Genomic DNA, 51,220 nt, shown 5'->3' with positions numbered 1-51,220 from the left:
AATATTCGTCTCCAGACCTGTCAACGTGATATACGTGTCCAAAAACCAAGGAAGAATCATTGAGAGTTGTGTCTGAATTTGATACAATTTCAGCCCAACCATCCGTAAATTTTCTATTTAGGCATGAAGTTGTGATAGCAAGAAAGGCAAAGAATATCAATGTGAATCTATACTTTTTCATTGAACTCATTCTTTTGGTTTTTCAAATTTGCGCATAACGATAATTGCATGTCTCGTAGCTTTGGTTTTGGCGTTGGCTTTTTACGGCTATGATGATAATTTGCATGAGCAATTTTCAATGTATCGGGTATTACAATTTTGTTGGTGCAATAAAACTAATTATAATTTTTAGTTTTCAGGCAGTTAGGTGGTAAAAACTATTAACATAAGCTTTCTGTATGCCACTGTGGAAAGAACAATAATAGTTGAGATGCTTGTTGTGCGCACAAAACATGAAAATTAATTTTCAGAATGGATGTTTTACAAATGAAACAAGCATCTGAATTTTCGAAACACGCATTTTGCGCCCAAAATATGAATCTCAACTTTCAGGATTGTTGTTTTGCGCACAAAACATGAATAAAAATTTTCAAAATGCATGTTTTACAAATAAAACAAGCATCTGAATTTTCAAAATGAGCATTTTACGCGCAAAATATAAATCTCAATCGTCAGAATCGTTGTTTTGCGTACAAAACATAAAAAAAAACGGCCAACTATTGACTTTTTGAACGAATGGCCGTAATTTACACACTTAATCTTTTAACCTTTAAATAATTTCACCATGTTAGAAAAAATTCGTTACTCCTATTTCACATTGGCAGCTTTAACTGCATTGGCTCAAAAGATCATTACACTTTTAAGTACAAAAATTCCCGAAAGCCAACTGGTAACAACCCTGCTGGCCCGTATTGCCCCACAATTAGAAACCGCTCTGCAGGCCATTGGCAGCACTATTAAACAACCACTTACCGAAATTGTTACGGCAGCCGATTTGCGCCGCGACAATACTTTTCGCTCGTTGCGCGATACTATAAAAGCGGGCTTGCGCCGACAAAATGATTCGTATCGTGCCGCCTGCGAAGCACTATGGCGTGAATTTGAAAAAAACGGACTTCACTTGTACTCCATCCCACGCGATACCGAAACCGCAGCCATTAACAGTTTGCTGGCCGACCTGCGCAAACCCGAAAACGCCCCGCACCTGGTAACTACTAATACCACCAACTGGGTTACCGAGCTGGATACCGACAACCAGGCTTATGTAGCGGCATCGGCACAACGCAGTGCTGCCCGCTCGGCCGACGATACCATACACGATGCCGAAGCTTTTAAAGACCTGAAAACATCGCTCGAACTGCTTGAAAATATACTGAATACAATGTTGGCGATGGGCGAACCGGCCGACATAGACGAGATAGTAGCTGAAGTGTCGCAATACATTACTGAAGCCAATGCTGCGGCCAAACAAAGCCAAAGTAACAATGGCGAAAACGACGAAGAAAATAACGACGACACGGAATAAACAAAAATATTTTGCTTGCCGGCAAATAATTGTGAGGTTAACCGGTCTGCCCTATTTGGGTGGGTCGGTTTTTTTATTGATGCCGTCGGCATCGCATAAGAATATGCCAAATCCTCCAAATGCTAAACCTAATCTCTCACCAATCTTATTAAAGGCCCATCTACCCATGGCTTATCGGCGATAATTAAATCACTATCCTCGAACCAATATTCATAATCAATCGAAAGAATCTCAATTCTCGAATCTTCCTGATTAATTGTAATATTATATTCTCCTGATTCCATTCCATTTACATCATCTGTGAGGTGATTCACAACTATCAGCTTACTTTGTACCGTGTCGATGTACCAAATTAGTTGTCCCTTTTCCAAATTCACGGGTTCGCATTCACAACTTACCGATATCAAATTCCATTTGCCATTTAATCCTTTATCTTCCAAAGAACCTAATTCATCTTTATCGCATGCCAACAAGCTGGTTAAAGCCAGAATCAGTATCAGTCGAATCGAAATCTTCATCATTCTAATAACCTGAGTTCGACTTTAAATTTTATCTCAGTTTCAATTTATTTTTAGGAGAAATTGATTCAGATTTTTGTAGGACTATCGGGATAATGCAAGAAAATTTGAAGCGATTTATGCAAAAATTAATGAAATCCGAAGGAAAATACAGAAATGCACAATCTTCGAACCAAAAATATCTGAAAATAGCCCGCTATTCAGGCGATATTTTTAATCCAAATCTTGCACATTTCTGTATTTCTGAGATGTAATATTTAAAATCGAACTCAGGTTAATAATTTCATTTTTATAAAGATGCGAAATTCATAGAAATGGTTGCTTTAACAAAATCAGCCCAATAAAATTCAGCAGGTGACTGCCAGTCACCTGCTGAATAATAAGTGCTAAGCGCATAAAACAGCGTGGCCTTAATTTAGCACTTGGCCTGCACTATTTCGCACCGGCTTGTATTACCCGCTTTAAAATACGTTGTGTGTTATCGGGGTAGCTGATCTTTATCGCCTGCCCCGATTGCAACCAGTTGGAAAGCACCTCGCAACAAGTGCCGGTTTTAGTGATTACCGTTACACCCATTTCGGACAGCATGGCGGCATTACAAGCCTGTTCATATTGATTTTTCATGGGAATTACGCACAGCTTTTTGCCCATAAACAGCGCCTCGGCGGGTGTTTCAAAACCGGCCGTGCATACTATTCCCGAACAGCTGACAAAAGATTGGTTAAAACCGTCGAGCGAAACCGGGTTAAACTGAATGGAGCCCTTGGTATAACTTTTCGCGCAGTGTTTCGAAAATACCTCCCAGCGAACCGATTTATGCTGACCAATAATTTTTTCGATCTCCGAATCGCTAAAAGCCGGTAAATAAACCGTGTAGTGCCCTTTGTCGGTAACTTTTGTTTTGCGAATGAAAGAACGGATTACGGGGGTGAAATTCTGCTCGTCGAGCTGTTTAAAATGAAACCCATACAACACGCTTGCCGGCGCATAATGTTTTAAAATAAATTCGCCCAAAACATCCTTTTTTGTTGGGCGGGGTGCACGCGGGTGCAACACCGCATTCTGGTGACTGAGGCCAATGCAGGGTTTCTTCCGCAGTTTACAGGCCCAGGCAGTCACGGGCTCAAAATCGTTGATCACCACATCGTAGTGGTGAACCGGTATTTTCCGGATGTCGTTTACCAAACGAAAAATACGGGCTTTGGTAATGGTTTTCCAAATGGCAACACCGCCCTTTTTCCCGAAAATAAAACTAAAACCGTAAAGCCGGTATTTTACCGGAAAAGGTAAACGGATATCCCCCTGAATTCCACTCACAAGAATATCCGTTTCGCCCCATTTATTTAGCAGTGGAATAATCTCGGTGGCGCGTGCCAAATGACCATTCCCCGTGCCTTGTATGGCATATAATATCTTCAATAAACCGCTGTGCTATTCTGTTGCAGGAAAATATTTTTCAATGGCTTCCCACGAGATGTATTTAAAATTCTGGCTTACCAGTTCTTCACCGTCGTAGTTATAACCGTCCTGAACCACCAACATACCTTTTGGGAATTTGGCCCCCATCGGAACGTTTGTTATGTCAATTCCATCGGTTTCTTCCACGCCGTCAACATCGCCGTCAACAATACGGAAACTGCCCAGGTACTTATTATCGCCCTGGCGCTCGAAAACCGCGTAACTGTAACTTCCCTGCGACGAAGCCACCAGGTAACCATTCACGCTGTCGGTGGCATAAATGGCCAGCCCTTCAATATCGTAGTGCATATCTTCGTTCTCCTCGGTACTCATGGCTATCAGTTTCCCTTCGGTAGAGCCATCGGGCTCAGCATCGAACTTAAAAATTCCAGCCACTTCTTCGCCGATGTAAACAATTCCGGTTTCATCGTCGGCAGCCACACCTTCGGTTTGTGTTCCCAAACTCCACGAGCGCACCAGTTTGGCATCAATTTTATCGCCTTTAGCAATTAGTTGCCACTGTTCCACTTCGCCGGCTTTGCTATTCATAAACACAAAATAGTTACCGGTTTTTGCACTTCGGTACATGCCCAAACCGTACACTTCATCCTGCATTTCGGAAGTAATTACCCGCGCGTGCGCCTCCTCGAGCACACCACCTTTTTTTACCAGATACAAGGATAAAGAATGTGTTGAGCGGTTACTTGCTGCCAGCACATCAACTTGCCGGTCGCCCAGCTGAAAACCGTAACGCAGATCGCAGTTATTCATATTGCCGTCGGCATAATAATTCAGTTGTTTCCCATTTAGGTCGTAGGTGGCCAGTCCGCCTTTTTTATCGGTACCGATGGTAAATGAGTTCATCACATCGGTAGTGTCCACCCAAATGGCGGGGTCGTCGGCCGAATCTTCGTTTTTATTTTGCGGAACATGATCGGTTTCGGTTACGGCAGTTACGGTGTTTGCTATATGCTCACCGGCTTTTTTCGATCCCTCGCTTGGGCGGTTGACTTCGCACCCAACAATGCTTACCACCAAAAGTGCCATTAACACACTTGCTAAAAAAATACGATTACAGGTACAATTCATCGTCGTTCATTTTTATGTAAACAGCTGAGAACACAACGAGTTGTGCCCTCAGCATTAATTGTTAAAATCTATTCTATGCGGAAATCACGATTCCTAAAAATTAAACTTCAGACCAAAATTTACTTTAATATCGTAGTACTCGGCCTGGTAGGTGTATTGCGACTCACCCTGGTAATAACGCAACGGCGTATTCAGAATATTATTGAGCTCCGCAAAAACCATAAAGTTTTTGTTGAAATGGTAGCTGGTGTTAAAATCGAGGTACGAAACCTTATCGTAGTAAACATCTTCAAAAGCTTTGTCGCTGTATTCTTCCACAAAATCGCCGGCGTAGTTGTACGACAAACGTGCCGACAGTTTTTTGCCTTCGTAGTATAACGATGCGTTTAAGGTATTCTCAGGTGTTCCCGGTAATGTCAGATCATCGTCTTCACGGTCTTCAATCTGGAAATTGTTAACGGTTGACTTGGTGTAAGTATAGTTGGCATAAAATCCTGTCTGGCGAAGGAATCCCGGCAAAAAGTCGAACTGACGCTGGAAAGCCACTTCGGCACCAAACAAGGTAGCGTCGCCGGCATTAATCGGTTGGGTGAATTTCTCCCAGGTCTGTCCCAGGTACTCGTAATCCGACTGAATTCCGTTAACAATAAAGTCGCTGATGTCTTTGTAGAAAATTCCACCCGACACCAAACCGATTGACTGGAAATAATGCTCGGCCATTAAATCGAAGTTCCACGATGTTGTTGGCGTAAGATCGGGGTTACCGATTTCAACTTCAACGTCTTCGTTGCTGATTTGCACACGCGGAACAAGGTCGATGTATTTTGGGCGCGCCAAAGTATTGGTAACACTCGCTTTAATATTGGTGTTTCTGTCGATCTCGTATTTCAACAGCAGCGATGGCAACACATTGGTGTAGTTGTTATCTACTTCTTCGGTGTCGACCAAATCCTCAACATCACCTTCCTCGTCCAGAATCAATTCCTTTCCCGAGTAGTTGATCGAGGTGTTTTCAATACGTACACCTGCAACAAGATCAAGGCGGCCAAACGACTGGTCGAAACGTACGTAACCGGCAGTTACATCTTCCGATGCATCAAAGTTTCCGGCCAGTTCTTCCAGGTTTTCTTCACCTTCAAAATCGCTTGAATTCAGGTTTAATCCACCTAAATATTTTACGTCAACATACGTTCCCGCCACGTAATCTCCGGCCAGGAAGTCGTTCTTTGTTTTTACAACTGTATTGCTGAATGCTCCGCTGTTAAAGGCATCCTCGTCGGTTGGCGAGTAGTCGTAAAAACTGTTGTCGCGGTTTTTGCTTTTGCCTTTGTATTTGGCACCAAAACGCAACACGCTTGTTCCGTTATGGAACGGAAGTTTGAAGTCTACCTTGAATTTTTTGTCGATATCTTCGGTGTACTGATGTTCTTCAGTCAACTCATCAAAATCCCAGTCGCTGTTAAAATCCTGCGCTTCCGGCGTATTAATAATTACCTGTGGTTTTTCGGTGTCCGAAAGGTTTTGGCTGAACTCCACATTTTTAATTCGGTACTGCAGGTATCGCTCGTTCGGACGGTCTTCGTTCGCTTTTGAATACGAACCTTTCCAGTCGATTTCAAGCGAACCGATCTGGTGTTGCCCACCTAACGAAAGATGGTAAGTACGCTGGTCTTCCAAACGTGCATCTTTGTTGGTACCACCTTTCACCTGGCGCTCGATTTTTGCCACATCTTCATCCAGATCTTTGTAAACAACACGGTAACGGTTTTCCCAGTCGTTACGGTGGTTGTACATTACTTTTGCCTCGATTTTGTTATTGGCATCAAATTCGTAATCCAAAGCACCCGAATAACTCTGGCGCAAACGCTCAATAAGATAAGTACGCACCTGCATTTCTTTTAGTGTTCCGTCGTCGTCCCATTCGGCTTCCAAATCGTCCGATCCCATCATGTGGTCTTGAACCGAACCGGCCAGTGTAACACCCAGTTTATTATTGAATAAACGATCGGCATACAACAGCGAAAAGTTAGGCGCCACTTTACCACGCAATGCATTGTAAGTTCCGCCAACCGACCCCGTGATACGGCGAGAGTATGGATTCGACTTGGTTACCAGGTTTACCGATCCGCCAATTGCATCGGCATCCATATCGGCAGTAACCACTTTGTTTACTTCGATACTCTGGATCATATCCGAAGGGATCAGGTCGAGCTGGATAGATCGTGTTTCAGCTTCGGCCGATGGAATACGATCGCCATCGATAGCCACCGAGTTGTATTCGGGCGATGTTCCGCGAATGTTTCCAAATCGGGCTTCACCCTGGTCGTACTGCACGTTGATTCCGGGGATACGTTTTAATGCGTCGCCAACATTCTGGTCGGGAAAACGTCCCACCTGATCGGAAGAAATAATATTGGTAATGTTCAGGCTGTTTTTTTGCTGATTCAAAGCTTTCGACTGGCCTTGTAATGCACCGTTCACCACTACTTCTTCGATATCGATACCGGCTTCCAGCTTAAAATTAAGCGTGCTTGTTTTTCCAATGGCAACCGTTACCGTTTCTTCAGCTTCTTTAAAACCGATGTATGAAACTTTTACTGTGTACTCGCCCGGATCGAGCGATACAATTCGGTAAAATCCGTTAACATCGCTTACAGTTCCTTTATGCAAATTTTCGATAACAACAGCCGCACCCGGCAGCGGCAGGTTTTCGGCATCAACAATACGTCCGGCTATGGTTCCTTTGTTAGCCGCGTTTTCGTCTTCACCTTCGGCCAATGCACTAAACACATTGACAAACAATAGAATAAATAGTAAGAGAGATAATTTTTTCATTTTAGAATTTGGTTATTTATTACCTGCCAAAATTGGCCATTACCTCTCCGAAAGCGGTTGCAGAACCATTAAAAGGGGATTAAATTAAACGAGCAAATGGTAACAATTCTGCAACATTTTCTTAATTATGTACAATATGAAAGACGGGATGAATGCGATTGTGGGCACAAAAAAAGGAGACCGAAGCCTCCTTTTTCAATTATATGATTTTTGGTAAAATCTATTTTCCGTTTTCAACAGAATAGCTTACAAAATCGCGATGCGCTTTAATCAGGTTGATAGAGTGCATCAGCAGGTTTTTGGTTTCGCTGTTGATGTTAAAATACAGCACCGAATTACGGGTATTTACCTCTTTCGACTTAATCCGTTTAATCTGATTTTTCTCTGTCTTTTTCAGGTAATCCACAATTTCGTCGCGTTTAATAACCAGCGTATCCAGGTTGCCAAAAGTGTTTTCCTCGATCATGGTCAATCCAATCTGGTAAAACTCATCGAGCTTTTGTGCCAGTACCTGCAGTTCTTCTGCCTGTACTTCCGAGAACGGTTTATGATGGTTATCCAAATGCTCGAACAGCGGCTGTATCAGGAAGTTTAACGAATGAGCAATTTCGCGCTGATAGTCGACCACCTGCACATAATAATGCCCGGTATCAATATTGTCTTCTATTTTTGAAAGCGTATCGAAAATCTTGCTCTTTATCTTTTTCGATTTCGTGTTCAACTTGTCTTTCAGCATTATACTTTCTTTCAAATCGGCCCGGTTTTCCTGAAGGAAACTTCCGATACCTTTTGAGAAAGCGTTGTTGCTGGTTTGAATGGCATTTACGCAGTGTTTTTTACACTTCTGCATAACTTTCTCCACGCCGTCGGTTTCGTGAAATGCTTCTTCCTCTTCTTCGATAGCTTTCTGGTTACGCTTTTTAAATACAAACTGCGTGCGAATAACCATAAAAATGGCAACGGCCACAAAAACGAAGATCAGGAATTTGCCACCTACCGAAATCAATAAGGCCACCAAACCCGAAACGGTAAAAGCGATTATTGCGGTTAAAAACCATCCACCGATTACGGCAAACACTCCCGAGATACGGTACACAGCACTTTCACGATCCCACGCGCGATCGGACAAAGAAGTACCCATAGCCACCATAAACGTTACATAAGTGGTAGAAAGCGGCAGTTTAAACGACGTTGCAATGGCAATAAGAATACTGGCAGTTACCAGGTTTACCGATGCACGGATTTTATCGAAAGCCGGCGTTTCAGGGTCGTTTACAGGACCCAGCGCAACCGGTGTAAAACGGCGGCTTACCGACTCGCGAACAGTTGTTGGCATGGTCCGGCTAACCGATTTATTAAAATTGATGCTACTGCGCACCATTAAACGTGCAATCAGCGACGAACCAAAACGTTCCATTCCTTCCGACTGACGTGCCAGGTTGATCTCGGTTTTTGTTACGGCCTGCGCCTTTTTCGACATAATTAGCGTAACTACCATTACCAATCCTGATATTAATAACATATAAACCGGGGTACTGCTTTTTCCTGCCAGTTTCTCCATCGAAAAAGCTTCAGGGCTCATTCCCGATGCGACCCAAGCCTGGAACGATTTAAAACCGGCAACCGGCACTCCGATGAAGTTTACCAGATCGTTTCCGGCAAAGGCCATGGCCAGTGCGAACGTTCCAACCAATACAATTACTTTCAGAATATCGATATTAAAAATCCAGCGTAACAATTGAATGATAATGGTCCAGCCAACAAAACTGGCTAGCAAAATCATTGTAGTATTGTGTTTTGCCCATTCCTGAACGGTTTCGCCCGATTCCAACACAAAGCCGGCGAACGATGAGCCTTTAATACCTTTAATCAGCATAAAATACGTGATGGCTGTAATCGCCAATCCGCCAAATGCCGAACCGAAATACTTTAAACTTTTACCGTATTCAAACGAAAACACTAAACGTGTCAGGTACATTACAATTGCTCCCACCGTAAAGGCCACAAACACCGATAGCAGAATACCGCTGATTATAGCCAGCGCCTTTTCGGAATTTATGTACTGATACAATTCGGCAACAACCGATCCTCCTGCGGTTTTAATTTTTACCACCGAAACGGCCACTGCTGCTCCCAACAATTCAAACACAATGGACACCGTTGTTGATGTAGGCATACCGAAAGTATTAAACATGTCGAGCAGAATAATATCCGTGATCATTACGGCCAAAAAGATGACCATGATCTCGGCAAAGAAGAACATGTCGGGATGAAAGATACCTTTTCGGGCTACTTCCATCATTCCATTTGAAAAGGTTGCTCCTACCAGGATACCCGCGCTGGCCATCAGGAAGATAACCCATTTAGGTGCGGCTTTAGAGCCAATTGCAGAGTTAAGAAAATTAACTGCGTCGTTACTTACACCAACTATTAAATCGGAAATTGCCAGAGCAAACAGAACGACAACCAGAACCAAATAAAAGTTTTCCATTTATTCGTTTTTAATTATGCGGTCAGACTTGATTGATAAACTTTAATCATTTTGTAATCTTCGGCAAAGGTGTTTCAAAAACCGAATATTTTTGTTACAATTCGATTACATTTTGATTACATTTTCATCTTCCCAATGCAATAAATTACTTAGCAATAATCGATTTCAAATTACGAAAAACAAAAAAGCCGGAAAAACTTTCCGGCTTCTGAAACTATATTTTATTCAATTTTTAATTATTCTTCTGTACTGTATTTATAATAAAATCGCGGTATGCTTTCATCAGATTTACGGTGTGCAATAACAAATACTCCATCTCCGAAATTAATTTGAAGAACAACTGCGAGTTTCGCGTATTAACCATCTTATTTTTAATACGTTTTATCTGGTTTTTCTCCATCCTGTAAATTTGCTCCAGAATATCGTCGCGCTCTTCAATTAGCTGCTCAAGGTCGTCAAAGGTTTTGCCTTCCATATCTTTCAACACCGATTTAAAGAACTTATCAATTCGTTTTGTTACATCCTCTAATTCGGTATGCTGCTCTTCAATAAATGGCTTATGGTTATTCTCCACGTGTTTAATCATTGGCTCGAGCATAAAGTGTACGGCATGCGCCATTTCGCGCTTGTGCTCCATCATTTGTACATAAAAATGACTGGTATCCAAAGTTCCTTCAGTGAACTTTGTAACGGTTGAATAAACCTTATCGCGGTTTTTCTTCGCCTTTTTCGAGAATTTCTTACACGCTTCTTCTACCTTTTTCAAACCGGCGCGGTCTTCTTTCAGGAAGCTCTCAATACCATCGGTAAGAATCAGGTCGCTCGATTTTACGGCATTTACCATTTGTTTGGCGCTTTTCTCCAGAATCTGCTCGTGTGCATCAGCCTCTTCAATTTCTTCATCTTCTTCGGCAGCTTGCTGATCGCGCTTTTTCATCATGGTGTGTGTACGAATAACCATAATAATGGCAACGATCACAAAAACGAAGATCATGAATTTACCGCTCACAGCAATTATTAATGCCACAATACCCGAAACGGTAAAGGCGATTAATGCGGTTAAAAACCATCCGCCGATTACGGCAAAAACACCCGAAATACGGTAAACTGCACTCTCGCGATCCCATGCGCGGTCGGATAACGAAGTACCCATGGCAACCATAAATGTTACGTAAGTGGTAGACAAAGGCAATTTAAGCGAAGTACCGATGGCAATTAAAATACTTGCCACAACCAGGTTTACCGATGCCCTAACTTTATCGAACGATGGCGGATCCTGATCGTCTTCCAGAACATACGAATGTGGCTCAAAACGCGAACTCACTCCTTCAGTAACCGACGATGGCAATACGCTTCTCAGTCGTTTGTTGAATTTTGTGGTTCCGCGAACAATAACCCGCGCTGCAAACGACGAACCGAAACGTTCATCACCTTCATTCTGGCGCGACAAATCGAGCGAAGTTGCAATTACCGACTTGGCCTTTTTCGACATAATCAACGTTACAATCATTACCAAACCGGCCACCAGCAACATGTAAGTTGGAGTTCCTACTTTCCCGGCAAGCATGGCCATCGAGAAAGTATCAGGATCGGTAGCACCTTGCGCGATCCAGGCCTGAAACGAATTGTATCCGGCCAACGGTACACCAATAAAGTTTACAAGGTCGTTTCCGGCAAAGGCCATTGCAAGTGCAAATGTTCCGGCCAGTACAACAACCTTTAATATTTTAATGTTGAAAATCCATTTTAACAACTGAATGAAAACTACCCAAAATCCGAAACTGTACAACAACATTAATCCGGTGTGGTGTTTTAGCCACTCCTGAATAGTTTCGCCACTGCTCAGCTCAATACTTGCATAAGTTGAGCCTTTCATACCTTTAATTACAATAAAGTAAGTGATGGCAGTAATGGCCAATCCGCCAAAAATGGAACCAAAATATTTCATTGGTCCGCGATATTTAAAGGTAAACACCAGGCGGGTTAAATACTGTACAATTGCACCAACCGTAAAGGCTATAAACACCGAGAGCAAAATTCCGGTAATAATTGCCAGTGCCTTACTCGAGTTAATGTATTGCGACAATTCCATTAAAGCAGATCCACCGGCAGCCTTAATTTTAACCACCGACACTGCTACGGCAGCTCCAAGCAATTCAAAAACAATTGAAACGGTTGTTGATGTTGGCATTCCGAAGGTATTGAACATATCGAGCAGGATAACATCGGTTATCATTACTGCCAGAAAAATGATCATGATTTCGGAAAAGACAAACATCTCGGGATGAAAAATTCCCTTTCGTGCTACTTCCATCATACCACTCGAAAAAGTAGCTCCTATAAGCACTCCTAAACTTGCCATTAAAAAGATCACCCATTTGGGAGCGGCTTTCGAACCTACTGCAGAATTAAGGAAGTTTACAGCATCGTTACTTACTCCCACAATCAGGTCTGAAATAGCCAATGCAAAGAGTACAATTACAAGAATCAGGTAAAAGTTATCCATTTATGTTGATTTTTAATAAAGGTCGGCAAATATAAAGCAAGTAAAAAGTTTAATCGTTTTGTAATATTAATAAAATATTAACTAACCATGAAATTACCATTAACCAATTAATAACCACTTTTTTATACGGTCTTTGAAACCTTAATTTGCAACGTTAGAATTACCAATAACGGTTAATTCAATATTAAAACACGATTAATGAGAACATATTCTTCGAAATTTCTTGCCATACTGGTTGCGGTTATTTTAACCTTACTGGCATTCGGTATTGCAATGCTTGCACACTACTTTGGCGAGAACATTTTGGTTATAACCATTTCTACTGCAGCCTTTTTTGTGGCGGCCTATTTTTCCATTTTATACATTATCAAAAAATACATTATCGACCGAATCCGGCCGTTGTATAACACCATTCGCGATCTGCCACTGAGCGGAAAAAAGATGGAAGAAAAAATCGACTCGAACAGTTTGCTGTTAAACGTAAAATACGAAGTTGAAGAATGGGCCAAGTCGCAGTTAAAGGAGATTGAACGACTGAAAGAGCTGGAAAAATACCGTAAAGATTTTGTTGGAAACGTATCGCACGAACTAAAAACACCAATTTTCAATATTCAGGGGTATGTCCTTACACTTTTGGAAGGTGGACTGGAAGATCCGAAAATCAATAAGCTGTACCTGAAACGAACCGAAAAAAGTATCGACCGGATGGTGTCGATCGTTGAAGATCTGGAGTCGATCACCAAACTGGAATCGGGCGAGTTACAGCTAAACATGACCCGTTTTGATATTGTAAAAACCGTTGAGGAAGTCATTGAAATGGAACACTGGCAAGCATCAGAAAGCCAGATTTCGGTGCAGATCATCAACAAACCCGATCGACCCATTTTTGTACGTGCCGACAAAAAACGTATTCTCGAAGTAATTACCAACCTCATCGTTAACGGGGTAAAATATGGTAAAGAAAATGGCTATGTCAACATTTCGTTTCACGATTTGGAAGACAATATAATTGTTGAAGTTGCCGATAACGGAATTGGTATCGACAAAAAAGACCTTCGACGTATTTTTGAGCGCTTCTTCCGTGTCGACAAATCGCGTTCGCGCGAGCAAGGTGGCACCGGACTTGGCCTGTCGATTGTAAAACACATTATCGAAGCTCATAATCAATCTATTAACGTACGAAGCGTGCTCGATCAGGGAACCACATTCAATTTTACACTCGAAAAGCAAAAGTAGCCCAATCAAAACTTTCCGTAAAAAAAAACGTAAGAGTGGCTATTAATTTGTATTTTGGTTCGATTAAGCACTATTTTAGTTTCGTGTTTATTTTTTGTTTAAAAGAAAGTTAATTGTTCTTTAATAAGTAGCACTTACTTTTGTTCAAGAATTTTATGTTATGAGTGAAAATCAATTTAAAGTTTTATTAGTTGATGACGAGTTGGATATCCTCGAATTTCTGAGTTACAACCTTGAAAAAGAAGGATACGAGGTATTTACCGCCCGAAATGGTGTGGAAGCCTTAAAGGTTGCAGAAAAACAGGTACCCCACCTCATTATACTCGACGTAATGATGCCGGAAATGGATGGAATTGCCGCGTGCGAGGAGCTTCGAAAAATTCCTGCACTAAGCAGCACCGTTATTGCCTTTTTAACTGCGCGTGGCGAAGACTATTCGCAAATTGCAGGTTTTGAGGCCGGAGCCGACGATTACATCACGAAACCTGTTCGCCCAAAAGTTTTGGTTAGTCGCGTAAAAGCCTTGCTAAAACGTACCGGCGAAGCTACGCAACCTGTTGAAGTGGTTGACAGCAACACCGTAACAATTGGCAACCTGCTTATTGACAAAGAACGCTACCTTATTCGTATTGGCGACAACGAAATGATTTTGCCAAGAAAAGAATTTGAATTGCTTTCGCTTTTGGTTTCGAAACCGGGAAAAGTATTCACCCGCGAGGAGATTTACTATTCGGTTTGGGGCGAAAACGTTGTGGTTGGCGACAGAACAATCGACGTGCACATTCGCAAACTACGCGAAAAAATTGGCAACGAGCATATTAAAACGCTCAAAGGAATTGGTTATAAATTTGTTGAATAACAACGAAGAAGATATTATAGAATGAAGGGGCTTTTTTAAGTCCCTTTTTTGTGTGAAAAATAACCTGTTCCATATCTGTTTATACCCATCCTCTTAACCTTCCCTGCGAGCAAGGAAGGACGATTGACAAGTGGAGCAAACCAAATCTATTATCAAACTCAATATTGTTGGATTAGAGACAGGGGAGAGGGTAAATTAGCTACATTCCCTTTCATTTGCGTTGGGATTACCTGAAATTATGAATGTTATGCTCCTCACACAAAATAAAGCACCAGGTAAAGTACAATAAAACCAAGTCCGTATCCGGCAATAATTTGTTTCAAATCGTGTTTACCCAAAATAAGCCGTGCAGTTCCGATTAATCCCGACAACAGCACAACAATTAAAACCGAATAAACCGGGTTAACCCCGCTTCGGAAAGATAGCGCAAACAAAGTTCCGCTTAAACCACCAATGGCTGCCATGTGGTTGCTGATCTTCCATTTTAGCGAAACAATAAGTAACACAACAAGCACCAGCACCGAAGCCAGCATAAACAGTTTAAACTCGGGAACAGCCTGTACTTTTCGTAATAAAATAAATCCCAGGTAATAGAAAACCGAGGCACTCAATAATGGAATCATTCGGTCGCGGCTATTGGGCATATTTACATTAAAACGCGGATTTAACGAAAGCACTGCCACCGAAAGCAAAGGCAAAATACAGGTAGTGAAAAACACTACCAACAGCACAAAACGTTTGGCTTCCCATAAAAGTAATTCGAAATAAAATCCGGAATGCAAGAGCAGAAACATGCCGATCGTCGGAATCAATACCGGATGAAATATTATAGATATTATCCTCGCTATTTTCTCCGACATCTTATAATTCTTTTCGTAAACGAGCTACCGATATTCCCATCTGCTCGCGGTATTTTGCAACTGTTCTTCGCGCAATATTGTACGATTTCTCTTTGAGGATCTTCGCCAGTTTCTCGTCGGTTAAAGGCTTGCGTTTGTCCTCGCCCTCAATACATTCCTGCAGAATCTTTTTAATTTCGCGTGTTGAAACCTCTTCCCCGTCATCTTTTGCCAAACCTTCGGAAAAGAAATACTTAAGCGGGTAAATTCCAAAATGCGTTTGAATGTATTTACTGTTCGAAACCCTTGATATGGTTGAAATATCGAGTCCTGTTCTTTCGGCAATATCTTTCAAGATCATCGGACGAAGTTTTGTTTCGTCGCCTTCCTGAAAATACTCTTTCTGAAAGCTGATGATCTCCGACATAGTAAGCAACAAAGTAGTTTGCCGCTGGTGAATCGCATCGATAAACCATTTTGCCGAATCCAGTTTTTGTTTCACAAAAGTTACCGCCTCTTTGTCGGTTTTTTGCGCCTTCTGGTTTTGACTCATGGTTCGCAGCATTTCCGTGTAGGTATCGTTGATTTTTAGCTCCGGAACATTACGTTGGTTTAATGACAAACTCAATTCGCCGTCAACCAACTCCAGAATAAAATCGGGAACAATATGCTGATTCGATTTATTTAGCGGATTACTGTACGAGCTTCCCGGCTTTGGATTTAGTTTCAGTACCTCGTCGATACCTTTTTTCAGCTCCTCATCCGTAAGCTCCAGTTTCGATCTGATTTTGTCGTAATGCTTTTTTGTAAACTCCTGGAAATAGTCCTTTACAATGGTTTTTGCCAATTGAAATTCCTTGCTCTCTTTCCGTTCGAGTTGCAACAACAAACATTCGCGTAAATCGCGGGCAGCAATTCCCGGTGGATCAAATTCCTGAATAGCCAGTAAGATCTTCTCCAGTTTTTCCTCCGGAACATCGAGGTTCATATTAAAGGCCAGATCGTCGCTGATGGCCATTAAATCGCGTCGGAGGTATCCGTCGTCATCAATGTTGCCGATAATATATTCGGCCAGTTGCTGCTCCTCATCATCTAAATCGGCCAGCCCCAGTTGTTCATTCAAAAATTCGTGAAAACTTGTACCTACCGAAAAAGGCACATCGATGTATTTATCGTCTTTCGAATAATTATTTACGTTTAACTTGTAGGTTGGAATTTCCTCATCCTCGTAATAATCATCCATCGAAAACTCTTCGTTGTCAATGTCCGAGTTATTATCCTGACCGTCATCCATTTGGTCGTCAACCGACGAGGGATTATCCGATTCCAATTCCAAAACCGGATTTTCTTCCAGCTCCTTTTTGATCCGCTGCTCGAGTTGCATAGTTGGGATTTCCAAAAGTTTGATCACCTGAATTTGCTGAGGTGATAACTTTTGGAGCAGCTTCTGTTGTAATGATAGTTTTTGCTCCATAATCCCAATTGTTACCTCCGTAAAAATAACATTTTTTTCGGAGTAGCTTTTCTAAATTACACCATCAAAATTCAGCATTTTTCGGTGCACGCGGAAAGGCGATAACGTCGCGGATGTTGCCCATTCCGGTAACAAAAAGCATAAGGCGCTCGAAGCCAAGGCCAAAGCCACTGTGCACAACCGAACCAAAACGACGGGTATCTAAATACCACCACATTTCTTCGGCCGGAATATCCATTTCTTCCATACGGGTAGTCAGCTTCTCAAGGTCTTCCTCACGCTGCGAACCACCGATAATTTCACCAATACCCGGGAACAACACATCCATTGCGCCAACTGTTTTACCGTCGTCGTTCTGTTTCATGTAGAACGCTTTAATGTCTTTCGGATAATCGGTAAGAATTACCGGGCACTTAAAGTGTTTCTCTACCAGGTAACGCTCGTGCTCGCTTTGCAGGTCAACACCCCAGTCAACCGGGAACTGGAACTTTTTCTTTTTATAGGGTTTCGAGTTTTTCAGTACATCGATCGCTTCGGTGTATGGCAAACGTATGAAATCGTTTTTCAACACAAACTCCAGCTTCTCGATCAAATCCATCGAACGCTGATCTTGCGGTTTATTTTTCTCTTCCTGCTTTAAACGATCTGCTAGGAATTTCAGATCATCCATGCAGTTATCCAAAGCATATTGAATACAGTATTTCAGGAATTCTTCTGCCAAATCCATGTTGTCTTTCAGATCGTAAAAAGCCATTTCAGGTTCGATCATCCAAAACTCAGCAAGGTGACGTGTTGTATTCGAATTCTCGGCACGGAATGTTGGTCCGAAAGTATAAATCTCGCCCAATGCCAACGCACCCAACTCACCTTCCAGCTGACCGGAAACGGTTAGGTTGGTAGCACGGCCGAAAAAGTCCTGGCTGTAATCAACCTCACCCTCTTCGGTTAACGGCGGATTTTTTGGATCGAGTGTTGAAACGCGGAACATTTGTCCGGCTCCCTCTGCATCACTAGCTGTTACAATTGGTGTGTGCAGGTAGTTAAAACCTTTTTCGTTAAAATATTTATGAATGGCAAAAGCCATTGCGTGGCGGATACGAAATACCGCACTAAATGTATTGGTACGGAAACGCAAGTGTGCATTTTCGCGCAAGAACTCCAGCGAGTGTTTCTTCGGCTGTATCGGATATTTTTCCGGATCGGCAGCTCCCAGCAAATCAATCGATTTTGCATTCAACTCAACACTTTGGCCACTTCCTGCCGATTCTACCAATTCTCCCGAAACGGCAATTGCGGCTCCGGTAGTTATCTTGTGTAATAATTCTTCGTCAAAACTTGCAACATCAACTACCACCTGAAGATTATGAATTGTAGATCCGTCATTCAGCGCAATAAAATTTACGTTTTTACTTCCGCGCTTTGTTCTCACCCAACCTTTGGCAACTACTTCGCTGCCTGTTTCTCCATTCTTCAGAATCTCTTTAATTTTCAAACGTGCCATGATGTATAATTTTCTGCCTTTAATTTGTCTGTTTTGGCTTTTTACAGCCTTTTAACTTTTCGAAATTTGAGCTTACAAATTTATACTTTATTAGCAATAATGTAAACGTACGGTACATTTTCGTCCGATTTTTAATACTTACGTGAAGAACACCCCTAAAAAAAGGGCTTTGAATAAAAAAATGCCGGTAAACAAAAAAGGCTGCCTTAAAAAAGACAGCCTCCTGATCATCAATAACCGTTTCCGGTTAACTCTGTGTTTTTAATAATGGTTCTATTTGTTTTGTCCGTTTCGGTAGCCTCCCTGACCGTAGCCTTGTCCACCATTACCATAACCTTGTCCACCATTACCATAACCTTGACCGCCGTTACCCATTCCCTGACCGCCGGCACCATAACCCATCGAATTTGATGCAGCAAGAATAGCTTCATATTCTTCTACAGAAATAAACTGTGGAATGTAAGATTCGCCAAGTGCTTCCAGGTTTCGAACGAATCCACGCATGTGGTTTTCCGAACCTTTCAGCAGGTTTTCGTAAACGCGGATGATATCAGTGTTTGCTGTTTCATCCAACTGATCTTGTAAATCAGCAATGTCCAAATCTTCTATTGTTGCACCAACAGTTAGCGCTTCAGCCAAACTTGCAGATCCTTTTTCAATAAGCTGAGCATACAATTCTGCCAGGGTTTGGTTTGAAAATACACCTTCGCCATCAAGCGCCGGATCTTCAATTCCATATCCGTCAAGCAACACAAGCACTGCATCCATGTGGCTTTGTTCGCTGTTGGCAATATTCAAAAATAGCTGCTGGCCGTACAGCCCGTAAAAATGCATATAAACATTGTGAGCCAGTTTTTCCTCCTCTCGCATCAACAGCAATCCTTCAATATCTGCGTCAGTTAGATGTTCATCGAAAGTACAGCTGTCCTGGCATATCGCAGCCAGTTCTACACTTTTGTCGGCCAAAACCAACGATTCATCAATTCCTTCTGTTTCCGAGCAGGACGTAAAAAATAATGCTCCCGCTGCTACCATTACTGCAATTGTTTTAATCCTTTTCATTTCTCTAAATTTTAGTTCAACTTAATTTATTTCTATCCTCAATTATTTATTCACTTAAATTCCTGTTGCACGTCGGCAATTAACTCCTCTTCCACTATTATTCCGATAGTTGCCATTGCCGCTGCACCAATTATTGTTTCCCCGATTTCCGCGGCCATTGTTATTTGCGTAGGCTGCTCTGCCACCATTTCCACGGGCAAAATTTCCGCGGCCATTTCCATTACCTCTTCCTACATTCTGATTTCGTCCGTAGCCACCATAAGCCTGAAGCCGATCGTATTGAACTTGCTGCTCTTCAGTTAAAAGCGACTTCACCTCGTTGCGGTGTGCCTCCACATTTTTTAGCATTTCCGTTCTTATTTCGCTTTTCTCAACAGCGTTTACAGTTGATCGGCGTTGTTCACGTAACTCATCCATCGTCTTCTGATGACTGGCTTCGAGTTCCTGAATGCCTGTTTCCTGTTCCTCTGTCAGATCTGAAATCTGAGTCAAACAAGGAAGATTCTGATTGTTTTGTACCGGCATTGCTCTTCTTCCACGTTGTGCAAATACGGTTGTTGTTGTTAACACCAGGGCAAAGAACACCCAGGCAACGTTAATTAACTTGCTAGTTTTCATTGTTTTAATATTTAATCGTTATTTACTCTCTATTCTGTCGCCCGTAGCGTCGGCCGCCACGTTGAGGCAACGAAACATCTTCTTTTGATTTTGTCATCGACAGGAAAATTTCTTTCAATTTCTCCTGCTGGTTCGCATCGCAAACTGCTTTCATATCGAGATAGTAATCTGCAGTTAAATCCTTTAAGGTTTTGTGCATTTCTCCAATTTCGCTTGAAATCGAATGAAGTTTTGTGGTGTCAGCCTCGGCTTTTCCCATTTCCTCCACCATTTCAATTCGAAGAAGCGTAAGCTGATCTGATATCCGGCGTGCACTCCGGTTGTAGCTTCTATTCAATTCCCTAAACGATTCTACCTGGTCGGGTTGCAAGTTCAGTTGCTCGCGGAAAAAACGCGTCCGTTGTTCCGAAGGCATCTCAACCTGTTGTTGTTCTTCTGTAGCTTTTTTATCCTGCTGTTTGTGGTACCAGAACGAAATTCCCATCGACAGGTTTGTGGCTGCCAGAATTACAATTACCCAGATTAATATGCGATATGTATTTTTTGTTGCCATTTGTTACTCCATTAAAAATGATTCGATTGGCTCATCTTGCAATTCATTCCAATAAGGAACCATTTCCTGCTCGCTTAAACTACTGTCGGTAATTGCTACCTTAGGCGTTTGACCTAATTTAAAACCGCCATAAATACCCAGTAACAAGATTATTGAAAATGCCACCGGCTGCAGGATCCGAATCAAAACCGGACGCGCAACAGGCTCTTCTTGTGACTGTTTTTCAAGTCGCGCTTTTACACGGGTAAAGAAGAATGGATTTTCATCTGTTACTTTATCGCTATCCAAAATTCGGAGTGTATTTTTCATTTCCGCTGCAAAAAGAGCACACTCCGAACACTCATTCAGGTGTTTCTGAACCTGTTCCATTTCTGAAACCGACAGCTCCTTCTCAAGGAAGAAAATCAACTTGTTATGTACTTTATTACACTTCATCTTTTTAGCAGTTATTAATATGACACGTTCATTCTTAAAAACTTGCGCCTACATGCACTTTTTTTTGTAGCACTTGTATAATTTTTTCTGCAGGCCCTTTTTTGCCCGGAACAAAAGCGACTCAACCGACGAAACCGAAAGGTCCATCACCTGTGCAATTTCCTCGTACGACAGTTCTTCGTATTTGCTTAAAGTAAAAGCCACTTTCTGATTCTGCGGCAAACTGTTAATCGCCTCCTTTAAAATAATTGCCCGTTGTTTGTTCTCGAAGTCGTATTCCGGCTCGTCAGAATTCGCCGTGCTTACCTGCATCACCGCCTTGTTTTTGGCTGCCACCTCATCTTCGAACGAATGAAACCATTTGTGCTTTTTATTATCGCGAATATGGTTCAACGAACGGTTAACCGCAATACGGTACAACCAGGTTGAAAGTTTTGCATCGGCCCTGAATTTATCAATGTTCCGGTACACCTCCACAAAAACATCCTGCGCAATATCTTCGGCATCTTCCCTGTTCTGCACCAAACCATAGCAGGTATTCACCACCAGTTTCTGATGTGTGTCGACCAGTTTTTTGAAAGCCAGTTCGCTCCCCTGTTTTAGTTGTTCTATGATATCGGTGTCGGACATTCTGCTTAGAAAAATACCACTTTTAAAGGTACTGGTAATTATTCAGAAAGGATTTTGTAAACATCGCGCGGTGTAAGATCATTATTCTCCCCAATGGTGCGCAAGGTTTCTGTCGGTTTCGCCACGATGTTGTTCTTTTCCAGAATTTGAATCAATTCATCAGTACTCTTGTTCAGCTCTTTGGAAAAATCCTCAATGGTTTTTCTTCCAACGCCCATTCCCTGACCTTGATTGGCCGGCTGTTTTACAATGATCTCGTAAATCTCCAGAGGAGTTGAATTATTTGCTTCGGCTATTTGTTGCAGGCTTTGGCTATGAATATCCTCATAGGCAATTTTATGACTGTCCAGTTTTCGGGTTATTTCGTCAACCGATTCCATATCTAACTGGTGAGCCAGCTCAGAAAGCGTTAACAACTCGGCATGAGGAACAGGTGCCCGCTCTTCGGTTTTCTCCCACGAGTTAGTTGCACTTTCGCCTAAATCCATAACAGTTTGAAATGGCGGAATGGAAAATACGGTACCGAAAAAGAACACCAGCACCACTACAATTGAAAAAATGAGTTCCTTCTTTTTATTAAATCCTTTTGTGGTTTTCGATTTTAGATAGGATACAAAAGATTTCCAGTTCACCGCAAACAGGTGAAAAATGGAAAGTATGATAAACGCCAGTGAAAAGATGGTATGAACAGCCTGCCAGCCTTCTTTTGATAAACCTGCCAGTTCCCAGTTTACCCAGTGGGCGTAACGTCCGGGAGGAGATACATACAAAATTAAACCCGAAACCAGGATCACTAAAATTCCCCAGGTTAATCCAAAACTTATAAAGGCGCGCCAGCTAAACTTCGTTTTCATTTATTTAAAATTTATGTTTTTGTTTAAATTTTAAGGTATGACACCGAAGCTAGGGAAAACTTGCGCGGGAGTTTCGATATTTATAAATACTTTAAATTACCGCCCATTTAAAATTTCTATTGTAATTAACAATATAAGTATCTATTTTAGTTGGTGTTCCCGATTTTGATACACTTCCAAATAAATCCGAAATTTTACGAAGAGTACTAAATGAAAAATTAAATAATTATGCAGCAGAAGGCAGAAAATGTAGGGACTAAGATGTTACTATTCTTAATCTTTTGTTTGTTAAATCTTAGTTCTTATTCACAAGGAATGCCTAATTCTGAGTTTTTTATAAATCACTATTTTCTTAATAAAATGAAAATAGATTCCATGTCACATTACTGGGTTTATGAACAATCATTGACGAATATTAATACAGAGCAAATTTCAATGAAAGCATTGAGAAATAATGAAAAGCGCAAATTTGATGTAGAGAATCCAAAGGAATATTATCAGCGTTTTCCCATTGACGATATTCTGGACACAGAGAATCTAAACGTTATGAAAAAACAACTTAAGAATTTAGAATCCAAAGGCTGGGATAATAATAAACTCCTTGAAAATATTTCATTGTTAAGGACCAATAAGGACATTGAGAAGATATCACATAAATTATTAAAAAATAAAAGATTTGCAGACAAAGTAAAATGTGTTTATGAATTTTCATTGCCAGTGTTTTCAAAAGATAAAACTGTTGCTATGATTTTTGTGAATTCATATTGTTCAAGAGCACAAGGTGGTGACATTATTATTTTTCATAAGGATAGTAACCAATGGGAGATTAAGTGTTTTTATGAACGATGGATAGCACTTTATGACTGAATAATCAAGAACAGTTTATTAAATGAAAAATTAGGAAACTATGATGCAAAAGGTTGTGATTGCAATTAGTATTATCTTTTTTATTTCTTCCGGACTCGCTCATTCTCAGAATAAAAGCTATAATGAATCGGCATACGAACTTATAAATGAAGTAATTTCAAATAAAGATCCGAATTCTTATCTCAGCAAAGAAGTTCTACCTGTGAACTGGGAGAAATACCTTGAAGTTAACTATTTAAACAACAATAATTCAGGCGTGGACAAGTTTTTTGAACCAATACATCTTGAGTTGTCTGTTGAGGATTTGGAGTTTATGAAGACTATTGCTGTAGAAAAAAAAATTAAGCGCTGGAAAAAGAAATATATTAAGGGCATTCGATTAATCAGAAAGAATAAAAGGATAGATTACTCAGAACACTCAAAATATAAAATATCACAACCTGTGTTTAATGAAGATTTGTCTTATTCGATTATAGTAGAAGAATATATAGGAGGAATGGAGAATGCCAGTTCTTTCATCAGAATCTATAAAAAAATTGAAGACTCGTGGAAAGAAATTGCGTTTGTAGAATTATGGGTAAGTTAAGTTTAAAACAACTCATTCTGGCGCAAATTTGTAATTTGTGCCTTCTCAATTGAATAAAGTCCGGGGCAGTAGAAATTACTTAAATACAGCCCCGGACTTTTCAGAATAGTGATAGCCTCACTTTGAGTGAGACTATCACTGCTCAATGTCTGCTACACTTCTTTTGCCGGAGTCTTTTTACGTTCAATCCAATAATACGCAATCGGCAATACCAAAAGCGTTAAGAATGTTGAAGTTACCAAACCACCGATTACCACTGTTGCCAGCGGGCGTTGCACCTCGGAACCAGGACCGGTATTAAACGCCATTGGAATAAAACCCAAACTCGCTACCAAAGCCGTCATTAATACCGGGCGCAAACGATCTACCGATCCTTCGATGACCAGCTTTTTGAGGTCGCCTTTTTTCTCTTTCCTCAGCATGTTTATATGATCGACCAGCACTATACCATTAAGCACCGCAACCCCGAACAAGGCTACAAATCCTATACTTGCCGTTACCGACAGATACATTCCCCGGAGCCATAGCAGGAAAACTCCCCCCGACAAGGCAAATGGCAGGTTCAGCAAAATCAGTATCGCATAGCGCATTTTCCCGAAGTTAAGGTACATTAATCCGATAATGATAAAAATGGAAAGCGGAACCACCAGCATTAAATGACGCATGGCCCGACGCTGATTTTCGAAAGTTCCGCCGTAATCGATAAAATAGCCTGACGGGATACTGGCACTTTTATCAATCTGTTCCTGCAGCTGCGAAACGTAGGTTCCCAGGTCTATGTCTTTAATGTTGATTCCAACAATTAATCGTCGCCAGCCATTTTCCCGCTGAATTTCGCGCGGACCTTCCTGTAATTCGATATTTGCCACCCGTTTTAACGGAATATAACCGCCGCCCGGAAGATGCACCGGAGCTTCTGCAATTTTTGGCAACTGGTCGCGAATATTTTCAGGATAACGCACTACGATTCCGAAATGTCGTTGTCCTTGGTACAATTGCCCGGCTTCCTGCCCGCCAATACCGGCCTCAACTACTTTTTGCACATCATCCACATTTAAGCCAAACGAAGCCACCGCCTCACGATCAATATTTACCGTTAAGTAAGGCTGCCCTGCCGACTGCTCCACGTAATAATTGTCAGTACCCGGGAAGCCGGAAAGCAAGGCGGAAATATTCTCACCAACTTGATCAAGCACATCCAAATCTTCGCCATAAATTTTTACTGCCAGGTCGGATTTTACGCCGCTTGTTAACTCGTCAACGCGCATAGCAATTGGCTGCGTGAAATTATACGCCAAACCGGGTTCAGTTTGCAAATACGGTTCAATCCGGCTGATGATGTCTTCTTTTGTTACACCTTTCGGCCATTCTTCAATGGGTTTCAGTACCACCCACACATCGGTTTGGTGAACCCCCATCCAGTCGTTAGCCAGATCGGAGCGACCGGTTTTGGGGACCACTGTTTCCACTTCAGGAATATTTTCCATGATCTTGCCGGCCAGCCAATCGGCATTTTCCATCGATTCTTCCAACGTTACCGATGGCATGCGCACCTGTTCTATCAAAATCGATCCCTCATCCAGTTCCGGCAAAAACTCAGTTCCCAATCGTGTCATTAAAAATATCGATACGACGAAGATGGCCAGTGCAGAAGAACCCACAAACCAAAGCTTGTTCATGTTCTTTTCCAGCCCTTTTTGATAGCGCGGCCGCATCCATTGGATCAGGTAGTTTCGGCGTACTTTTACCTTTTTTCGAAATACAACGGCCGACATGGCAGGAACAAAAATCAACGCCAGCAACAACGATCCAAATACTGCTGCTGCCACGGTAATCGCCATCGGGCGGAACAAAATACCTTCCATTCCACTGAAAGTCATGATCGGAACATAAACCATCAGAATAATGAGTACACCGAAAAAGATGGGCCGCACCACATGATTGGCTGCTTTTCGAATCACTTCATCTTTCGACTCTTTCTTGTTCTTTTGCAGGTCGTGAACAATGTTTTCCACCATAACCACCGAACCGTCAACCACCATTCCGAAGTCGATAGCTCCCAAACTCATCAGGTTGGCTGCCAGTCCGAATTCGCGCATTCCGATAAAGGCAAACAACATCGAAAACGGAATTACCATGGCAACAATCAGTGCTCCGGAAATCTCGCCAAGCAACAGCAGTAAAACAACGATAACCAAAAAACCACCTTCCAACAAGTTGGTAGAAATGGTAGAGGTTGTTCTTTTAATCAGGTCCGACTGATCGTAGAATTTCTCTACGCTAACACCTTCCGGCAGACTGCGGTTAATTTCTTCAATTTTATCTTCAATCTCCGAAATAACTTCACGGCCGTTTCCGCCACGCAACATCATCACAATTCCGGTAATCACCTCGCCTTTTCCGTCTTTGGTAACACCACCCTGCCTGATCTGCTTTCCTTCAACAACACTGGCAATATCTTTTATAAAAATGGGCTTGTTATCAATATTTTTTACGATGATATTCCGCACATCATCCATGCTGGTAATTTGCCCCACACCGCGAATAATGTACTGCTCGCCGTTGTGCTGAATGTAATTTCCGCCCGACACACTGTTGTTTTGTGCAATGGCATCCATCACTTCTGAAATACCGATGCTGTAGGTGCGCAGCAAACCCGGCTGAATGATAACGTTGTACTGTTTTACAAATCCGCCAAAGGAATTGATCTCCGTTACCCCCCTTACAATTTTTAATTGCGGAGCGATTAACCAGTCCTGAATTTCGCGCAGTTCCGACAGCGAATAATTTTCACCTTTAACCACATACTGATAAATCTCGCCAAGTGCTGTTGAAATGGGTCCCAGCGAAGGGCTTGAAACACCCGGCGGCAACTCATCGACTATGGATTGCAGCCTTTGACTAACAATCTGCCGGGCAAAATAAATATCTGTTCCCTCATCAAATTCAACGGTAACCGCCGACAGTCCGAATTGCGAAATGGAGCGAACTTCAGCCACATCGGGCAAACCGTTCATGGCCGTTTCTATCGGGTAACTTACCAGCTTTTCTACGTCGAAAGGAGAATAACGACCGGCCTTTGTAATTACTAAAACCTGCACCGGCGTTACATCCGGCTGCGAGTTAATGGGCAGGTTTATCAACGAAAAGTAGCCGGCAACAGCCATTAATATCACCAGAGATAAGGCTACGTATTTTTGACGAACACTAAATGAAATTATATTTTGAAGCATCAGCCGAGTTTTTTATGGTTTTATTCTTCAGAAATGATATCGAAACGCGACAGCGCTTTTAAGCTAAACACTTTTGTAACGGCCACTTCTTCGCCGGCGGAAAGCCCCGAGGCAACAAATACAAAATCGCCTTTTATTTGCTCCACTTCAATGGGTCGGCGTTCAAAAGTATTCGCATCTTTTTTCACAAAAACAATGGGCTGATCGCCATCGTAAGTAAGCGCCTGCAACTGAATGGCCACAGTTTCTTTTTGCGATTCGGAAGTGATTGCCAACCTGAGGTTTTCGCCCGGTTTGGGCCAGCCATCTTCCGACGGAATAATAATATTTACCACCACTGAGCGACTGGTTTCATCCAGTCCGGGATTTACCGAAGTAATTTTTCCTTTTATGGTAACATCTTCCTGCTCACGTTTCGAAATTTCAACCAAATTCCCGGGTTCCACCAGCACTGCATCGCCGGGTGAAACGTAACCGCGAATGAGCACCTCGTGCGTATCGAGGACGCGCGAGAGGTTTTCCAGCGCATTTACCGACTGCCCCAGTTCTACAAAATTCTTCTCGATTACACCGTCTATCGGTGCAACAATTTTTAGTGTTGGCTCAAAATTACCGGAGTCAGAAAACTTGGCAATTTCCGAATCGGGAACACCAACCGCCCGCAATTTCGCGTAGGCCGATTTCAACGATGCCGAAGCACGCTGGTATTCTGCTGTTGCCTGCTCCAACTCGCTGGTGGAACTAATGCGTTCTTCAACCAGCTGCTCTAAACGCGCCAGCCGGCTTTTCTGAAACGATTCCTGCGCATAAGCCTGCAAATATTCCGAAACCAGGTTCCCGTATTCCAGGCTTTGAATTCGAAACAACTCCTGGCCTTTATTCACCCGGTTTCCTTCGTACACTTTAATGGCAGTAACCTGTCCGTTAATTGGTGTACTGATAATGCTGGAATGCCCCGGCGACGGAAAAACAACGCCCGGCGCCAAAATCTGATGATCGACAAATTCGCTTTTTATCGCTTCCGTTTTTATCGAAAGTTCGTCGCGCTCTTTATCCGACAACTTGATTGCAACCACTTTGTCGGTACCATCTTTTAACGATGGCGGCACATCGGTTTCAACCGCTACTTTTTCTTCTTTCGGCTCATTTCCTGAGTTACAGGCTGCAAATGAGAAAAGGATCATTACAATTCCGAGGTGAATAAATTTGGTGTTCATATCGTTTTACTTGTGTATTGCTAATAGATTAATTCCTGATTGAGGTACTGCTCGAGGGCAGCCAGTTGCATATAATAATCGCGGAGGGCAGTTAAATAACGCTGCTCGCTTTTTAAATAGATCTGTTGCGCGTTCAACAATTCAAGGAGGTCGATTTCGCCCAGTTGGTAGGCTCGCAACGACATGCTCTGCAGTTTCGACGAACGCTCCTGCATCGAATCGTGATAACGGTTTACGATCGACCGGCTCACCGAATAATTGTGCCAGGCATATTCAATTTCCTTTTTCATGTTCAGGCGGATTTCCTTTTGGTTCCAAAGCAGCTCCTCCTTTCGGGCGGTGGCCATTTGTATTTTTCCTTTCTGATCGAACGGATACCAGATAGGAATGCTCAAACCAATCTCGAATCCGTTAAAATCGTAGCCGGTTCCGTAATCCTGTTTGTAGAGGCTAAACCGAACATCGGGAAGAATGTTGCTTTTGGCTTCTTTCAGAAAATAATCGGAAGCGTTCAGCAAGTTCATCGAAGCGCGGTAAGCCGGCTGCTCTTCCTGAACCGCCAGTGCCTGAATTTGCGAAATATCGATGTCGGTGGCATAAAGCGTGTCGGCAAACTGAATACTGTATTTCTGCTCTTCAACGGGCAATCCCATAACGTTAAAAAGTCCGTAGCGTGCCTGGTGCAAAATCCACTCACTCTGGTCGAGATCATTTCGGGCTTCATCCAGCTGAATTTCGGCATTTGTCAAATCGATGCCGTTTCCCAAACCTGTCTCGAATTTCGAATAAACTGCATTGTACAGGTCTTGCGCAAGATTTAACTGGTTTTCGCGCGAGCGCTGCAGATAAAGCGCATACACCACTTCGATGTACTTACTTTTTACCTGCGAACTGATTTCCTTCTCTTTAGCAACAATAACATTTTGTTGTGCCTCCACTTCCTGCTTTAAAGCTTTTACACGATAAACCGACGTTAAGGGGAAATCCACTTCCTGCGTTATGGCCACGCGTTTTTCGGCAAACGGCGCCGTTGGATCATCGCTGATACCTTCTTTAAAATAACTGATTTCGGGGGCAGAAACGCCCGTGTTGGTTCGCCACTCGTTTTCCTTTTGAACTAAACGCGCCCGCATTTGGTTGAGCTCGGCATTGTTACCGATAGCCTGTTCTACGGCCTGTTCAATGGTTAACAGCTCGTCTTGTGCATAAACGCTGCCAGCCAGAAATATCAGGAAAACTAAACTGAATTTTGTTAGTCTTAACATGGTTTTTTGGAATTTAACGATCAATTTGTTGTGCTTAAGTTACAAAGAGTTCGGCACTTTGTTCAACTTTTGCCACACGAAAATATTTATGACCCATAGTAAATAACAATATTGGCCTTTATAAACATTTGACACATTAAATTGAAAAAACCTTCGCACCTGTTACCAGAAACTTTATGCAGAATAATTATTTCTGAATGTAAAATTCCTGCTGATTGCCGTTTTATTCCTGTCCCGGTTCAGTCGGCCCACTGTAGGGCGACTCCAGTTTTCGTCCACGGTACGAAAAACGTTTCGACATATACGACAGAATTTCGTTGGCCGTACTTTCAATGGGTTTATTGGAAACATTAATAACAGTAAATCCTCCCCGATCGAAAACAAACATCGCTTTCCGGATCTCTTCGCGCACAGCACGCTGATCGACATATGATTCAACGTGGTGATTATCCCAACTGGCAATCCTTTTCTGGCGATGTGCAATTAACTGGCTGGCTCCAATATGTAATCCGAAAACACGGTTTGGGTCTACCTGAAAAAGTTCATCCGGTGGCTGAATACCGGGTACCAGCGGTACATTTGCCACTTTCCAACCGTACATGGCCAGGTACACGCTTAACGGCGTTTTTCCGGCACGCGAAACGCCGGTTAAAATTATCTCTGCGTTACGCAAACGTTGCGGGCTCATGCCATCGTCGTGCGACAAAGTGAATTCAATCGAATCGATCCGGTCGAAATACTGATGATTGATTTCGCGGTATAATCCGGGATGCACCATCGGCTCCACATCAAGCGTTTCATCTAAATAATCGGCCAGCTCGCCCATTAAGTCAATTACCCGAACTTTAAATTCTTCTGCCAGCTCGTTAATCTTGTGGCGCAATTCGGGATTCACCATCGTATGAGCAATCAAACCTTTATCAGCTTTGGCTCTCATAATGATGTCGAAAACCTCATCTTCGGATGTTACCCGCCCGATAATCTCCACAGGAACCTTGTTCTCGGGGTACTGAATCAATATGGCCTGAACCAGGTTGTTCCCGGCAATTCCCGTTCCGCCCGATACCACATAAATGGGTGCTGGTGATTTTTTGCTCATAACGCTGTGCTTCTATTTCTAGAGGAACAAACAGCGCAAGAAATTAGTTTATTATCAAACGCAAATTGACTTTCTCCCTAAATCCCCTGAAGGGGACCAGATCGTACTCCCCTTTAGGGGTTGGGGGTTATTCAGGTTTTAATTGCATTTTAAAACGGGCCTTGTTTTCTACATTTTGTTTTGAAAACAGATCCGGATGATAGTCGTTGTTCAGGTACAGCTCTGTTTGGTCGAGGTAGAAATCGCTGGCCGGAATACCACTTGTACCTGTCGGAATAATTGTCTCCGAATCATCCCAGTTAGCAGTGCTGAAAATGTGTCGGTGCGATGCGCCGTGCACGGTCTCATACAAATTTTTGTACGAATACGAATACGGGCACACCGTATGAAAACTTCCCGGCACCTCGAACGGTCCGCGGTTTAATTTTAAGGCTTTATTGAGTACATCGACCACTCCCAGCGGATGCGCCAGCGTAAACGAATGTATTTTTCCCCAGCTCCAGTCATCAACATTGTTCCCCAAATTGGCTGTTAGCTCTTCCACCGTTTCGTTAAACGACAGCGCCACAATATCATCAAAGCTTTCGGTTTGTTCGGTCATTACATTATCGGTCCACTGTGAATTACCCTTTGCCAACAGGTTTATCATCAGGTTTTCGAGTAACATTTTCTGTCCCAACATTCCTTCAAATAGTTCCGGCGACAGTTCATCTTTTACCAGGTTCTCCATCGATTTTCGGTACAGAATCTCAAAAATGGATGCTGCCTGACTTTCGCGTGTAAGGTTATAATCCCAACTTTCTAAAGTATTTAAAGCTGCCTGTTCTGTTTCAGTTAATTCTGTTTGTTTTTGCAGCGACTCGATAAAAATTTGTGTCATCTGCTCCGCCGTTTTCGATTTCCAATCGCTGTGCATGGCTTTAAAATCGTCAATACCTAATTTCTCTTTTGCTTCCAGCATTTCCCTGATCCGGTCGATCCGGCTTGGTGTTGCATACCAATGACTGATGTAATAAGGATAATCGTCAGGCGCGGTTTTGTTGTTGGCCGACGACACGTACCCTCTTTCCGGATTAAACTCGTAAGGCAGTTCCTCGAACGGGACCAAACCCTGCCAATCGTATTTACTGCTGTCGCCCGGATAGATTTGAATTCCCGAGCCGGCGCGAAGAGGCACTCCGGCACTGCATTGTAAACCAATATTTCCTTTCGTGTCGGCATAAACAACATTCTGGCTCACCGATTTAAAGGTGCTTACTGCATCACGAAAATCGCTCCAGTTGTTGGCACGGTTCAACTTAAAAACGGTGCGGATCTCGTTACTCATTTCGTTGCCCAGCCAGCGAATGGACAACGGTGTTTCTTTTTCCTTTTTAAAACGATTGACCATTGGCCCGCGGTGCGTAAATTTCAACTCCTCTGCAAACTCCTCGCCCTCTTTCGTTTTAATAATCTCCTTTTTAATTTTTAGATCGTGCCAGGCACCATCGAACCAGTATTTTGTAGAGTCTTCATTTAATTTTTCGGCATAAAAATCGAGGTCGTCCACCATTACATTGGTCATTCCCCAGGCAATGCTGTCGTTGTGGCCGCAAATAACAAAAGGCTGACCGGGAACCACCAGCCCGGTTACATTAATTTTCCCCTCAACAACCTGGTGCATCTGGTACCAGATTCCCGGGGCGAATAATCCCAGATGCATGTCGTTAGCTAAAAGCGGCATTCCGGTTTCGCTCTTTTTGCCTGCAACCGCCCAGTTGTTACTTCCGTTAAAAATCTCGGCACCCAGTTCTGTCAGGTTCTCTGAGGCAGACAATAAAGTCTCCGATGCTTCTATCTCAATATTTCCAAACTCGGGATAAATAGCTGTTTTATGATTTTTCAAATCCGGTATCAACTCGGCAATTTTTTCATCAGAAACCTCGGTGCGCAACTGGTGCAGAAAATACTCCGTTCCCCAACCCATCGATAAATCCCACGACATGTAACCAATCAGGTTGATTGAATGTACCGGTTCCCACCATTCGGGTTGGTAACCTAAAACCTTAAACTCGGGAGCTAAGGGGAATTTCGCAATATATTGATTTACCCCATCAGAAAAAGCTTCGAGAGCAGCTACAACCTCGGGATCAGAATTATCAAGTATTTTCTGTGACTTTTCCTGAATGCGTAAGGCCCGCATCATCAAATCAGTTTCCACCTGGTCTTTTCCCAATATTTCTGATAATCGTCCTTGTGTTACCCGCCTTAAAAGATCCATTTGCCAAAGCCGGTCTTGTGCCATTGCAAATCCCACGGCACGGTACATATCGGCTTCATTTTCGGCATAAACATGAGGAATAGCGTGCTCGTCGCGAATTATTTCAACATCCGATTTCAAGCCGTATAAAACAAAATCTTTGTTGTAATCGGGTACCGCGGCCGTTTTTATAAATTGAAGAAGAACAATACCTGAAATTGCCACAATGACAATAAAGAATAGTAAACCAAATAAAATCCATTTTGTAGTTTTCATCGTTAAGCGATCTGTTTTTGATTTTTATACAAGCGAAATATATTCAACTGATTTTTACGAACGTCTGAAAAAAGAAAAGGTTTTAACACCTGAAACTTTAATTATTTCTATATTTAGAACTATAAAATTAAGTTAATTAAGCTATTATGAAGAAACTAATCATTCTTTTTTTCCTTGGAGTTTATGCGCTTACCAGTGTTGCGCAGGAAGCCGACAAAATTGTTGGTATATGGTGGAATGATGAAAAGACCACGAAAATTGAGGTAGAGAAAAAAGACGGTAAGTACATCGGTACCATTGTATACATGATCCCCGAAAAATACGAAAACGGAGCGCCTCCTAAAGACGATGAAAATCCGGATCCGGCATTACGCGACCGTTCGGTTGTAGGAATACAAATTCTGAATGGATTTGAGTACGATGCAAAAAAAGAAGAATGGAAGAATGGTACCATTTACGACCCAAAATCGGGTAAAACCTACGATTGCTACAGCTGGATGGAAGGCGACGATCTACTAAAACTGAAAGGATTTGTTGCCGGAATACGTATGCTGGGCCGCAGTTCGGAGTGGTATCGAACAACGCTTTAGTATCACAGTGCTGTCATTTCGACGAAGAATGAGGAGAAATCTCTTTCATCTTGAAACAGATTTCTCAGTCGTACCTCCTTCGAAATGACAGCATTTGATGAACTCAAAAATTAACCCGAAACCTGAACATCAAAACCGGCTTCACGTACACGTTCGGCAATTACATTCAAATCTTCCAACGAAACTTTTTCGAGCGTTTCAATCGGGGTATCTCGGGCAATGGTGTAGATCATTACCTGCAGAGGCTTGATTTTTTTCAGCAATTCTATCCAGGCTGAGATCTCTTTCTCAGTAGTATTATCAATGGTTTTGCCTTTGTAACTTCCGCGCACAAACATCGTTTGAATGATCACCTTACCGTTAAAAGCGATCAGTTGTTCGATGGTGTTCGAGAGCTTGAAATTACCTTTTGGGCAATCCAGCAACTTTACGGTTTCCTCAAATGCCGAATCCAGTTTCTGAATATTGTCTTTTATTTTCAGCAAAGCCTCAAAAACCGATTTCCGATGAATCATGGTTGCATTGGAAAGCACAGCAATTCGTGCATCCGGAGTAATTTCATCACGTAGCGCAATGGTATCATCGATAATTCCTGCAAACTCTGGATGCAAGGTTGGCTCACCGTTTCCGGCAAAAGTAATTACATCAGGGAGTTCATTGGCAGAAACCATTTCGTGCAGTTTCACTTCTAGGCGCATTTTTACATCGGCGCGCGACGGGAACGAAACTTTTTCTTTGTACTCGCCGGGTGTAAAACCACATTCGCAGTAAATACAATCGAACGAACAAACTTTTGCTTCGGTAGGCAGTAAGTTTATACCTAGCGACACACCCAAACGGCGGCTTTTTACCGGCCCAAATATTATTTTATCGAATAAAAATGTTGCCATAGAATAGATCTTTACAGTTAATAAATCACTGAAAAGGTTTGATTTTTAAAGGAAAGTCAGGCTTCGCCTGCAAAAAGAGATCTCGTTTCTGATGAATTACTGGATCTCAAATGTTGTTTCGCCAATTTCATTTCCATCGGCAAACAGGTTAATGGTATAGGTTCCCGGCATCATTTCGGGCTCGTTGGTATTATCCCAGAAAATAGCCACCGGTAAATCCTGTCCTTCGTAAACTACCTCGCGCATTGCCGAATATTGGATTTTCAAATCTTCAAACTGAAAAACATCGTTTTCCGATTTTACCATTAACAGCTGATCGGGGCGCATAATTCGCACGTAAATCTGCTTAGGCCCTCGCTTGGCCGTTGTATTTTGCCCCAGCACAAAGTAAATACGCACTTTGGCTGTACGTTTTGCAAACTTGGTCTCTTTGCTGCGGGTATTCAACGGCTCCGCCACCAACTGACGTGTTTCGAGCATGGCAGCACGTTTCAGGTTTTGTTGCAGGCGTTCTTTTTCCTGGTTAAGCTGTTGATTGGTTTGCTCAACCTCTTTGTATTGTTGTTTTACCTCGCGGTTTTCCGCCATCAGCTCTTCGTTACGTCGGTTCAGCGAATCGATCTGCACCACAAAATCACGCATAATTCCGCGCAGAGTGGTTACCTGTTTCTGGTAGTCCGAAATTTTCGAGAAGCTTACTTTTTTGGTTTGCTCCACTTCAATCAGTAAATCTTTTACTTTGGTTTGAGCCACAAAAAGCTGCTCGCTAATTGTATCATTTTCGGTTTTTAACGAATCGTAACTGGCAGCAATTTCGGTTAACTGATATTGAATGGAATCTTTTTCAGCCGTAATTTCGTGCATTATCACTTTATGATCCCGTCGTTGCATAAAAAACAACACCAATACAACTGCCAATACCACAGCAAGAACAATAACAATTATATTGTTTCTCATGTTTTTCGAATCTTTCTGCATCGCATCAATCTGGCTACTCATAAACTTTAATTTTTTTGTCCTGCCATTATTAAACGAAACAAAAATAATAATCTTTTATCCGGTGGCAAGTCAGCTTAAAATTTATTCAAACAATTAACGGAGATATACGTTTAGTTATTTATATTAATTCTAAATAAGACTTTCAACTATTAATCAAAATCACTCTCACAGAAGAGATAAAAACAGAAAATAATGAACAAAAATATACTCCTTTTATGTCTCGTACTTCTTTCTTTTTCATTAAAATCGATGGCCCAAAACGAACATTACGATGCAGTAATTATCGGACATGTTGTTTCTGAAGGTCAGCATATTCCATTCGTCAATATTTATCTTGAAGATACTAACTACGGAACTACGACTGATGTTACCGGCCACTATATGATGGTTGACCTACCCATTGGCGAGTTTACCATTGTGGCCAAAATGATCGGCTACAAGGAAAGCAAAAAACAGGTGGTTTTAAAAGCCGGCGAAACGGTCGAGGTTAAGTTTGATCTGGAAGAAGATGTAATTCACATGGACGAAGTGGTGATTACCGGCACAAAAACATTTAAACGGCAAACTGAAAGTGCTGTAATTGTGAATGTGCTTGATGCCAAAACCATTGAAAAAGTAGCGGCGCAAACCATTTCCGAGTCATTGAGTTTTCAACCCGGATTACGCATGGAAACCGACTGCCAAACCTGTAATTACACGCAGTTACGGATGAATGGTTTGGGCGGCGCTTACAGCCAGATTCTAATTAACGGTCGCTCTGTTTTTAGCCCGCTTACCGGACTTTATGGCCTCGAGCAACTGCCCACCGAAATGGTTGAGCGCATCGAAGTTGTTCGTGGCGGAGCGTCTGCACTTTACGGATCGAGTGCCATTGGCGGAACCGTAAATATCATTACCAAATTGCCGCAGCGAAATTCGTACGAAGTTACGTCCAACAATTCCATTATCGGCAGCGACGCACTCGACTACAATGTAAGTGCAACATTAACCGCCTTATCGCAAAAACGGAACGCCGGAATGTCAATGTATGCTTTTCACCGCCAGCGCGACGCTTTTGATGCTAACGGCGATAATTTCTCGGAGTTACCGGAAATAAAGAACAACTCGTTTGGCATTAATTCCTTCTTCCAAATCGATGAAGATCAGAAAATTGAGGCGAATTTCTCGAGTACCTACGAATACCGTTTCGGAGGCGAAATGATTGACGGACCGGCCTACCTGGCCAAACAATCGGAAGAACGGACTCACAATGTATTAATGGGAGGAATCGATTACACCTACACCCCAACAATGCGTACCAGTTTTGTTCTTTATTCTGCCGGACAGTATACACAGCGCGATCATTTTACCGGCATTGCACCCGACGAAGGACAGGAATTACAGGACTATAACAATGCGCCACCTTACGGCGATTCAAAAAACTCGACCTACCAAGTTGGGGCACAGGTAAACCACGCCATAAACGATTTTGTTGGCGCCGGCACTAACATTCTTACTTTTGGCACCGAGTTTATTTACGACGACGTTTTTGATGAAATTACTGCTTACGATTATTTGATCGATCAGCAAACCAAAAACTTTGGTGCATTTATTCAAAGCGACTGGTCGATTACTCAAAAAACAACTTTGCTGGCCGGAGTACGTGCCGACAAACACAATTTTGTCGATAAACTGGTACTGAACCCGCGGGTTTCGCTGCTGCTGAAACCTGATTCGTACACACAGCTGCGTCTGTCGTGGTCAACCGGATTTCGTGCACCGCAAGCTTTTGATGCCGATATGCACATTGCTTTTGCAGGCGGAGGAATTCAAACCATTGAACTGGCCGACGATCTGGAAGAAGAGCGTTCGCAAAGTTTAAGTGCATCGTTAAACTGGGACAAACCTACCGAAAAACACATTATTGGATTTACGCTGGAAGGATTTTACACCCAGCTAAAAGATGCTTTTGTTTTGGAAGAAGTGGGAACCGATGATGCCGGTAATTCGTTGATGGAAAAACGCAACGGCGGGAACAGCCAGGTGTACGGCGCTACTTTTGAAGCACGCTCCAATTTCGACCGTAAACTACAAATTGAGGCTGGAATAACCGTTCAACGCAGCGAGTACGACAACGCCGTTAATTGGTCGGAAGAATTGCCGGGTGAGAAAAAGTATTTGCGCACGCCCGAAACTTACGGCTACTATACACTTACATGGACGCCGACGAACCGGTTTAGCGCATCGTTGTCAGGAGTGTACACCGGAACAATGTTGGTGCCTCATTACGGTTTGGCCGGTGATGCAGGTACAATCGATCAAGACGTGCTTTTTGATTCGCCATCATTTATGGAAACCAACGTAAAAGTGGGTTACACTTTCGAGCTGAAAAGAATCGATTCATCGATTGAAATATTTGGCGGCGTAAGCAACCTGTTCGATAATTACCAGGATGATTTCGACAAAGGTAAAAACCGCGACAGTGGTTATGTTTACGGTCCGGCAAAACCGAGATCAGTTTTCTTTGGAATTAAACTGTTTAATTAAAAGAGATAAAAAAAGCTGCCCAACACAATTGCCGGGCAGCCTTAAAGCACATATATTTAAAAGCCTAATACAGACTTCCGATCTTTATCCCAAAATAAATAGTTCTTGGAGATAGCGGTCCATACACATACGATGGATCGCGATCGATGCCTGTATCAAAATCTTCCTGATAGCTGTTAAAGATATTTTTCACACCACCGTTCAGCTCTACTTTCATGTAGTCTGACAAACGAAAATGGTAGCATAGTTTTACTCCTGTATCGAAAAACGAATCGCTTTCGCGCAATTCGCCAACTTCAGGATTTGCGATTCCGGGGCCAAAATAAGGCACCAGCATTTTGCCGGTGTAATTGCCGGTAAGCGCAATATCGAAAACGGGAGTTGGGCTGATATTCGCACTCAGGTAACCGTAAGTATTTGGCGTTCTGAAAAAGCGCTTTTCGCCAAATTCCTGTTCTGCCTCAAATTCACTTTTCTGAACGGTAAAGCCGGACTGCAACTGGAATTTTTGCGATGGCGACGCATTCAATTCAATATTGATTCCCTGCACGCGCGCTCCGTCTTCGGCATTTACACGGGTGTAAACTACGGTTCCATTTTCGTCGGGCGTACCGTATTCGTTGGCAAACGGATCAACCAATTGGGTGTAAAATCCTTCCACCAACAACTGATATTGCCAGTCGCCAAATTCGTTTGAATAATCAAGCGATGCCGTAAAACTATTTGATGATTCCTGTTTCAGGTTCGGATCATTCTCATGAAGCACTTTTCGCGATCCTGACGTTTCAATGTGAAGGTCTTCGTCAAAAATCTGCGGTGCACGGAAACCGCGGCCAAAACTACTTCTGAACTGCAGGTGATCGGCAATATTATACAACAAACTCACACGTGGACTCAATACTTTTCCGTTCACATCATCGCTGTTTTCTATCTTCTCCTCAATGTTGTAATGATCGAAGCGCAAACCGGCACTAAAAACCACTTTATCCGTTTTCCACTCCGACTGCAAAAAAGCGCCGTAATTGGTCATTCCCTGATCGGCAATTTGTGTATTTTCGTAGTGCACATCATCTACAGGATCGTAATAACCAAGTTTTTCATCTTCCAATGAACTCCCGCTGGTTTCAATTCCTGAAGTAATTGTTGCCGGAGAAAACAACAGGTAATCAATATTCCGAATGTATTGCAAACCCGCAGCATAAGTCAAGTCCTCAGTATGTCCGTATGCCGATGGATCTTGCTCAGCGCCATAATACGAACCGCGGTCAACACCCTGCATCGATACAAATGCCGAAAACTTATCATTATCGCGAAGCAACAGATCGAAATTCAGAGCGCCCGAATTAATCTGGTGTTGCACACTTTCCGAGATATCCGACTCATGCAGCGGAAGCTCGAATTTATTTCCTCCGCGACGGTCTTCGTTTATATTAAAATAATCGACGGTAATTTTACCACGGTTCGCCACACGCTGGTAAAAACGTGCTCCGATTGTTGTATTGTTGATACTTGCCAACTCCGAAAATCCATCGCTATTGGCATCAAAAGGATCGCGTTTTCGGTGAAATCCGAAGATGCTCATTCCCGTTTTATAATCGTCGGTTACAAACGAGCCATTAATGTTGATGTTGTAATCGCTGGCTGCATCGTAGTCGCTTCCGGCTCCCACAAAACTATGGTTTACTGAAGTTTCGAAACTGTTCGTTACCGGGTCCTTTGTAATCAGGTTGATGGTTCCGGCAATGGCGTTACTTCCGTACATCGACGAACCGCCACCACGAATTACCTCCACCCGCTCGATCATATTTGCGGGAATCAACTCGAGGCCATAAACACCGGCCAGCCCGCTAAAAACCGGACGCGAGTTAATAAGAATTTGCGAATATGGTCCTTCCAAACCGTTCATTCGCACCTGCGAAAAACCACAGTTCTGGCAGTTGTTCTCCATGCGCAAACCAGGCGAGAAATTCAGTCCTTCGCTTAAGGTTACGCTCTGCACACGATCGAATAATTTTGGGTTTATACTGTTTACAATGGTTGGCGTTTCTTTACGGCTTTTGGCATTCCGGTCGGCCGACACAACTACCTGTTCAATACCGATATTATCCGGCTCCAACTCGGCCAGAATGGTAATACTCTTTTTGGCTTCCATTTTCACTTCTTTCTCAAAAGTTTGGTAACCAATTGCCGAAATTACAATCACTTGTTTTCCAAGTGGTAAGTGGCTCATTTTAAAATGCCCGGTAGCATCGGCTGCCGTCCCGATGGTAGTACCCTTAAGGGTTACCGTTGCAAACGGAATATGTTCTTCGCCCGATTTTACATCGCCAAAAAGCATGGCATCGGTCTTATCTTTTTTGTCGTCTTCAGTCCCTTCTGCCCAGGCAATCTGGCAAGAAAAGAACAGCAATAAAATTGCATATATGGGTTTCATAATATGTGTAATATGTTGTTTTCAAACTACTAAATCTGTCTTTTTCGAAAAGCGATAAACCATCGCCTCAGCCATCCCAAACTTTGGTTAAAACGGAAGACAAGCCATTTGAACGCAGACGGCCAGTTGTTGCAATTTTGCAACGCTAATAAGTATTTTGAAAACTAGGCAGGAGGCGCCCGGGGAATGGTATGACGGGAAACAGGAATCGTTACTTCCTGCTCATTGTAAACAATATAATCGACATGAACAACAGGCACTTCAAAATTGAAAGCGGTAAGTCCCGGAGTATCATAAAGATCGGAATGCAGCGAGGAATAAAGATTGATTTCCCGTTGCGAGTGTTTGTGATCGTTACCATCCGAATCGGATGTTGGGTGCGAGTGAGTTACAACAATACCGTTTGCATAAACGTGGGTATGTTTATTTTGTATTGAAGTTTGAACGATGTACAAATACACCGGAAGAATCAATACAAACAGTAAATTTGTATGTTTTCTTATTAAATTCACTCAATCGATTAGAGGGAGCTAAATTAAGAACCTTTCTAAATAAAAAACAGAACAAATGCTATTTTTGCATTTTATTTAACAATGGCAAAACGCAGACCAACATTTAAGTTATACAGTTACGGCGAGTACTCTAAATGGGATCGGGAAAGTAAAGATATTCCCAAAATATTGGATTTCACCACAGAAATAAAAGCTGAAATTGGAACTGAGTTTGGCTACGTGCTGCACATTAAAAACGGCAAGGGCGAGAAAGTTGATTTTCAGATCGATCATCCGCCATTTACCGACGATGAAGGGAATTTGCGTCCTCCGTTTACCGGCGAACAGTTTATTCGCACCAATGATTACGAGTTTTACCTTGGCGATTGTATTTGGGAACCGTTGGAAGACAAGTTGGGAAAATGGGAGCTAACCACCTGGTATAATGGCAAAGTGGTTGCTCACAAAATTTTCACGTTGATGTAACTATTTGGCTACTTTTTTCACCTCGGCCGACAGTCTTTCCAACGCGGCATCGGCAGCAGCCAACATATCCTGAACGACCTTTTTGTAATACTGTTTTACCAACTTCGAATTATCTTTTCCATCAGGATGAATGGCACGCAAACGCAATTCGCGATGACTTTTTACAATATCGCCGGCAATTTCGTACACCGCCTTTTCGTCTACTTCGTTGTTATATTCCATCACGTAAAAACAATCGCTTAAAGCCATCGACATAATCAAATCAATGTCTTTTTTAAGGTCTCTTACACTTGCCATAATTTTATTAATAAAGTTTATTAAAGGTAGAAAATTTAACCGAAAATGTAGCTGCCCGGTTTATCTCTGCTGAAAACCACCAGATCCGCTGTTTCCCGGTCGGAACATACTGTTATTTCGTTGCTCTTCCTCTTCTTTTCGTTGTTTCTCCAATGCTTCTTCGCGCTTCCGTTCTTCTTCTTCCTTGTCGCGGATATTTTTACTGAAAAGCGGATCGGGCGTTAAATCCCAACTGTGACTTTCGCTCCAGTTCGAGCGCAGTTTTATCACTTCCTGCACATAGGCCACACGCTCGGGTTGCACTTTGTCCTGGAAACTTCCGGCATCCCATTTGCCGTTTCCATTGGCATCGTAAATAACTTTTACCTTGTACTTTTCGGGTGCCAGATAATTAAACAACACCGTGCCGTTTTCAGCAAAGGTTTTTTGGCGCAACACCTCTTCGTTGTCGCCATTTTTCAGGATTTGAACGATCATCGGCATGGTAACATTCGTGAAATTAAATTCAAGGCTGCCATAATAATCTTCTTCGCGTGTTTTAAAACGCTTGGTATAAGCCTTGCTGGTAATTCCGAAAATATTTACACAGGCTGCCGAGTCGATCTCGAGGCTGTATTCGGTTTCCGGCTCCCAATTGTAACCAATCGAGTAACTCCGGTATTTTGTAGTGTCTTCTTTTACATTTATCGGCAAAGCATTTTTCAAGGTATCAGCCGCATAATACATTTTCACCATCGAAGTGTTGAAACTTTCAACCGGCTCAGGCGATACAAATCGGATCATTCCGTTCAGCTCCATGGTCGACGGAATATCGGTTTGCCACGTAAACTGCGGAATTGGTTCCGGTTTCGGCTCCTCTTCTTCCTCCTCCTTGTCACGTCTACGGCTTTTCTTTTCCGCTTCCACTTCAGGGTCTTCCCAATGCATCAAAACCGTGTCGTTTTGCACGTAAGGCATCCCGGCTGAGTCCAGTTGTGTGTAGCACAATTCCATATAAAGCGAGTCGTATCTCGAAACCATTGTGTCGGTAATCCACATCAGCACCGAGTCTTTTTTAGTGCCATATTCGAACATTTGCCAGTCGCTGGCTTCGTGGTCAATCAGGTTCACCGAAAAAGTATCGGCAATCGATTCATTGAACAGGAACAAACACTTATTCCGGCTCTCGCGTTCGGTCGATTCAACATACTGCTCAAAAATATCCTCCATTACATAACGCATGTAAAATGGCTCGGGAGAAAAATGTGTATGCCCCAAAACCAGCATCGAATCTACGCCACTAACCACTGTGTCGGCTTCGGCATGAAAATGTGCTTCAGGAATTACCAATGTATCCAGAAACGCAATTTCTTCTGCTCCTTCGTTGTACATCAGGTCGTTGTTCATGTCGTTTATGGCGAACAGATTGTAAGTTCCTGAAGCAATATTATCAATCATAAACAAACCTTCTTCATCGGTTTTTGCAATGTAATCGGGGCGTACCCTGAACACTGCTGAATCGTGAAGATTTGAATGCAAAACCAGCAACGAACCATCTTCGTTTGGTTCTAAGTTAAAGGCATTTATTACACGTCCGGCCACTCGTAACGAGTCGTATTCGGGCCCGGTGCTAAACGAAAAACGTAGGTTTTTAAGCGGATTTTGTTCGTTGTTATCTACAATCGAATTTTTAAAATCGAGCGAATAAGTTACGCTGTCTTTTAAATCCTCGTTGAATTCGATGATCAGGGTTTTCGATTTGGTTTTTATCGACGGGCGTTTCTCCAGAGGCGGCGAAATTACCAGCTGCTCCGAGATTTTATCCGTTTGTAAATATTCGTTGAATGTAAACCTGACATCCTTTTTATCAAAGTTCAATGCGCGGTACTCCGGGCTGGTTTCCAGCAAAATCGGTGGCACCGAGTCGCGCGGGCCTCCGGCCGGCATACCAATATTGGCACACGACGAAATAATGACCACCCAGGCCAGCATTGCAACAATAAAAAACGGCAGTTTCCCCTTTAACTTCATAGGCTTAAAATGTCTGTTTTCAAGGTGTTCACAGGCAAAATACCGAACCCTTAAAATGGTTTACAAACATACAAATTCCTGTAAATATAGGAGGTGCCGAGTTGTTAAATATTCCGAAATAAACCTACCAACGTTGTGAATTTGTTCGCAACTTCCGCATTTATTATTGAAACATGAATAATAATTATTTTAACTTGCTAGTGATAATTAAAACAAAATGGGAAGAAAGAAAAAGAATAAGCTGCGCAAAAAGAAACGCGGCGGCACATACAACAAGAAAAAGCTAAAAAACGCCATACTTTCAACACTATACGAAAACCCCGGAAAGACCGTTAACTACCGCCAGATCTCAGGTTCGCTGAGCATAAAAGACCCTGAAACACGCAAATTGATTAACGTTGCATTGCAGGAACTAGCCGACGACGGTTACCTCGATCAGATTTCGCGGGGTAAATTCAAACTGAAAGCACGCACCGGAAAAGTTACGGGTATTATAGAAATGCAGCCACAAGGTTTTGCCTATGTTGTCAGCGACGAGCTGGAACAACCGGCTGTAATTTCATCGCGCAACCTGAATCATGCCATGGAAGGCGACAAAGTGCGAATCCATGTGTATGCACGGCGTAAAAAGCACGATTTGGAAGGCGAAGTAACCGAGATTCTGGAACGGGCAAAAACAATATTTGTGGGAACTGTACAAACCACCAAGAACTTTGCGTTTTTGGTTCCGTCAGGGAAAGTTGGTTTCGATATTTTTATTCCGAAAGAAAAACTTAACGGCGCAAAAGACGGGCAAAAAGCCATTGCCGAAATTAAAGACTGGCCGGCAAAAGCACGCAGTCCGTTTGGGGAAATTATTGAAGTTTTGGGCGACACCGGCGATAACGATGCTGAAATGCACGCTATTTTGGCCGAGTTTGAATTGCCACACAAATTTCCTCAAAACGTGGATAAAGCCGCTGAAAAAATTCCGCTTGAAATTCCGAACGAGGAGATTAAAAAGCGGCGCGATATGCGCAAAACCACCACATTTACCATCGACCCGGCTGATGCAAAAGATTTTGACGATGCACTGTCGCTGAAAAAACTGGACAACGGAAACTGGGAAGTTGGTGTACACATTGCCGATGTTACCCATTATGTGCGCCCAAATACTATTATTGAAAACGAGGCACAAGATCGTGCAACATCTGTTTACCTGGTCGACCGGGTAGTTCCGATGCTTCCCGAGCGGCTGTCGAACGGTGTTTGTTCGTTGCGGCCGAAAGAGGATAAATTGTGTTTCTCGGCTGTTTTTGAAATTACCGAAGATGCAAAAGTGAAAAAACAGTGGTTTGGGAAAACTGCCATCCACTCCGACCGGCGATTTACCTACGAAGAAGCACAGGAAATTATCGAAACCGGCCAAGGTGATTTTTCTGAGCAAGTGCTAAAACTGAACGAACTGGCGATAAAATTGCGCGACGAACGTTTTGGTAGCGGATCGATTGCTTTTGAGCGCGTTGAAATGAAATTTGATATTGATGAGAAAGGAAAACCAATTTCAGTGTCGTTTAAAGAATCGAAAGAATCGAACCACCTGATTGAGGAATTTATGTTGCTGGCCAACAAAAAAGTGGCCGAGTTTATTGGCAAAGTTCCGGAAAAGAAAACGCCGAAAACCTTTGTTTACCGTATTCACGACAAACCTGATCCCGATAAACTTTCAGCATTCAACACATTTATAAAACGTTTCGGGCACGGTATTCAACTTGCAACGCCACGCGCCATTTCAACTTCGCTAAATAAATTATTAACCGAAGTAAAAGGTAAAAACGAGCAGAATGTGGTTGAAACGCTGGCCATCCGAACAATGGCAAAAGCGGCGTATTCAACCCGAAACATTGGGCACTACGGACTTTCGTTCGATTATTATACGCACTTTACCTCGCCAATCAGGCGCTACCCTGATATGATGGTGCACCGTCTGCTGGAAAAATATTTAGACGGAGGACGTTCGGTTAACGAGCAAAAATATGAGGGGCTGTGTAAACATTCGTCCGACATGGAAGCGAAAGCAGCCAATGCCGAACGGGCATCGATAAAATATAAACAGGTAGAGTTTATGCAGGATCATATCGGCAAAGTTTACCCAGGAACCATTTCGGGTGTTACCGACTGGGGAATATATGTTGAACTGGAGAACAAAATTGAAGGCATGATTCCGATTGCGCAAATGGATGATGATTTTTATATTTTCGATGAAAAGAATTATATGCTGGTGGGTCGTCATTCACGTAAAAGTTTTCAGTTGGGCGAAAAAATAAATGTACGTGTTTGGCGCACCAATCTTGAAAGAAAGCAACTCGACTTTAAACTGGCTGAGCAGGATAAGGAATAGCTATTCGAATATTACCCGGATAGATTTCAACCAGTTACAGGGTATTCAAACAGCAAAAGTAAATGTCGTCTGCCAGAGTAAAATGTTCTAAAAAATAATAACGGCTAAAATAAATAGTTATATTTGGCCAAGTTTTAACAAAGACAAAACGTTTCAATTCATGCAAAATTCAACGGAAACTGCGAATAAAAAGGATGTAAACAGGGAAAATATCCTAAAGATTGCACGTGAAATTTTCAGCAAATACGGCTACAAAAAAACCACACTCGACGACATCGCTAATGCAGTTCGCAAAGGAAAAAGTTCGCTTTATTACTATTTCAAAAGCAAAGAAGACCTTTTTCAGGCTGTTATTATGAAAGAAGTCGACATTTTGGCGTACGAACTTGAGATTGTGATCAACAGAAACACCGATCCGGTGGACAAGTTGCGCGATTACATTTTAACCAAAATGGCTACTTTCCGTAATTTGGCGAATTTCTATCATGCCATTGAAAACGACGTTACCGCCGTTGGATTTATCGACGAAGTAAAAATTAAATACGAACAAGACGAGATCAGGATGATCAAACGAATTCTGATTGAAGGTGTTCGGAAAAATGAATTTGAGATTTACGATTTCAACCTGGCTGCCATTGGTATTACCACCGCAATTAAAGGACTGGAAATGCCGCTTGCCGCAGGAAATTACAGCGATGTAAATCTGGAACGAAGCGTTGATATTATTCTGAAAATTATGTGCTACGGAATAATGAAAAGGTAGTTCTCAATCAAAAAAAACAACCATACAAAGGCTGTTGGAGTAATCCGGCAGCCTTTTTTATTTGAACGCTAATAACACAGGTCAATAGGATTTTTCACTTATTAATCGGAAATCCTGGATAACAAAAATAGATTTGATTTACTCAGCTTAAGTTTAGTGCTTTTCAAAATTTATAAAAAAGAAAAGGCTGCCCTTCTGACAGCCTTTTTAACCTAAACCAACTAAACCTAATAAACCACAAACTTGCCAGAACGACAAGCCTGTTGTTTGTCTTAAATATCGTTTACTTTTTTACTTCGTATATCTGCCACAAAGATATCAATTTTTTTTAGTTGAAAGACTCACACAGTAAATTCTACCTTTTTCGTTTCCCACAAGATAACATTCTCTTATTTTTGTGTCGAACAATGTCCATAATATGAAACGAGCATCTAAATTCAATACGACCAAATTCAGCAAAGAGGTGCGAGTTGCATACAATACCTTAAACAACCAACAATTTTAATCGTATGAAAAAGCTACTATTCCTTCTTACAGCTTGCCTGTTGTATTCTCTCAATACCTTTTCCCAACCTAAATACGAATTCAGAGCCGTTTGGGTTGCTACCGTTGTAAACATCGACTGGCCTTCGAAACCCGGATTAAGCACGGATGCTCAAAAAAGGGAAATCGTCGATATTTTAAATTTACATAAAAGTTTGGGCATGAATGCCATTATTTTGCAGGTACGCCCGGCTGCCGATGCTTTTTATCAGTCGGATTTGGAGCCGTGGTCGCGTTACCTCACCGGTGTACAGGGACAGGCACCGCTGCCTTTTTACGATCCGCTGAAGTTTTGGATCGAAGAATGCCACAAACGAGGAATGGAATTGCACGCCTGGTTAAATCCTTACCGTGTGGCACAAAAACTCGACGATCCGCTATCAATCGATCACATTGCATTTCGTCATCCTGAATGGATTTTAAAATATGGCACCCGCTTGTATTTCGACCCGGGATTACCACAAGCCCGCGAATTTGTTACCGACGTGGTGCAAGACATTGTAAAGCGGTATGATGTGGATGCCATTCATTTCGACGACTATTTTTACCCTTATCCGTTAAAAGAAGAATTCCCCGATACCACTTCGTTCAAACTCTACAACCGTGGATTTACTGCAGAAAATAAAGCCGACTGGCGCCGCGAAAATGTGGACATAACCATTAAAATGCTGAACGACTCGATTAAAGCCACAAAACCCTGGGTTAAATTTGGTATCAGTCCGTTTGGCGTGTGGCGCAATAAAACCGACGATCCGATGGGTTCCGACACAAAAGCCGGGACAACAAATTACGACCAATTGTATGCCAACATTATAAAATGGCAAAAAGAAGGCTGGATCGATTATACATTGCCGCAACTGTACTGGCAAATTGGGCACCCAACTGTCGATTTTCAACTGTTGGCCAACTGGTGGAAAGATCATGCATACGGCCGCGCGATGTACATTGGGCAGGCACCTTATAAAGTAAGCAGCACTTCGCAAACCAAAGAGTGGACTGAGCCAGACCAGCTGACAAAACAAATACGAATATTGCGTTCGATACCCGAAATTCAGGGTTCGTCGTTTTACAGCAGTAAATGGTTTAATGGCGATCTGCTTGGATTACAAGACAGTTTAAAACTAGACTATTACAAATCTCCGGCAATTGTTCCGCCAATGCCGTGGCTCGATAATCAGGCACCACAAGCCATTGCAAAAGTTAAAAAGAGTGGACGAAAAGTAAAATGGACACCTGCCGAAACCCAAAACGAAATGGACAAGGCGTGGAGTTATGTGCTCTACATGAATGAAGAAGGAGAAAAGTTCGATCCGGATAACTGCAAATATATTTACAGCATTACAAAAGATCAGGAAATTAAATTTGACCGCATAAACCGGAAAAAGAAAAAATACGAGGTTCGCATTTCAGTACTCGATCGTTTAAGCAACGAAAGCAGACTGAGTGTTCCGGTAAAAGTTAAGCTCTGAATTTAAGTTCGGGATAAATAAACTCCTCGATCGCTTCGGGTGAATTGCCAACGGCTTCTTTGCCACGCAATCGCCTAACAGTGTGCGCTTTTAACAAACCATCGGCAGCCGGTTGGATCATTGATTTTGCCTGAACAGAAGATCCGTTCAGCCATTGATCCGCCTCTTCCTCATTGAGAATCAGCGGCATTCGTGCTTCTTGAAGTTTCGGATTGTTGTGGATCTTTTTCATTAGTGAATTGGCTTTGGTGGTAACAATAGTAAACGAGTTCACCACTTCTCCCGTTGCTTTGTTTGTCCATTCATCCCACAAACCACCTAAAACAATGGGCTCACCGTCCACCCGTTGGATATAAAACGGATACTTTTTGCCGCCAAAATGGTGATGCTCGAAAAAACCATCGATATAAACCAAACAGCGTTTCGACTTCGCTGAGGTTCGAAATGAAGGTTTTTCAAAAATACTTTCGCCGCGCGCATTAATCGTTTTATTCCAGATATCGAGTTGTTGCTGTTCGCTTTTCACCCAAAATGGAATGAGCCCCCAACTTGCAATGGCCGGCAATTCAAAATTCTCGCTGGTATAAATCAACATTTTAGGATGCTCGAAACCCGAAACATGAAAAAACTCCTCCTCCAGATGTGGACGAAACTGTTCGATCAGCATTTGTATAGCTTCTTCGTTGCCGTAATGCCGCGCCCGTTTTAATGCTGCTTCAACCTTGGTTTTTATATCGTAACACATAATTTTCGAAACATTATTGTCACCTATTTGGTTCTTATAAATTTATAAAAACTACCTGAAATCATCGTTCCAAAAGCCTTTAAAAACATCAAAAAGTACAGGCCCAAATTCTTCAATTACGTTAAACAAAACAAACTACGAATAAGACTTTGTTAATTCCATTCTTTTCTTTATTCGCACTAGCAGCCGATATTAACATTTTAGATAAATCATTACTTTATGTTCAGCTGTAAGCTAAAATGATTCTCATTAACCCGTTTTCTACCACTTTTTCGTTGAAATATTTGGAAATTAATAAACAACAATATACTTTGGCGGATACAAACCCTTATTTTTTATCTTTTTGTTTTTATTATGGGCAGCTTTTTGTGGACGAAGAGTTGCCCATTTGTGCCCTTTTGCGAGGTTACAGGGCTGAAAATGAGTTAAAATACTACTTGTTGAAGAAGTAGATAACTATACCATTGCATCGCAATAAAAGTTTGGGAAGACTTTTATTGAATTTGGGCATTCATTAGGAATGATAAAAAATTAGAGTTTTAAAAAGGCGGGGTTCACCTGCCTTTTTCTTTTTCCGGAAATTAGTTCATATCCGCTTTCAGAAAGCCGGCCGTTTTTTTGATTGACTCTGCAATCGAAAGATATTCGTAACCCGTCATTCGGGTAATTTTCGAACCATCGAAATTATTAACAGCATTACGGCCCGTTGCTGCTTCGCGGGTAATTAACGATGGTTTACGTGTAAACCAGCTGGCAAAAGTAGCTGCCCGCCATACAAAACCCATCAAAAAATCGCTGGCCCAAATCGTTGGCTTTGGTTTTTGCAATGCTTCAGCAATTTGCGTAAACACCTGCTGATAACTTAAATTCTCGGCACTCAAAATATAGCGCTGGTTTTTGCAGTTTTCAAAATTTTCGGCTTCCATCAATTTTATCATCGGGCGTACAACATCAAAAACATCTACAAAACCGGTAACTCCTCTGGTATAAAATTTCATTCCATCCCAAATGGTTTTGAAGATCTTTGCACTTCCGCTCTCCCAGTTTGCCGGGCCAAAAATAATCGACGGATTTACGATAATGGCATCCAATCCTTCTTCAATTCCGCGCCAGATTTCGGTTTCAGAATAAAATTTACTTTCCGAGTAAGCCGAGTTCTTTTTCGATGGTACCCAGTTGGTTTCTTCCGTAACCGGAGCACCATTTTGCATTTTTCCCAACGCAGCAATGGAACTTACATGGCAAATCTTTTTCACACCATTTTCGATGGCCGCATCAACAAGATTAGCAGTTCCCTCCACGTTATTTGAGATCATCCGTTGCCGTTCTTTG

40 protein-coding genes (1 of these 40 only partly in view) are annotated in these 51,220 nt (G+C 42.3%); 11 read left to right on the top strand and 29 right to left on the bottom strand.

Annotation, left to right across the window (positions count from 1 at the left end; all coding sequences use genetic code 11):
- Positions 1-181: hypothetical protein (locus QZ576_RS04290; RefSeq protein WP_297094420.1), on the bottom strand; the 181-nt coding region annotated here is incomplete at its 3' end.
- Positions 182-784: 603 nt separating this feature from the next.
- Between QZ576_RS04290 and QZ576_RS04285 the strand changes: the two genes are divergently transcribed.
- Positions 785-1,525 carry a DUF6261 family protein gene (locus tag QZ576_RS04285; protein WP_297094418.1) on the top strand — a complete coding sequence of 247 codons (741 nt, stop codon included), beginning with the start codon at positions 785-787 and terminating at the stop codon, positions 1,523-1,525.
- Positions 1,526-1,653: 128 nt separating this feature from the next.
- Here QZ576_RS04285 and QZ576_RS04280 read toward each other — a convergent pair whose 3' ends face one another.
- The 6 genes from QZ576_RS04280 to QZ576_RS04255 all read right to left on the bottom strand — a co-directional run bounded on the left by QZ576_RS04280 (position 1,654) and on the right by QZ576_RS04255 (position 12,422).
- On the bottom strand, positions 1,654-2,043 hold the full coding sequence (locus QZ576_RS04280) for a hypothetical protein (protein ID WP_297094416.1): 390 nt from the start codon (positions 2,041-2,043) through the stop codon (positions 1,654-1,656).
- Positions 2,044-2,475: 432 nt separating this feature from the next.
- On the bottom strand, positions 2,476-3,462 hold the full coding sequence (locus tag QZ576_RS04275) for a glycosyltransferase family protein (RefSeq protein ID WP_297094414.1): 987 nt from the start codon (positions 3,460-3,462) through the stop codon (positions 2,476-2,478).
- Between the two features lie 12 nt (positions 3,463-3,474).
- Positions 3,475-4,590, bottom strand: a complete 1,116-nt coding sequence (locus QZ576_RS04270) for a phytase (RefSeq protein WP_297094413.1) — start codon at positions 4,588-4,590, stop codon at positions 3,475-3,477.
- Positions 4,591-4,683: 93 nt separating this feature from the next.
- A complete protein-coding gene (locus QZ576_RS04265) occupies positions 4,684-7,425 on the bottom strand; it encodes a TonB-dependent receptor (protein ID WP_297094411.1) in 2,742 nt (913 codons plus the stop codon).
- Positions 7,426-7,645: 220 nt separating this feature from the next.
- Positions 7,646-9,916 (bottom strand): inorganic phosphate transporter, encoded by a 2,271-nt coding sequence (locus QZ576_RS04260; protein ID WP_297094409.1) that lies wholly within the window; start codon positions 9,914-9,916, stop codon positions 7,646-7,648.
- Positions 9,917-10,148: 232 nt separating this feature from the next.
- Complete coding sequence (locus QZ576_RS04255; RefSeq protein ID WP_297094406.1) at positions 10,149-12,422, bottom strand: inorganic phosphate transporter; 2,274 nt, start codon at positions 12,420-12,422, stop codon at positions 10,149-10,151.
- 198 nt (positions 12,423-12,620) lie between these two features.
- On the opposite strand from QZ576_RS04255, the gene QZ576_RS04250 reads away from it, so the two are divergent.
- Together QZ576_RS04250 and QZ576_RS04245 are read left to right on the top strand one after the other, a co-directional pair.
- Positions 12,621-13,658, top strand: a complete 1,038-nt coding sequence (locus QZ576_RS04250) for an ATP-binding protein (protein WP_297094404.1) — start codon at positions 12,621-12,623, stop codon at positions 13,656-13,658.
- A gap of 160 nt (positions 13,659-13,818) precedes the next feature.
- The gene (locus tag QZ576_RS04245) at positions 13,819-14,517 is read left to right on the top strand and encodes a response regulator transcription factor (RefSeq protein ID WP_297094402.1); all 699 of its coding nucleotides are present in this window, start codon (positions 13,819-13,821) and stop codon (positions 14,515-14,517) included.
- Between the two features lie 254 nt (positions 14,518-14,771).
- Here the strand turns inward: QZ576_RS04245 and QZ576_RS04240 are convergent, their stop codons facing one another.
- The 9 genes from QZ576_RS04240 to QZ576_RS04200 all read right to left on the bottom strand — a co-directional run bounded on the left by QZ576_RS04240 (position 14,772) and on the right by QZ576_RS04200 (position 22,483).
- The gene (locus QZ576_RS04240) at positions 14,772-15,377 is read right to left on the bottom strand and encodes a phosphatase PAP2 family protein (protein WP_297094400.1); all 606 of its coding nucleotides are present in this window, start codon (positions 15,375-15,377) and stop codon (positions 14,772-14,774) included.
- A gap of 1 nt (position 15,378) precedes the next feature.
- Complete coding sequence (gene rpoN / locus QZ576_RS04235) at positions 15,379-16,830, bottom strand: RNA polymerase factor sigma-54 (RefSeq protein WP_297094398.1); 1,452 nt, start codon at positions 16,828-16,830, stop codon at positions 15,379-15,381.
- 64 nt (positions 16,831-16,894) lie between these two features.
- Positions 16,895-18,331: an asparagine--tRNA ligase gene (asnS, locus tag QZ576_RS04230; RefSeq protein WP_297094396.1), complete on the bottom strand. Its 1,437-nt coding sequence runs from the start codon at positions 18,329-18,331 to the stop codon at positions 16,895-16,897.
- A 273-nt stretch (positions 18,332-18,604) separates the two neighbouring features.
- Complete coding sequence (locus tag QZ576_RS04225; protein WP_297094394.1) at positions 18,605-19,393, bottom strand: DUF2202 domain-containing protein; 789 nt, start codon at positions 19,391-19,393, stop codon at positions 18,605-18,607.
- Between the two features lie 54 nt (positions 19,394-19,447).
- On the bottom strand, positions 19,448-20,011 hold the full coding sequence (locus QZ576_RS04220; RefSeq protein WP_297094392.1) for a hypothetical protein: 564 nt from the start codon (positions 20,009-20,011) through the stop codon (positions 19,448-19,450).
- 22 nt (positions 20,012-20,033) lie between these two features.
- On the bottom strand, positions 20,034-20,564 hold the full coding sequence (locus QZ576_RS04215) for a periplasmic heavy metal sensor (protein WP_297094390.1): 531 nt from the start codon (positions 20,562-20,564) through the stop codon (positions 20,034-20,036).
- 3 nt (positions 20,565-20,567) lie between these two features.
- A complete protein-coding gene (locus tag QZ576_RS04210; protein WP_297094388.1) occupies positions 20,568-20,999 on the bottom strand; it encodes an anti-sigma factor in 432 nt (143 codons plus the stop codon).
- A gap of 48 nt (positions 21,000-21,047) precedes the next feature.
- Positions 21,048-21,629, bottom strand: coding sequence for a sigma-70 family RNA polymerase sigma factor (locus QZ576_RS04205; protein WP_297094386.1), 582 nt, complete (start codon positions 21,627-21,629; stop codon positions 21,048-21,050).
- 38 nt (positions 21,630-21,667) lie between these two features.
- Positions 21,668-22,483 (bottom strand): DUF4405 domain-containing protein, encoded by an 816-nt coding sequence (locus QZ576_RS04200; protein ID WP_297094384.1) that lies wholly within the window; start codon positions 22,481-22,483, stop codon positions 21,668-21,670.
- 228 nt (positions 22,484-22,711) lie between these two features.
- On the opposite strand from QZ576_RS04200, the gene QZ576_RS04195 reads away from it, so the two are divergent.
- Both QZ576_RS04195 and QZ576_RS04190 read left to right on the top strand, forming a co-directional pair.
- Positions 22,712-23,350 (top strand): hypothetical protein, encoded by a 639-nt coding sequence (locus QZ576_RS04195; protein WP_297094382.1) that lies wholly within the window; start codon positions 22,712-22,714, stop codon positions 23,348-23,350.
- A gap of 40 nt (positions 23,351-23,390) precedes the next feature.
- Entirely contained in the window at positions 23,391-23,936 is a 546-nt protein-coding gene (locus QZ576_RS04190; RefSeq protein ID WP_297094380.1) for a hypothetical protein, read from the top strand.
- Between the two features lie 152 nt (positions 23,937-24,088).
- Here QZ576_RS04190 and QZ576_RS04185 read toward each other — a convergent pair whose 3' ends face one another.
- From QZ576_RS04185 to QZ576_RS04165, 5 genes are all read right to left on the bottom strand, one after another.
- The gene (locus QZ576_RS04185) at positions 24,089-27,169 is read right to left on the bottom strand and encodes a CusA/CzcA family heavy metal efflux RND transporter (RefSeq protein ID WP_297094378.1); all 3,081 of its coding nucleotides are present in this window, start codon (positions 27,167-27,169) and stop codon (positions 24,089-24,091) included.
- A 20-nt stretch (positions 27,170-27,189) separates the two neighbouring features.
- Positions 27,190-28,386, bottom strand: coding sequence for an efflux RND transporter periplasmic adaptor subunit (locus QZ576_RS04180; RefSeq protein ID WP_297094376.1), 1,197 nt, complete (start codon positions 28,384-28,386; stop codon positions 27,190-27,192).
- A gap of 20 nt (positions 28,387-28,406) precedes the next feature.
- Positions 28,407-29,651 (bottom strand): TolC family protein, encoded by a 1,245-nt coding sequence (locus tag QZ576_RS04175; RefSeq protein ID WP_297094374.1) that lies wholly within the window; start codon positions 29,649-29,651, stop codon positions 28,407-28,409.
- Between the two features lie 223 nt (positions 29,652-29,874).
- Positions 29,875-30,750: a pyruvate, water dikinase regulatory protein gene (locus QZ576_RS04170; RefSeq protein ID WP_297094372.1), complete on the bottom strand. Its 876-nt coding sequence runs from the start codon at positions 30,748-30,750 to the stop codon at positions 29,875-29,877.
- A gap of 127 nt (positions 30,751-30,877) precedes the next feature.
- Positions 30,878-33,265 (bottom strand): penicillin acylase family protein, encoded by a 2,388-nt coding sequence (locus tag QZ576_RS04165; protein WP_297094370.1) that lies wholly within the window; start codon positions 33,263-33,265, stop codon positions 30,878-30,880.
- A gap of 146 nt (positions 33,266-33,411) precedes the next feature.
- Between QZ576_RS04165 and QZ576_RS04160 the strand changes: the two genes are divergently transcribed.
- On the top strand, positions 33,412-33,855 hold the full coding sequence (locus QZ576_RS04160; protein WP_297094368.1) for a DUF2147 domain-containing protein: 444 nt from the start codon (positions 33,412-33,414) through the stop codon (positions 33,853-33,855).
- A gap of 110 nt (positions 33,856-33,965) precedes the next feature.
- Here the strand turns inward: QZ576_RS04160 and QZ576_RS04155 are convergent, their stop codons facing one another.
- Both QZ576_RS04155 and QZ576_RS04150 read right to left on the bottom strand, forming a co-directional pair.
- A complete protein-coding gene (locus QZ576_RS04155; RefSeq protein WP_297094366.1) occupies positions 33,966-34,745 on the bottom strand; it encodes a radical SAM protein in 780 nt (259 codons plus the stop codon).
- Positions 34,746-34,841: 96 nt separating this feature from the next.
- Positions 34,842-35,744 carry a hypothetical protein gene (locus tag QZ576_RS04150; protein ID WP_297094364.1) on the bottom strand — a complete coding sequence of 301 codons (903 nt, stop codon included), beginning with the start codon at positions 35,742-35,744 and terminating at the stop codon, positions 34,842-34,844.
- 192 nt (positions 35,745-35,936) lie between these two features.
- Here QZ576_RS04150 and QZ576_RS04145 point away from each other — a divergent pair, with 192 nt between their 5' ends.
- Complete coding sequence (locus tag QZ576_RS04145) at positions 35,937-38,270, top strand: TonB-dependent receptor (RefSeq protein ID WP_297094362.1); 2,334 nt, start codon at positions 35,937-35,939, stop codon at positions 38,268-38,270.
- Between the two features lie 64 nt (positions 38,271-38,334).
- Here QZ576_RS04145 and QZ576_RS04140 read toward each other — a convergent pair whose 3' ends face one another.
- Positions 38,335-40,704 (bottom strand): TonB-dependent receptor, encoded by a 2,370-nt coding sequence (locus QZ576_RS04140; RefSeq protein WP_297094360.1) that lies wholly within the window; start codon positions 40,702-40,704, stop codon positions 38,335-38,337.
- Positions 40,705-40,868: 164 nt separating this feature from the next.
- Positions 40,869-41,216 (bottom strand): hypothetical protein, encoded by a 348-nt coding sequence (locus QZ576_RS04135; RefSeq protein ID WP_297094358.1) that lies wholly within the window; start codon positions 41,214-41,216, stop codon positions 40,869-40,871.
- 81 nt (positions 41,217-41,297) lie between these two features.
- Between QZ576_RS04135 and QZ576_RS04130 the strand changes: the two genes are divergently transcribed.
- Positions 41,298-41,681, top strand: a complete 384-nt coding sequence (locus tag QZ576_RS04130) for a DUF3859 domain-containing protein (protein ID WP_297094356.1) — start codon at positions 41,298-41,300, stop codon at positions 41,679-41,681.
- Here the strand turns inward: QZ576_RS04130 and QZ576_RS04125 are convergent, their stop codons facing one another.
- On the bottom strand, positions 41,682-41,978 hold the full coding sequence (locus QZ576_RS04125) for a hypothetical protein (RefSeq protein WP_297094354.1): 297 nt from the start codon (positions 41,976-41,978) through the stop codon (positions 41,682-41,684). It abuts the gene before it with no gap.
- A 60-nt stretch (positions 41,979-42,038) separates the two neighbouring features.
- The gene (locus QZ576_RS04120; protein ID WP_297094352.1) at positions 42,039-43,988 is read right to left on the bottom strand and encodes an Ig-like domain-containing domain; all 1,950 of its coding nucleotides are present in this window, start codon (positions 43,986-43,988) and stop codon (positions 42,039-42,041) included.
- A 217-nt stretch (positions 43,989-44,205) separates the two neighbouring features.
- On the opposite strand from QZ576_RS04120, the gene rnr reads away from it, so the two are divergent.
- The 3 genes from rnr to QZ576_RS04105 all read left to right on the top strand — a co-directional run bounded on the left by rnr (position 44,206) and on the right by QZ576_RS04105 (position 49,143).
- The gene (gene rnr, locus QZ576_RS04115; RefSeq protein WP_297094350.1) at positions 44,206-46,368 is read left to right on the top strand and encodes a ribonuclease R; all 2,163 of its coding nucleotides are present in this window, start codon (positions 44,206-44,208) and stop codon (positions 46,366-46,368) included.
- 160 nt (positions 46,369-46,528) lie between these two features.
- On the top strand, positions 46,529-47,131 hold the full coding sequence (locus QZ576_RS04110; protein ID WP_297094348.1) for a TetR/AcrR family transcriptional regulator: 603 nt from the start codon (positions 46,529-46,531) through the stop codon (positions 47,129-47,131).
- Positions 47,132-47,640: 509 nt separating this feature from the next.
- Complete coding sequence (locus QZ576_RS04105; RefSeq protein ID WP_297094346.1) at positions 47,641-49,143, top strand: family 10 glycosylhydrolase; 1,503 nt, start codon at positions 47,641-47,643, stop codon at positions 49,141-49,143.
- On the opposite strand, the gene QZ576_RS04100 is transcribed toward QZ576_RS04105, so the two are convergent.
- Both QZ576_RS04100 and QZ576_RS04095 read right to left on the bottom strand, forming a co-directional pair.
- The gene (locus QZ576_RS04100; RefSeq protein ID WP_297094344.1) at positions 49,133-49,888 is read right to left on the bottom strand and encodes an SOS response-associated peptidase; all 756 of its coding nucleotides are present in this window, start codon (positions 49,886-49,888) and stop codon (positions 49,133-49,135) included. The two genes, QZ576_RS04105 and QZ576_RS04100, sit on opposite strands and share 11 nt — an antisense overlap.
- Positions 49,889-50,469: 581 nt before the next feature.
- Positions 50,470-51,220 carry the 3' portion of an NAD-dependent epimerase/dehydratase family protein gene (locus tag QZ576_RS04095; RefSeq protein ID WP_297094343.1) on the bottom strand. The gene runs 272 nt beyond the window's last position, so 751 of the gene's 1,023 nt are visible here — the last part of the coding sequence; the start codon falls outside the window, past its right edge; it ends in the stop codon at positions 50,470-50,472.

It is taken from the genome of uncultured Draconibacterium sp., assembly GCF_913060805.1.
GTDB lineage: Bacteria > Bacteroidota > Bacteroidia > Bacteroidales > Prolixibacteraceae > Draconibacterium.
This window is presented reverse-complemented; position numbering and strand designations above follow the sequence as displayed.

What these genes read in the sequence shown, in the direction of transcription:
- QZ576_RS04130 (WP_297094356.1), top strand. Translation starts at nt 41,298, where the DNA reads ATGGCAAAACGCAGACCAACATTTAAGTTATACAGTTACGGCGAGTAC.
- QZ576_RS04175 (WP_297094374.1), bottom strand. Translation starts at nt 29,651, where the DNA reads ATGTTAAGACTAACAAAATTCAGTTTAGTTTTCCTGATATTTCTGGCT.
- QZ576_RS04255 (WP_297094406.1), bottom strand. Translation starts at nt 12,422, where the DNA reads ATGGATAACTTTTACCTGATTCTTGTAATTGTACTCTTTGCATTGGCT.
- QZ576_RS04170 (WP_297094372.1), bottom strand. Translation starts at nt 30,750, where the DNA reads ATGAGCAAAAAATCACCAGCACCCATTTATGTGGTATCGGGCGGAACG.
- QZ576_RS04220 (WP_297094392.1), bottom strand. Translation starts at nt 20,011, where the DNA reads ATGAAAACTAGCAAGTTAATTAACGTTGCCTGGGTGTTCTTTGCCCTG.
- rnr (WP_297094350.1), top strand. Translation starts at nt 44,206, where the DNA reads ATGGGAAGAAAGAAAAAGAATAAGCTGCGCAAAAAGAAACGCGGCGGC.
- QZ576_RS04120 (WP_297094352.1), bottom strand. Translation starts at nt 43,988, where the DNA reads ATGAAGTTAAAGGGGAAACTGCCGTTTTTTATTGTTGCAATGCTGGCC.
- QZ576_RS04225 (WP_297094394.1), bottom strand. Translation starts at nt 19,393, where the DNA reads ATGAAAAGGATTAAAACAATTGCAGTAATGGTAGCAGCGGGAGCATTA.
- QZ576_RS04160 (WP_297094368.1), top strand. Translation starts at nt 33,412, where the DNA reads ATGAAGAAACTAATCATTCTTTTTTTCCTTGGAGTTTATGCGCTTACC.
- QZ576_RS04280 (WP_297094416.1), bottom strand. Translation starts at nt 2,043, where the DNA reads ATGAAGATTTCGATTCGACTGATACTGATTCTGGCTTTAACCAGCTTG.
- QZ576_RS04250 (WP_297094404.1), top strand. Translation starts at nt 12,621, where the DNA reads ATGAGAACATATTCTTCGAAATTTCTTGCCATACTGGTTGCGGTTATT.
- QZ576_RS04260 (WP_297094409.1), bottom strand. Translation starts at nt 9,916, where the DNA reads ATGGAAAACTTTTATTTGGTTCTGGTTGTCGTTCTGTTTGCTCTGGCA.
- QZ576_RS04150 (WP_297094364.1), bottom strand. Translation starts at nt 35,744, where the DNA reads ATGAGTAGCCAGATTGATGCGATGCAGAAAGATTCGAAAAACATGAGA.
- QZ576_RS04110 (WP_297094348.1), top strand. Translation starts at nt 46,529, where the DNA reads ATGCAAAATTCAACGGAAACTGCGAATAAAAAGGATGTAAACAGGGAA.
- QZ576_RS04215 (WP_297094390.1), bottom strand. Translation starts at nt 20,564, where the DNA reads ATGGCAACAAAAAATACATATCGCATATTAATCTGGGTAATTGTAATT.
- QZ576_RS04180 (WP_297094376.1), bottom strand. Translation starts at nt 28,386, where the DNA reads ATGAACACCAAATTTATTCACCTCGGAATTGTAATGATCCTTTTCTCA.
- QZ576_RS04195 (WP_297094382.1), top strand. Translation starts at nt 22,712, where the DNA reads ATGCAGCAGAAGGCAGAAAATGTAGGGACTAAGATGTTACTATTCTTA.
- QZ576_RS04190 (WP_297094380.1), top strand. Translation starts at nt 23,391, where the DNA reads ATGATGCAAAAGGTTGTGATTGCAATTAGTATTATCTTTTTTATTTCT.
- QZ576_RS04285 (WP_297094418.1), top strand. Translation starts at nt 785, where the DNA reads ATGTTAGAAAAAATTCGTTACTCCTATTTCACATTGGCAGCTTTAACT.
- QZ576_RS04270 (WP_297094413.1), bottom strand. Translation starts at nt 4,590, where the DNA reads ATGAATTGTACCTGTAATCGTATTTTTTTAGCAAGTGTGTTAATGGCA.
- QZ576_RS04200 (WP_297094384.1), bottom strand. Translation starts at nt 22,483, where the DNA reads ATGAAAACGAAGTTTAGCTGGCGCGCCTTTATAAGTTTTGGATTAACC.
- QZ576_RS04265 (WP_297094411.1), bottom strand. Translation starts at nt 7,425, where the DNA reads ATGAAAAAATTATCTCTCTTACTATTTATTCTATTGTTTGTCAATGTG.
- QZ576_RS04125 (WP_297094354.1), bottom strand. Translation starts at nt 41,978, where the DNA reads ATGGCAAGTGTAAGAGACCTTAAAAAAGACATTGATTTGATTATGTCG.
- QZ576_RS04165 (WP_297094370.1), bottom strand. Translation starts at nt 33,265, where the DNA reads ATGAAAACTACAAAATGGATTTTATTTGGTTTACTATTCTTTATTGTC.
- QZ576_RS04140 (WP_297094360.1), bottom strand. Translation starts at nt 40,704, where the DNA reads ATGAAACCCATATATGCAATTTTATTGCTGTTCTTTTCTTGCCAGATT.
- QZ576_RS04100 (WP_297094344.1), bottom strand. Translation starts at nt 49,888, where the DNA reads ATGTGTTACGATATAAAAACCAAGGTTGAAGCAGCATTAAAACGGGCG.
- QZ576_RS04145 (WP_297094362.1), top strand. Translation starts at nt 35,937, where the DNA reads ATGAACAAAAATATACTCCTTTTATGTCTCGTACTTCTTTCTTTTTCA.
- asnS (WP_297094396.1), bottom strand. Translation starts at nt 18,331, where the DNA reads ATGGCACGTTTGAAAATTAAAGAGATTCTGAAGAATGGAGAAACAGGC.
- QZ576_RS04205 (WP_297094386.1), bottom strand. Translation starts at nt 21,629, where the DNA reads ATGTCCGACACCGATATCATAGAACAACTAAAACAGGGGAGCGAACTG.
- QZ576_RS04155 (WP_297094366.1), bottom strand. Translation starts at nt 34,745, where the DNA reads ATGGCAACATTTTTATTCGATAAAATAATATTTGGGCCGGTAAAAAGC.
- QZ576_RS04240 (WP_297094400.1), bottom strand. Translation starts at nt 15,377, where the DNA reads ATGTCGGAGAAAATAGCGAGGATAATATCTATAATATTTCATCCGGTA.
- QZ576_RS04185 (WP_297094378.1), bottom strand. Translation starts at nt 27,169, where the DNA reads ATGCTTCAAAATATAATTTCATTTAGTGTTCGTCAAAAATACGTAGCC.
- QZ576_RS04105 (WP_297094346.1), top strand. Translation starts at nt 47,641, where the DNA reads ATGAAAAAGCTACTATTCCTTCTTACAGCTTGCCTGTTGTATTCTCTC.
- QZ576_RS04245 (WP_297094402.1), top strand. Translation starts at nt 13,819, where the DNA reads ATGAGTGAAAATCAATTTAAAGTTTTATTAGTTGATGACGAGTTGGAT.
- rpoN (WP_297094398.1), bottom strand. Translation starts at nt 16,830, where the DNA reads ATGGAGCAAAAACTATCATTACAACAGAAGCTGCTCCAAAAGTTATCA.
- QZ576_RS04210 (WP_297094388.1), bottom strand. Translation starts at nt 20,999, where the DNA reads ATGAAGTGTAATAAAGTACATAACAAGTTGATTTTCTTCCTTGAGAAG.